The organism is Mesorhizobium sp. M8A.F.Ca.ET.202.01.1.1 (assembly GCF_004791595.1).
Lineage (GTDB): Bacteria > Pseudomonadota > Alphaproteobacteria > Rhizobiales > Rhizobiaceae > Mesorhizobium.
Genome location: NZ_SRUN01000016.1, coordinates 1 through 57671, shown reverse-complemented (window position 1 = coordinate 57671; position 57671 = coordinate 1). Strand labels below are relative to the sequence as shown.

At 63.9% G+C, this 57671-nt stretch carries 42 protein-coding genes; 27 read left to right on the top strand and 15 right to left on the bottom strand.

Annotation, left to right across the window (positions count from 1 at the left end; translation table 11 throughout):
- The first annotated feature begins 402 nt into the window (after positions 1-402).
- Both EN845_RS28575 and EN845_RS28570 read left to right on the top strand, forming a co-directional pair.
- The gene (locus EN845_RS28575) at positions 403-1401 is read left to right on the top strand and encodes a sugar-binding protein (RefSeq protein WP_127873190.1); all 999 of its coding nucleotides are present in this window, start codon (positions 403-405) and stop codon (positions 1399-1401) included.
- 188 nt (positions 1402-1589) lie between these two features.
- Positions 1590-2372, top strand: a complete 783-nt coding sequence (locus EN845_RS28570; RefSeq protein ID WP_127280593.1) for a FadR/GntR family transcriptional regulator — start codon at positions 1590-1592, stop codon at positions 2370-2372.
- Between the two features lie 17 nt (positions 2373-2389).
- Here the strand turns inward: EN845_RS28570 and EN845_RS28565 are convergent, their stop codons facing one another.
- Positions 2390-3328 (bottom strand): NAD(P)-dependent oxidoreductase, encoded by a 939-nt coding sequence (locus tag EN845_RS28565; protein ID WP_127873189.1) that lies wholly within the window; start codon positions 3326-3328, stop codon positions 2390-2392.
- Positions 3329-3448: 120 nt separating this feature from the next.
- Here EN845_RS28565 and EN845_RS28560 point away from each other — a divergent pair, with 120 nt between their 5' ends.
- The 3 genes from EN845_RS28560 to EN845_RS28550 all read left to right on the top strand — a co-directional run bounded on the left by EN845_RS28560 (position 3449) and on the right by EN845_RS28550 (position 5824).
- Positions 3449-4345: an NAD(P)-dependent oxidoreductase gene (locus EN845_RS28560; protein ID WP_127279251.1), complete on the top strand. Its 897-nt coding sequence runs from the start codon at positions 3449-3451 to the stop codon at positions 4343-4345.
- 100 nt (positions 4346-4445) lie between these two features.
- A complete protein-coding gene (locus EN845_RS28555; RefSeq protein ID WP_127279252.1) occupies positions 4446-5222 on the top strand; it encodes a FadR/GntR family transcriptional regulator in 777 nt (258 codons plus the stop codon).
- A gap of 158 nt (positions 5223-5380) precedes the next feature.
- Complete coding sequence (locus EN845_RS28550) at positions 5381-5824, top strand: SRPBCC family protein (protein WP_127873188.1); 444 nt, start codon at positions 5381-5383, stop codon at positions 5822-5824.
- 41 nt (positions 5825-5865) lie between these two features.
- Here the strand turns inward: EN845_RS28550 and EN845_RS28545 are convergent, their stop codons facing one another.
- The gene (locus EN845_RS28545) at positions 5866-6156 is read right to left on the bottom strand and encodes a DUF3175 domain-containing protein (protein ID WP_127873187.1); all 291 of its coding nucleotides are present in this window, start codon (positions 6154-6156) and stop codon (positions 5866-5868) included.
- 177 nt (positions 6157-6333) lie between these two features.
- On the opposite strand from EN845_RS28545, the gene EN845_RS28540 reads away from it, so the two are divergent.
- The 7 genes from EN845_RS28540 to EN845_RS28510 all read left to right on the top strand — a co-directional run bounded on the left by EN845_RS28540 (position 6334) and on the right by EN845_RS28510 (position 14307).
- Positions 6334-7563 carry an MFS transporter gene (locus EN845_RS28540; protein ID WP_127279255.1) on the top strand — a complete coding sequence of 410 codons (1230 nt, stop codon included), beginning with the start codon at positions 6334-6336 and terminating at the stop codon, positions 7561-7563.
- A 160-nt stretch (positions 7564-7723) separates the two neighbouring features.
- Positions 7724-8752: a LacI family DNA-binding transcriptional regulator gene (locus tag EN845_RS28535; RefSeq protein WP_127873186.1), complete on the top strand. Its 1029-nt coding sequence runs from the start codon at positions 7724-7726 to the stop codon at positions 8750-8752.
- A gap of 290 nt (positions 8753-9042) precedes the next feature.
- Positions 9043-10170: a sugar ABC transporter substrate-binding protein gene (locus EN845_RS28530; protein ID WP_127873185.1), complete on the top strand. Its 1128-nt coding sequence runs from the start codon at positions 9043-9045 to the stop codon at positions 10168-10170.
- A 78-nt stretch (positions 10171-10248) separates the two neighbouring features.
- A complete protein-coding gene (locus EN845_RS28525) occupies positions 10249-11796 on the top strand; it encodes a sugar ABC transporter ATP-binding protein (protein ID WP_127873184.1) in 1548 nt (515 codons plus the stop codon).
- Positions 11793-12773 (top strand): ABC transporter permease, encoded by a 981-nt coding sequence (locus EN845_RS28520; protein ID WP_127873183.1) that lies wholly within the window; start codon positions 11793-11795, stop codon positions 12771-12773. Before EN845_RS28525 ends, EN845_RS28520 begins: the two co-directional genes overlap by 4 nt.
- Positions 12770-13756, top strand: coding sequence for an ABC transporter permease (locus tag EN845_RS28515; RefSeq protein ID WP_127873182.1), 987 nt, complete (start codon positions 12770-12772; stop codon positions 13754-13756). The genes EN845_RS28520 and EN845_RS28515 overlap by 4 nt, the downstream gene beginning before the upstream one ends.
- A gap of 2 nt (positions 13757-13758) precedes the next feature.
- Complete coding sequence (locus EN845_RS28510; RefSeq protein ID WP_127280762.1) at positions 13759-14307, top strand: gluconokinase; 549 nt, start codon at positions 13759-13761, stop codon at positions 14305-14307.
- On the opposite strand, the gene EN845_RS28505 is transcribed toward EN845_RS28510, so the two are convergent.
- From EN845_RS28505 to EN845_RS28495, 3 genes are all read right to left on the bottom strand, one after another.
- On the bottom strand, positions 14302-15453 hold the full coding sequence (locus EN845_RS28505) for a hypothetical protein (protein WP_127873181.1): 1152 nt from the start codon (positions 15451-15453) through the stop codon (positions 14302-14304). The genes EN845_RS28510 and EN845_RS28505 overlap by 6 nt on opposite strands.
- 10 nt (positions 15454-15463) lie before the next feature.
- On the bottom strand, positions 15464-15913 hold the full coding sequence (locus EN845_RS28500; protein WP_023769580.1) for an Rrf2 family transcriptional regulator: 450 nt from the start codon (positions 15911-15913) through the stop codon (positions 15464-15466).
- A gap of 251 nt (positions 15914-16164) precedes the next feature.
- Positions 16165-17148 (bottom strand): sulfate ABC transporter substrate-binding protein, encoded by a 984-nt coding sequence (locus EN845_RS28495; protein WP_127280601.1) that lies wholly within the window; start codon positions 17146-17148, stop codon positions 16165-16167.
- 235 nt (positions 17149-17383) lie between these two features.
- Between EN845_RS28495 and EN845_RS28490 the strand changes: the two genes are divergently transcribed.
- Together EN845_RS28490 and EN845_RS28485 are read left to right on the top strand one after the other, a co-directional pair.
- A complete protein-coding gene (locus EN845_RS28490; protein ID WP_127873180.1) occupies positions 17384-17665 on the top strand; it encodes a DUF1778 domain-containing protein in 282 nt (93 codons plus the stop codon).
- Positions 17665-18141: a GNAT family N-acetyltransferase gene (locus tag EN845_RS28485; protein ID WP_127873269.1), complete on the top strand. Its 477-nt coding sequence runs from the start codon at positions 17665-17667 to the stop codon at positions 18139-18141. Before EN845_RS28490 ends, EN845_RS28485 begins: the two co-directional genes overlap by 1 nt.
- Positions 18142-18194: 53 nt before the next feature.
- Here the strand turns inward: EN845_RS28485 and EN845_RS28480 are convergent, their stop codons facing one another.
- From EN845_RS28480 to EN845_RS28440, 7 genes are all read right to left on the bottom strand, one after another.
- Positions 18195-19235: a sulfate/molybdate ABC transporter ATP-binding protein gene (locus EN845_RS28480; RefSeq protein WP_127280599.1), complete on the bottom strand. Its 1041-nt coding sequence runs from the start codon at positions 19233-19235 to the stop codon at positions 18195-18197.
- A gap of 12 nt (positions 19236-19247) precedes the next feature.
- Positions 19248-20132, bottom strand: a complete 885-nt coding sequence (cysW, locus tag EN845_RS28475; RefSeq protein WP_127873179.1) for a sulfate ABC transporter permease subunit CysW — start codon at positions 20130-20132, stop codon at positions 19248-19250.
- A complete protein-coding gene (gene cysT, locus EN845_RS28470) occupies positions 20125-20976 on the bottom strand; it encodes a sulfate ABC transporter permease subunit CysT (protein ID WP_127278933.1) in 852 nt (283 codons plus the stop codon). The genes cysW and cysT overlap by 8 nt, the downstream gene beginning before the upstream one ends.
- A gap of 23 nt (positions 20977-20999) precedes the next feature.
- Positions 21000-22028, bottom strand: coding sequence for a sulfate ABC transporter substrate-binding protein (locus EN845_RS28465; RefSeq protein ID WP_127278932.1), 1029 nt, complete (start codon positions 22026-22028; stop codon positions 21000-21002).
- A gap of 211 nt (positions 22029-22239) precedes the next feature.
- The gene (locus EN845_RS28460; protein WP_127873178.1) at positions 22240-22989 is read right to left on the bottom strand and encodes a M15 family metallopeptidase; all 750 of its coding nucleotides are present in this window, start codon (positions 22987-22989) and stop codon (positions 22240-22242) included.
- Positions 22990-23193: 204 nt separating this feature from the next.
- Entirely contained in the window at positions 23194-25284 is a 2091-nt protein-coding gene (pbpC, locus tag EN845_RS28450; RefSeq protein WP_245511822.1) for a penicillin-binding protein 1C, read from the bottom strand.
- Positions 25285-25529: 245 nt separating this feature from the next.
- The gene (locus EN845_RS28440) at positions 25530-31010 is read right to left on the bottom strand and encodes an alpha-2-macroglobulin family protein (protein WP_127873176.1); all 5481 of its coding nucleotides are present in this window, start codon (positions 31008-31010) and stop codon (positions 25530-25532) included.
- A gap of 280 nt (positions 31011-31290) precedes the next feature.
- On the opposite strand from EN845_RS28440, the gene EN845_RS28435 reads away from it, so the two are divergent.
- The 6 genes from EN845_RS28435 (at position 31291) to EN845_RS28410 (ending at position 45983) form a co-directional block, all read left to right on the top strand.
- The gene (locus EN845_RS28435) at positions 31291-33219 is read left to right on the top strand and encodes an autotransporter assembly complex family protein (RefSeq protein WP_127873175.1); all 1929 of its coding nucleotides are present in this window, start codon (positions 31291-31293) and stop codon (positions 33217-33219) included.
- Positions 33220-33221: 2 nt separating this feature from the next.
- On the top strand, positions 33222-39278 hold the full coding sequence (locus EN845_RS28430; protein WP_127873174.1) for a translocation/assembly module TamB domain-containing protein: 6057 nt from the start codon (positions 33222-33224) through the stop codon (positions 39276-39278).
- Positions 39279-39530: 252 nt separating this feature from the next.
- The gene (locus tag EN845_RS28425) at positions 39531-41183 is read left to right on the top strand and encodes an ABC transporter substrate-binding protein (RefSeq protein ID WP_127873173.1); all 1653 of its coding nucleotides are present in this window, start codon (positions 39531-39533) and stop codon (positions 41181-41183) included.
- Between the two features lie 217 nt (positions 41184-41400).
- Entirely contained in the window at positions 41401-42435 is a 1035-nt protein-coding gene (locus EN845_RS28420; RefSeq protein WP_127277963.1) for an ABC transporter permease, read from the top strand.
- An 11-nt stretch (positions 42436-42446) separates the two neighbouring features.
- Positions 42447-43604 (top strand): ABC transporter permease, encoded by a 1158-nt coding sequence (locus EN845_RS28415; protein WP_127277962.1) that lies wholly within the window; start codon positions 42447-42449, stop codon positions 43602-43604.
- A 48-nt stretch (positions 43605-43652) separates the two neighbouring features.
- Positions 43653-45983 carry an ABC transporter ATP-binding protein gene (locus EN845_RS28410; RefSeq protein ID WP_127873172.1) on the top strand — a complete coding sequence of 777 codons (2331 nt, stop codon included), beginning with the start codon at positions 43653-43655 and terminating at the stop codon, positions 45981-45983.
- A 13-nt stretch (positions 45984-45996) separates the two neighbouring features.
- Here EN845_RS28410 and EN845_RS28405 read toward each other — a convergent pair whose 3' ends face one another.
- On the bottom strand, positions 45997-46587 hold the full coding sequence (locus tag EN845_RS28405; protein WP_127277960.1) for a transglycosylase SLT domain-containing protein: 591 nt from the start codon (positions 46585-46587) through the stop codon (positions 45997-45999).
- Positions 46588-46803: 216 nt separating this feature from the next.
- Between EN845_RS28405 and EN845_RS28400 the strand changes: the two genes are divergently transcribed.
- Complete coding sequence (locus EN845_RS28400) at positions 46804-48342, top strand: trimethylamine methyltransferase family protein (protein WP_127873171.1); 1539 nt, start codon at positions 46804-46806, stop codon at positions 48340-48342.
- 64 nt (positions 48343-48406) lie between these two features.
- A complete protein-coding gene (locus EN845_RS28395) occupies positions 48407-50848 on the top strand; it encodes an FAD-dependent oxidoreductase (protein WP_127873170.1) in 2442 nt (813 codons plus the stop codon).
- Between the two features lie 22 nt (positions 50849-50870).
- Here EN845_RS28395 and EN845_RS28390 read toward each other — a convergent pair whose 3' ends face one another.
- Positions 50871-51266: a DoxX family protein gene (locus EN845_RS28390; protein WP_127873169.1), complete on the bottom strand. Its 396-nt coding sequence runs from the start codon at positions 51264-51266 to the stop codon at positions 50871-50873.
- A 200-nt stretch (positions 51267-51466) separates the two neighbouring features.
- On the opposite strand from EN845_RS28390, the gene EN845_RS28385 reads away from it, so the two are divergent.
- A complete protein-coding gene (locus tag EN845_RS28385; RefSeq protein ID WP_127873168.1) occupies positions 51467-51955 on the top strand; it encodes a hypothetical protein in 489 nt (162 codons plus the stop codon).
- Positions 51956-51996: 41 nt separating this feature from the next.
- Here the strand turns inward: EN845_RS28385 and EN845_RS28380 are convergent, their stop codons facing one another.
- Positions 51997-52773, bottom strand: a complete 777-nt coding sequence (locus tag EN845_RS28380) for a VOC family protein (protein ID WP_127279321.1) — start codon at positions 52771-52773, stop codon at positions 51997-51999.
- A gap of 177 nt (positions 52774-52950) precedes the next feature.
- Between EN845_RS28380 and EN845_RS28375 the strand changes: the two genes are divergently transcribed.
- The 4 genes from EN845_RS28375 (at position 52951) to preA (ending at position 57330) form a co-directional block, all read left to right on the top strand.
- Positions 52951-53682: a gamma-glutamylcyclotransferase gene (locus EN845_RS28375; protein ID WP_127279322.1), complete on the top strand. Its 732-nt coding sequence runs from the start codon at positions 52951-52953 to the stop codon at positions 53680-53682.
- 116 nt (positions 53683-53798) lie between these two features.
- A complete protein-coding gene (locus tag EN845_RS28370; RefSeq protein WP_127873167.1) occupies positions 53799-55154 on the top strand; it encodes an NAD(P)-dependent oxidoreductase in 1356 nt (451 codons plus the stop codon).
- A gap of 5 nt (positions 55155-55159) precedes the next feature.
- Positions 55160-56002, top strand: a complete 843-nt coding sequence (locus EN845_RS28365) for a methyltransferase domain-containing protein (protein WP_127873166.1) — start codon at positions 55160-55162, stop codon at positions 56000-56002.
- Positions 56003-56016: 14 nt separating this feature from the next.
- On the top strand, positions 56017-57330 hold the full coding sequence (gene preA, locus EN845_RS28360) for an NAD-dependent dihydropyrimidine dehydrogenase subunit PreA (RefSeq protein ID WP_127873165.1): 1314 nt from the start codon (positions 56017-56019) through the stop codon (positions 57328-57330).
- The last annotated feature ends 341 nt before the right edge of the window (positions 57331-57671 follow it).

The following is a 57671-nucleotide window of genomic DNA, read 5'->3' as shown; positions in this document are numbered from 1 at the left end:
ACGGCTTCCATTCGCCTTCCCCAACTCCTCCCGGGGCAGCGATGCCGTCATTTACGCGAATGGCGTCGCGGGCGTCAATTGTCGACGGGCAATTGTCAGACGAATAGTGCCGTGCTGTTTTTGAAAAATCAGTTTTGTAGGACAAATAGCAATTGACGTTGGCGGCAAGCCGTTATTAGTTGAGCGTCGGAGGAAGACATGCCGGCCTTGACGACGCCATCGGCGGCGCCACCGGTCGGAAGGTTTTGGCGATCGTGCGGCGTCATCGCTGAACTGGTCGCATCTGAAAATGCTTATCGGCCTGGCCGGATTGAGTGAGCGCACGCGTCTCAGTCATCTCGCATCCTGGCTGGTTTGTGTGGCGGGCACGCCGTGTCCGTCTGTTTCCAAGGGAGGACTGACATGAGGAAAACAGTATTGCTCGCCGCCGTCGCCGCCGTCGCCGCCATGGCGCTGGGCGCCGGGCCGGCTTTGGCCAAGAAGCAGCTCGTCATCGTGGTGAAAGGTCTCGACAATCCGTTCTTCGAAGCCATCCACCAGGGCTGCGAGAAGTGGAACAAGGAAAACGCCAGCTCGGAATATGAATGCTTCTACACCGGCCCGGCATCGACTTCCGACGAGGCCGGCGAGGCGCAGATCGTGCAGGATATGCTGAGCAAGGCCGACACGGTGGCGATGGCGATCTCGCCGTCCAACGCGCCGCTGATCGCGCAGACGATCAAGACCGCCAATCCGTCGATCCCGATCATGACCGTCGACGCCGACCTCGCCAAGGAAGACGCGGCGCTGCGCAAGACCTATCTCGGCACCGACAACTATCTGATGGGCAAGAAGATCGGCGAGTACATCAAGAAGGCCAAGCCGAACGGCGGCACGATCTGCACCATCGAGGGCAATCCGGCGGCCGACAACATCCTGCGCCGCGCGCAAGGCATGCGCGACGCGCTGACGGGCAAGGAGGGCCTCGCGGCCCTTGCCGGCGAAGGCGGCTGGACGGAAGTCGCCGGCTGCCCGGTGTTCACCAATGACGACGGCGCCAAGGGCGTTCAGGCGATGACCGACATCCTCGCCGCCAATCCCAAGCTCGACGCGTTCGGCATCATGGGCGGCTGGCCGCTGTTCGGCGCGCCGCAGCCCTATCGCGACCTGGTCGGACCGCTGAAGGACCGGCTGGCCAAGAACGACTTCGTCATCGGCGCCGCCGACACGATCGGCGACGAGGTGGCGATCGCCAGGGACGGCCTTGTCACCGCGCTGGTCGGCCAGCGGCCCTTCGAAATGGGCTACAAGGCGCCATCGGTGATGATCGACCTGGTCACGGGCAAGAAGGTTGACGATCCGGTGTTCACCGGTCTCGACGAATGCACCAAGGACACGGTCGACACCTGCATCCAGAAGTAGGGTTTTCGATCAGGGGCGCCCGCCAAGCGGGCGCCCCTCCACCTCGTCGGATGATTGGGGCAGACGCTTCAGGGGCCAGCGGCTCCGGCTTTGTCGCGCCCATGGTTTGGTTTTTCGGCAACGGGATCGGCGCGCCGCGCGGCTCCGGATCAATCCGGGCGACAGACGGCCGACCTATTGGAACGTGGATGCCGGACGAAAAGGCAAAGAAACAGGCTGGTCGGGCGAAGGCGCAAGCCAACCGCGATACGGCGGTCGTCCGCAGGGCGGATGCGGCGCACTTTCCCGGGTCCAGCGTTCATGCATCGCTCGCCAGCGAGATCGGGCTCAGGATCGTGCGCGGCGACTATCCGCCCGGCAGCATCCTGCCAAATGAGGCCAAATGGGCCGAAACCTTCAATGTCAGCCGTTCGGCGGTGCGCGAGGCGATCAAGATGCTGATGGCCAAGAGCCTTCTGGCATCGCGTCCCAAGATCGGCAGCTGGGTCGAGCCGAAGGAGCGCTGGAACCTGCTCGACCGCGACGTGCTGGCCTGGTACGCGACCGCACCGGATCGCGAGGCGTTCCTGCGCACCGTGCAGGAGTTCCGTCACATCATCGAACCGGAGGCCTCCGCCTTTGCCGCGATGCGGCGCAGCGACGAGGAGATGGCCGAGATCAGCCTGGCGTGCCGCGAGATGGGGGAGGCGGCCAACCTGGCCGAGCGCATCCGTGCCGATACGCGCTTCCACCTCGCCATCCTGCGGGCGTCGGGCAACGACCTGCTGGTGCCGCTCGGCGTGCTGATCGAATCGGCGCTCGACCATCTCTTCGCTTTCACCACGCGCCAGGTCGGCGATCAGCGGCGGGCGCAGAATCTGCACGAGGCGATCGAGAAGAGCATCCGCCTGCAGCGGCCGGCAGCCGCCCGCAACGCCGTGCACAAGCTGCTCGCCGACACCGATGAGGGGATCGGAAGAGGCCGGCGGTAAGGCCAGCCGTCCGGGCCTCAGATCGTCTGCTTCTTGCCATCCTTCATCGGCATCAGGTCGATACCATTCACCTTGGCGATATGGGTCGCCAGCATCGGCACGAACTGCTCGGCCGGCCCGGTGGCATGGGCGCCGGCGAAGGAATTCTTGGTGGCGTTGCCGAGCGGGTTGGCGATGCCCGCCGCGCCCGCCATCGATTCCAGATAGGTCAGGTCCTTGAAGGCATTGGCGATGGTGAATTTGTGGGCGTCGCGGTCGCCCTCCAGCGTCCAGCGCATGAAGGTCTGGTAGAAGCCGCAATCCATGCGGCCGTTGCGGATGACGCTGTCGAAACGCGGCGGCGAGATGCCGACCTTCTCGGCCAGCGCCAATGCCTCGGAATAGATGGCGGCGTAACCGAGCGAGATGAAATTGTTGAGCAGCTTCATGCGATGGCCGTCGCCGGTGTCGCCGATATGGACGATGCGGCCAGCCCAGGTGTCGATCACCGGCTTGACCCTGGCGAAGACGGCGTCGGGCGCGCCGACCATGGCGTCGAGCGTGCCTTCCCACGCTTCCTTCGGCGTGCGGCTTAGCGGCGCGTCGACATAGTCGACGCCGAGCGCCTTGAGTTCGGCCGCGAGCGCCACCGTCGAGACCGGATCCGAGGTCGAGCAGTCGACGACGACCGACCCCTTCTTCAAACCCTCCTTGAGGCCGCCGGGACCGCGAATGATGGCCTCCACCTCGCGCGAGCCGGTGACGCAGATGAAGACGATATCGGATGCAGCCGCCACGTCTCGGGAGGTCGATGCCTCACGAGCGCCCCGGCCGAGAAGATCCTCCGCCGGCTTGCGGTTCTTGCGGCCGAGAAAGGTCAGGGAATAGCCCTTGTCGACGATGTTCTTGGCGATGCCGTGACCCATCAGGCCAAGGCCGACAAAGCCGATTGTCTCGCTGGTGGCGGTGGTGTTCATGCTGTCTGTCCTGTCCTGTGATTATCGATAATGTTGCCGCTGTTTTAGCCATAGACGGTTGCAGAAAGCAATATTGTCTGACAATAGACGTAAATCCCAGGACTTTCGTGGAGACCAGAAATGACCAAGCGGATCATGTTCACCGGCGGCAGCGGCAAGGCTGGACGCCACGTCGTGCAATATCTGGTGGAGCAGGGCTGCCAGGTGCTCAACATCGACACCAAACCGCTCGACAATCCCAAGGTGCGCACGCTGATCACCGACATCACCGACAGCGGCCAGGTGTTCAACGCGCTGTCGAGCTATATGGGGCTGCACGAATTCGATCCGTCGCTGCGGCCGCAGCCCGTCGACGCCGTGGTGCATTTCGCCGCCATCCCACGCATCATGATCACACCCGACAACGAGGTGTTCCGCATCAACGCGATGGGCACCTACAACGTCATCGAGGCCGCGGTGAAGCTCGGCATCCGCAAGGTGATCATCGCTTCCAGCGAGACGACCTACGGCCTGGTGTTCGCCAACGAGCCGCGCGACCCCACGCATTTCCCGCTCGACGAGGAGTATGACGTCGATCCGATGGACAGCTATGCGCTGTCCAAGATCGTCAACGAGAAGACGGCGCGCGCCTTCGCGCAGCGCAATGGCACGGACATCTATGCCTTGCGCATCGGCAACGTCATCGAGCCGCATGAGTATTCGCTGTTTCCGAAATGGTTCGCCGATCCGGGCTTCCGCAAACGTATCGCCTGGAGCTATATCGACGCGCGCGACCTTGGCCAGATCACGCTGCGCGCCATCGAGAAGGATGGGCTGGGCTACCAGGTATTCAACGCCGCCAATGACGACACCTCGTCCGATCTGCCGACCGCCGAACTCCTGAAGCGGTTCTATCCCGGCGTGCCGGTCAAGGGCGAACTCGGCGAATACGAGACGCTGCTATCGAACCGCAAGGCGCGCAACATGCTCGGCTTCCGGCCGGAGCATAGCTGGCGCAAATACGTCAAGACCGCCTGAGCGAGGTCAAATCGCGCTGGGTTGTGCATAGAAGCCGGCTTTGCCGCCCAATGGCCGCACCGCGCTTGACAGCTTCCCTAAACCGGCCTTTCTGGAATTCATGCGGGACGCGAGGCCGAACAAGGAAAAATCGCCCAAAAAGGCTGTAGCCGCCGAACGCCCGGCCGGTGTTCGCCGGCCCGACGCGGCGCGCATTCCCGGCTCCAGCGTACACACGTCGCTGGCCAGCGAGATCGGGCTCAGGATCGTGCGCGGCGACTATCCGCCCGGCACCATCCTGCCCAATGAAGCCAAGTGGTCGGAGACCTTCAGCGTCAGCCGGTCGGCGGTGCGCGAGGCGATCAAGATGCTGATGGCCAAGAGCCTGCTGGCATCGCGCCCCAAGATCGGCAGTTGGGTCGAACCGAAAGAACGCTGGAACCTGCTCGACCGCGATGTGCTCGCCTGGTATGCGACGTCGCCCGACCGCGAGGTGTTCCTGAGGACGGTGCAGGAATTCCGCCACATCATCGAGCCGGAAGCGACCGCCTTTGCCGCCATGCGGCGGACCGACGAGCAGATGGCCGAGATCAGCCAGGCTTGCCGGGAGATGGGCGAGGCGAAAAGTCTGCAGGAACGGACCCGCGCCGACACCCGCTTCCACCTCGCAATCCTGCGTGCCTCCGGCAATGACCTGCTGGTCCCGCTCGGCGTGCTGATCGAATCCGCCTTCGATCACCTGTTTGCCTACACGACCCGCGAACTCGACGATTTGCAGCTCGCCCAGAAGATGCACGAGGCGATCGAAAAGAATATCCGCCTGCAGCGGCCGGATGCGGCGCGCAATGCCGTGCGCAAGCTCCTGGCCAATACCGACAACGTCATCCGTTCGCGATAGGTTTCCGCGAGACCGCCGTTGGGCTTAGGTGTTTCCATCTTGCCGGATCGAAGCAATTTCGGAGCCGCCACCGTCAAAAAACTCAAAAGCCTGTGTCGGATCGGCGGTGTGGTAACCGTCCTTGGGGTATCGAACAGAGACCACGAAGGAGTATCGACATGCCCAGCACCGTTCGTCTGCACCGCGTTCTGACCACCAGCCCGGAGAAGGTCTACCGCGCGTTTCTCGAGGCCGATGCGCTTGCCAAATGGCTTCCGCCGAACGGCTTCACCTGCACGGTCCATCACCTCGAGGGCAAGGTCGGCGGCACATTCAAGATGTCGTTCCGCAACTTCACCACTGGCGACAGCCACTCGTTTGGCGGTGAGTATGTCGAGCTCGTCGCGGGCGAACTTCTGCGCTACACCGACAGATTCGACGATCCCAACTTGCCCGGCGAGATCGAGGTGACCGTGACGTTGAAGAAAGTGTCCGTGGGCACCGAAGTGAACATTACCCAGGCCGGCATCCCGGATGTCATTCCGGCGGAAGCTTGCTATCTCGGCTGGCAGGAATCGCTGCGGAACCTGGCCAGGCTCGTCGAACCCGAAATCAAGCAATAGGACGCCCTAATCAGTCAGGAGCCATTGGCGAGCGAGGGCGGCTAGTCCTCCTTTGGCCGCCCGAATGCGGTGCGCAGTTCATCCTTGGCGTCCTCGAGGACCTTCTTGCGCGCCGCGGGCAGGTTTCTGCCGGCCCTGTTGATGTAGAAATTCAGCATCGACATGGCGGATTGGAAGGGCTCGGCCTTGCGACGGTGGCTGTGTTGGGCCGACCGCTTGAGCGAGGCGGCGATCTTCTTGGCGTCGTCGGATTCGAAGACATGCTCCTCGAGATCCATCGCATCGCTGTGCTCGGTTACCTCGGCCGACCATTTCTGCTTGGTGGCGGTCATGGCTGGACTCCTTGGCGGGGTTGCTGATCGGAAACTCCACACATGGATGTCGGTTCCCACCTGCCTTTCCGCTCTGGAGCCACGGATTTGCCTGTCGTGGCGCTGCTATGGACGGGGAATGCGCGGATAGTGGCGACAACGGCGACCGGTATTCGAGACCGCCGACAGGAAACGCCTTTGACCCGAACCGACTTGAGCCGGCCCAGTCCCGGTATCGACAGTTCCTACGCCTGGATGCGGCTGGCCATCTCGATGCTGCTGGCGACAATCGGCGCGGTGGGCATGTGGGCCGTTGTCGTGGTGCTGCCGGCGGTACAGGCCGAGTTCGGCGTCGACCGCGCCGCGGCATCCATGCCCTACACCGCGACCATGGTCGGCTTTGCCGCCGGCAATGTGCTGGTCGGCCGCGCCATCGACCGCATGGGTTACTGGATTCCGGCGCTGTTCTCCTCGATCGCGCTCTCCGCCGGCCTCCTGCTCGCGGCGCTGTCGACCTCGATCCTGCAATTCACCCTTGCCCAAGGGGTGCTGATCGGTCTCGGCACATCGGTGATCTTCGGACCGTTGATCGCCGATATCTCGCACTGGTTCAATCGTCGCCGCGGCGTCGCCGTCACGGCGGCGGCGGCCGGCAATTACCTCGCCGGAGCGATCTGGCCCACCATCATGCCGACGCTGATCAAGGCGGAAGGCTGGCGCTTCACCTATGCGGCAATCGGCGTCTTCTGCCTGGTCACCATGGTGCCGCTGGTGTTGTTGCTGCGGCGCGGCGCGCCGGAAGCGGCTGCCGCCGGCTCGCCCGGAAGCCGGTCGGTGCAGCCGATTCCTATGTCGCCGGGGGCAATGCAGGCGCTGCTGGTCGTCGCCGGCTTGGGTTGCTGCGTGGCGATGTCGATGCCCCAGGTTCACATCGTCGCCTATTGCATGGATCTTGGTTACGGCATGGCGCATGGCGCCGACATGCTGTCGATCATGATGGCGGCGGGCGTTGTCAGCCGGCTTGCCTCGGGCTTCGTCGCCGACCGCATCGGCGGCGTCAAAACCCTGCTCATCGGCTCGGTGCTGCAATGCCTGTCATTGCTGTTCTATATCCCGTTCGACGGGCTCGCCTCGCTCTATGTCGTGTCGCTGGTCTTCGGCCTGTCACAAGGCGGCATCGTGCCTTGCTATGCGATCATCGTGCGCGAGTACCTGCCGGCCAAGGAGGCCGGCCAGCGTATCGGTATCGTCATGATGGCGACGATTTTCGGCATGGCGATCGGCGGCTGGATGTCGGGCTGGATCTACGACCTGACCGGCTCGTACGCCGCCGCGTTCCTGAACGGCATCGCCTGGAACCTCTTGAACATACTGGCGATCGGCCTGTTCATGTGGAAGGCGAGGCACAGGGCCGCCTTAGCCGCCTGAGGAAGGCCAGGCACAGCCACTCAGTGGCTCGGCTTGACAACAGCCAGTCCCTGCGCGACGCCAGGGGCCGATGGGTGCGGCAACAGGCCGGTGAGATGGCGACAGCTGGAAATATCGCATTGCGGGCGCGCTTCGATGGCCATGCGCATGGGCCAAGGCCTTGATCAAGCCGCGCTCGCGCCGGGGCGGTGGCCGCCCGACCATATCGGATGTGGCACGCAAGGCAGGCGTCGGCGCCATCACCGTTTCGCGCGCGTTGCGCGAACCGGAGCGCGTTTCCGAGGAACTGCGCCGCCAGATCCTGGCCGCCGTCGAAGAGCTTGGCTATGTGCCGGACCCGAACGCACGCGCGTTGGCCTCGGCGCGAGCGGAAGTGTTCGGTGTGCTGGTGCCTTCGCTGACCAACAACGTCTTCGCGGAGGTGGTGCGCGGCATCTATGACAGCCTGTCGGACAGCCCCTTCCGCATCCAGCTCGGCAACACGCATTATTCCGGACTGGAGGAAGAGCGGCTGCTGCAGCTGTTCGGCTCCCAGCGGCCGGCAGCGCTGATCGTTGCCGGCATCGACCAGACGCCCACCTCGCGAAAACTGTTGGAGAATGCCGGTTGCCCGGTGGTTCAGGTGATGGAGACCGGACCCGATCCCGTGGACATGATGGTCGGCTTCTCGCATCTCGACGGCGGCAGGACGGCGACCGAGCACCTGATCGAGGCGGGGTATCGCCGGATCGGTTTCATCGGTGCACGCATGGATCCGCGCTCGCAGCGGCGCCTCGCCGGTTACCGCGCGGCGATGGAGAGGGCCGGGCTGTTCGACCCGCGCCTGGTCACCACCACGCCGGTGCTTTCCAGCGTGCCGCTTGGCCGCGAATTGTTCCGCGACGCCCTTGCCAAGATGCCGACGCTCGACGGCGTGTTCTGCAACAATGACGACATAGCGCTCGGTGTGCTGTTTGAATGCCATCGCGCTTCGATCGAGGTGCCGAAGACCATCGGGATTGTCGGCTTCAACGATCTCGACATGATGGAGGTGGCATTTCCGTCGATCACCAGCATCCGCACCCATCGCTACGAAATCGGCAGGCGCGCTGTCGCCATGGCGCTGGCGGCCATCGCCGGTGATCGGCCGCAGGAGCGTGTCGTCGACCTAGGCTTCGAACTCAAGCGGCGCGAGAGCACGGCACGCTGAAGCAGTTTAGACCCTGCTGAAATCAGCCTTTACAGGCATTCTTGGTAGCGCTACCATTCGAACCGGCATGAAGTCTAATCGCTGTTTATTATACATAAGCGACAGAATTTTCCTTGTTTATTATTGATAATATGATACTTTCGTTGCAGCTTAAGGAAGCAACGAGGAGGGAGAGGTCGGTGCTGGCCACCTGACGTGCGCGGCCGGCCAGGGCGGGAGGTGCTGGGGCGAACACGTCATTCTACTGCAGCTAAACAAACAAGTCAGAACTGCAACTGGGAGGAATATCGATGATCAAGTCACTCGTTGGTGGCATCGTTGCCGCCACTGCATTCGTCATGTTGAGCTCAGCGGCGATGGCCGCAGGCCCGGAAATCGTCAAGGGACCGGCAGCCGAGCCGGACTGCTTTGCCCCATGGGCAGCCGATACGCAATTCTTCAAGTTTCCCAAGAAGGCCGGACCATACCGCATTGCGTTGGCCAACGGCTACATCGCCAACACCTGGCGCATCCAGATGGTGCAGACCGCCAAGGCGTATGCGGCACAGCCGGATGTGGCCAAAAAGCTGAAGGAATTCAAAGTTGTGTCGACCGGCGAGGACGTCCCGGCGCAGATCTCCGCGATCAACAATTTCATCGATTCCGGCTTTGACGCCATCGTCGTCAACGCGCAGAACCCGACCGCATTCGGACCAGTCATCAAGCGTGCGAAGGAGGCCGGCGTCGTGCTGGTCGCCTTCGACAACATCCTCGACACCAAGGATGCCATCAACGTCAATGTCGACCAGAAGGGCCTTGGCGCGTTGTGGGGCAAGTGGTTGGTCTCGCATGTCCCGAACGGCGGAAAGGTACTCGAAGTGCGCGGCGTCGCCGGCACCTCCGTCGACACGGACCGTCATGCCGGCATCCACGAGGTCCTCGACGGCTCGGGCAAGAAATGGGAAGTCACCGAGGTGGTCGGCAAATGGGACGACGGCGTTGCCCAGAAAGCCACGGCGGACGCGATTGCCACAAACGGCCCGTTCGACGGCATCACCGGGCAAGGCGGCGACACCGGCATCGTGCAGGCGATGATGGATGCCAAGCACCCATTCGTTCCGTTCGGCGGCGAGACGGAGAACGGCTTTCGCAAGTTCTGTGCCGCGCATGCCGGCGACGGCTTGAAGTGCTCTTCCGCAGGCACCGGCCCCGCCCAGGTGGCCGTGGCAATCAAGACGGCGATCGCGGCCCTCGAAGGCAATGTCGTGCCGCAATCGGTGAAGCTGCCGCTGGCTATTGTGGAGGATCCGAACTTCAAGGCTGGCCAGGATTTCTTCCCCGACCAGTCCGACAATTTCTTCGTCGGCAACTCCTTCCCAACCTGCGGCATCAATTTCAGCGCCCAGGAAATCATGGGGCAGACCAAGGAAAACCAATAGGCTCACTGCTATCGCCGGCGCCGCGGGTCAACCCGCGGCGCCAGCCCTGAAATCCCATGATTGCCCCTGGGAGGGTTGATGGACGGTGCGGCTCCACTCTTTCGCATGGAAGGCATTTCCAAGCGCTATGGCGGCGTGCGGGCGCTGGAAAAGGCCGAGCTGACGGTCGAGGCCGGCAGCATCCATGCCATCCTCGGTGAAAACGGGGCCGGCAAGTCGACGCTGATCAAGGTCATGGCCGGGGTCGTGGCGCCTGATGAAGGCCGCATGATGCTGGATGGGCGCGAAGTGACCTTTGCTTCGCCCGGTGCGGCGAACAAGGCCGGCATCGTTTGCATCTTCCAGGAATTGTCGCTGATCCCCGAACTCAGCGTTGCCGACAACATCGTCATTTCGGATCCACCCAAACGCTTCGGCATGATCGATCGCAAGGCGCAGCGCCGCATAGCCGAGGACGCGCTGGCGCGGGCGGGCGCCGCCGATATCCATCCGCTGGCGCTGGTCAAGGACCTGCCGCTGTCGCGGCGGCAGATGGTGGAGATCGCCAAGGCCTTGGCGCGCAAGCCACGTATCCTCATCCTCGACGAGGCGACATCGGCGCTGACGGCTGCGGACGTCTCGAAGATTTTCGCTGTGCTGAAGCGGCTGCGCTCGGAAGGGCTGGCGCTGCTCTACATCTCGCACCGCATGAACGAAATCGCCGAACTCGCCGATCATTGCACGGTGTTCCGCAATGGACGCAACGTCGCCACCTACAAGGCCGGCTCGAAGAGCGACAACGAGGTGGTCGAACTGATGATCGGCCGCGAGTACAGCCATATTTTTCCGCCCAAGCCGCCAGCGGCAGCGGCCAACGCCGCCCCCAGGCTCGAGGCGCGCAAATTGTCCTGGGCCGACCGGTTGGACAACATCTCGCTGACCGTCAGGGCAGGAGAGGTCGTCGGCCTCGGGGGGCTCGACGGCCAGGGCCAGCGCGAACTGCTGCTTGCTTTCTTCGGTGTGCTGCGTGGCCTCTCCGGCGAGGTGCTGATCGACGGCAAGCCGGTGACGATCACCAGCCCGGCGGCGGCCCGCGAGGATGGCATCGGCATGGCGCTCATCCCTGAAGACCGCAAGACCGAAGGCCTGATGCTGCCGATGACGGTGCGCGAGAACCTGTCCTTCGCCGCGCTCGACCGGCTGTCGAAAGGGGGTATCATCGACCGCTCCATCGAGCAGCGGCTGATCGACGACATGGTCGGCCTGCTGGCGATCAAGACGGCCGGTCTCGACATCCCGGTCGGCGCGCTGTCGGGCGGCAACCAGCAGAAGGTGGTCATCGCCAAATGGCTGATGCGCCAGCCGCGCATCATCCTGCTCAACGATCCGACGCGCGGCATCGATGTCGGCACCAAGCAGGAAATCTATCAGCTGATGCGCAAGCTGGCGGACGCGGGCGCGGCGATCCTGTTCTATTCGACCGACTATGACGAGTTGATCGGCTGCTGCGACCGCGTGCTTGTGCTCTATGACGGGGCGGTCAAGCGCGAGTTGGTCGGCGCCGAGATCACCGAACGGGCGCTGATATCGAGCGCGCTCAACATCCATGGCGAGGAGAGCCCGGTGGGCCTGGGAGCGGAAGCGTGAAAGATTGGCGCTACTGGCTGGCCGAGCAGCGCGGAACGCTGCTGGCGCTCGGCATCTTCATCGTCATGTTCGTCATCTACACCTCCAACCATCCGGCGGGCTTCACCGCCAATGTCGTGCAGACGGCCGCGAACAAGGGCGTGCTGCTTGCCTTCGTCGCCATGGCGCAGACACTGGTCGTCATCACCTCCGGCATCGACCTGTCGGTCGGCATGATCTTCCTGCTCACCAACTGCCTGGCCTCCTGGCTGGTTGTGGGCACGCCGGTGCAGACCACGTTCGGTGTCATCGCCGTGCTGGCGGCGGGCCTTCTGTGCGGCGCCATCAACGGCGCCATCGTCATCTATGGGCGGCTGCAGCCGATCGTCGCCACCATCGCCACCGGCGCGGTCTATTACGGAGTGGGCCTCCTGCTGCGGCCGTTCCCGGGCGGCTCGGTCAACGAGGACCTGGCCGATGCCATGACAGGACGTTTGTTCGATCTGGTGCCGGCAAGCCTGGTCGTGCTGCTGGCGGTCGTGCTGTTGATCTGGGTGCCGTTCAGCCGTTCGGTACTCGGCCGCGCCGCCTACGCGGCCGGCTCTTCTGAAACGGCTGCCTACATGTCTGGCGTGCCGATCCGTCGCGGCAAGTTTGCCGCCTACACGCTGGCCGGCCTGCTGGCCGCGATCGGCGGGCTGTTCCTCACCTTCTTCACCTACACGGGCGAGGCAGCCTATGCCAGCGGCAACGCCTACACGCTGTTTTCGATCGCGGCCGTGGTGCTGGGTGGCGTCTCCTTGTTCGGTGGCAAGGGCAGTGCCATCGGCGCCATCTTCGGCGCGCTGGCCTTCCGCACGATCGGCGATCTTCTGTTCGTCTTCGACTTCGATCCGCTCTGGCAGCCGCTGTTCCAGGGCGTTATCCTGCTGGTCGCCGTCAGCCTCGGCGCCTTCGCCCTGTTTCGGGTCCGCAACCGGCTGGAGTGGTTCCTGTGAGCGAGACGACCTTGGGCGGCATTGCCGGCCGCATGCCGAAATTCATCCGCCGCGCCGATCCGGCGGTGCTGACGGCCTTTGCCTGCATCGTGGTGCTGCTGTTGGTGGGCAGCCTCTATTCGCGCAGCTTCCTGTCGCCTGAATATCTCTTGCAGCAGCTCAAGGTGGCTTCGTTCCTTGGCGTCATTGCCACCGGCATGATGCTGGTCATCCTGCTCGGCCAGATCGACCTGTCGGTGCCGTGGTCGGTGGCGGCGGGCGCGATGATGGCCTGCGCGGCGGCGGCCTACGGTCCGGCCGGCGTGGCGCTGGCGATCCCGTTCGGCATCTTCTGTGGCGTGCTGATCGGCGTCGTCAACGGCATTGGCGTCGCCTATCTGCGCATCCCCTCGATGATCATCACGCTGGCCACCAACGCCGTCGCGCAAGGGCTGATGGTGGTCTACACCGGGGGATTCTCGCCGCAGGATTCGGCCACTGGCGCCATGCGCTACCTGGCCACCGGCTTCACCATTCCGGGCGTCCCCAACGCGGTCATCATCTGGGCGCTGATCGGGGCCGCGATGGTGTTCGTGCTGACCCGCAGCGGTTTTGGCCGCGCGGTCTATGGCATCGGCAACCGCGAGCGCGCCGCCTATCTCTCCGGCATCGACACAAGACGCGTGGTGATGATCGCCTTTGCCGTCTCCGGCGGGCTCTCCGCCTTTGGCGGCGTGCTGCTGGCGGGTTACGCCTCCAAGGCGGCGCAATCTATGGGGGATGCCTATCTGCTGCCGTCGATCGCGGCCGTCGTGCTCGGTGGCACCTCGATCCTGGGTGGGCGCGGCTCCTATCTCGGCACGGTCGCGGGCGTGATCCTGATCACGCTGCTGCAATCCATCCTGTCGGTCATGCAGATGCCCGAGGCGGGACGGCAGATCATCTATGGCGTCGTCATCGTCGCCATGCTCCTTCTCTACGGCCGCGCGCCAGCGAGCCGCTGACGGTGGACGAAAAGGCAGCGCAGGCGCCGACGGGCGCTTCCGGTTTGGCACCTCCGGCTATCGTGGTGATGGGCGTCGCCGGCTGTGGCAAGTCAGCCTTCGGTCTCGCGCTGGCCGCCGCGCTGGGTGCCGTCTTCATCGAGGGCGACAGGCTGCATCCGCCCGAAAACGTCGCCCGCATGGCGCGGGGCGAGCCGCTCACCGATCAACTGCGCGAGGGCTGGCTCGACGCGATCGGCGAGCAGATCGCGGCGTCGATCGGCAACGGCCAAGGTGTGGTCGCCGCCTGCTCGGCGCTGAAGCGCGGCTATCGCGAGCGGCTGCGCGGCTTTTGCCCCGATATCGTCTTCCTCTATCTGGAGATCGATCCGGCCACCGCGCGGCGGCGCGTCGGCAACCGCAAGGGCCATTTCATGCCGGCAAGCCTGGTCGACAGCCAGTTCGCCATCCTGGAGCCGCCGGGCCAAGACGAGCGGGCATTGACGCTCGACGCGACGCAGCCGGTCGACGAACTCGTCACCCAGGCATTGCGCTCGATGCGCCGCTCATGAGCCTTCTTCTCCGCTGATGCCGATGCCGTCCTGAGCTTCGGTCAACCGCTCATGGCGCGACCAGGACATCATCTGCTCGGGGCACTGCTTCAGCGCCTCCAGCAAGCGGTCGCGTTTCAGCAGGATGTAGTGTGCTTGCAGGGCCATGTTCTTGGCTCCGTCCCTGGTTGTGTTCACTGCCGTGAGCGCCGGTGCCGGCGGCACCAGTTCGGGGCTCAAGACGGCCCGGTATTGCCGGAAGGGCACGTCCTCGAAAGTCGACATGGCAAACAGGGCCGTCTTGCCTCGGGCGGCGAAATTCGCCGGTGCCGAGGCAAGGTGGGTCCAGCCGCTTTCGCCCAGTGCGGTTTCGGTGAAGGTCGAGCCGGCGTGGATGGTGTTGGTCATCAGCACGACGCCGTTCTGCTTCAGCATCTTCTGAATGCGGATGGTGACCTGATAGGCGTCGTCACGGTCGAAGACGATTCGGCTTTTCAGGAACCGGTTCTCGACATGAATCATTGGCGGGTTGAGGAAGCGCTGGCCGAACACCGTCTCGGACACGCCATGCGTGTTGACGCTGACCTGATGCGCTTCGATGCCGGCCTCGTGTATGGCGCGCTTGCCGATCATCGTCTGGGCGGTGAACTGATCGCACCAGAGGATCGCGCCGTGGCCGCGTTGCAAGGCTGCCTGCAAGCCTTCGAGGCCCTCCAGCCGGATCGTCGGCGTCCAACGGCCGGCGACCAGATGCGCGGCAAGTTGCATGCGGCGGCGATGGCGCGCCGCGAGCATTGCCTCGAACAGCTTGCGCGCATCGATGCCGTCGCCGAGCACCGCGCGCGTTGCGGCGGCATAGGCGCGGAAGTCCTTGCGCATATGGCGCTTCAAGCGAAACCTCGACGCCCAATCGCAGATCGGCGACCACCAGCGCACCGGCAGCGCTGCCGCGACCGCGAGGTAGAAGAGGGTAATCAGGCTTTCGCGAAGATCCCTGGTGGAGAAGCGGCGGAGCCTGCCGGGATTGGCCAGCTTGCGGCTGAAGAAGCGCACGTCCTCGGCATATTCGGGAACAAAGACGTCGGCGATGATTTCGGTGCGAAAGCTGGCTGCCGATGGCTGCTTGCGGGCGGCTTTTCGGGATTTCGTAAACCTCGACAGCCTCATCCACCCGGCTCTAGATTTGTGAAGTCAACTCGACCGGGAAATCGTCATTGTCGGCATCGCGCATGGCGGCGAGGCTACGGTTGTCCAGCACCTCGGCGATCGCCTGGCGCACTTCCAGCATCATGTGCCGGACCTGGCAGGTCGCTTCGTCGCAATCCTCGCAGCGCTGATACTGCGTGCGGCTGGCGCAAGGTATCGGCGCCAGCGGCCCGTCGAGCACGCGCACGACATGGCCGATCTTGATCTCGGAAGCCGGGCGGGCGAGGCGATAGCCGCCTTCCTTGCCCTTGCGGCTCTGGACGAAGCCGGCGTTGCGCAATTCGCCCAGTATGGCATCGAGGAATTTCTTCGGGATGTTGTTGGCGACGGCGATGTCGTTGACGAAGGCCAGTTGGCCAACCGGAAGATTGGAAAGATGCACGAGGGCCTTGAGGCCGTATTTGCCTTTTTTCGTCAGCATGCCCTGATAACCCGTTGAAGCCCCAACCACCCCGCATCTGGCGGCTGTTTGTGTGCAAATGATGACGGCATTGCTTCCGCACGCCGCCGTTTCGCGAAAACAAAGCCATTGGAACGCATGTTAGGCACAAACGCGTTGATTCTTTGTAACGTTTTGCACGGAGGGCGCCGGATTTGCCTTATCGCCTGCATAAACAAGAAAAGCCGGCCCACGGCCGGCTTTTCTGATCGTTCTATCGGTCCGCGGAGATTTTAGCGGCTGCCATAGGCCTGGTCGAGCAGGCCGCCGGCGGCGAAATGCTCCTTTTGGACCTTGTCCCAACCGCCGAAGACGTCTTCCACCGTCAGCAGGCGCACATCCGGAAAATCGGCCTTGTATTTGGCCGCGACAGCCGCGTCGCGTGCGCGCAAGCCGTTGTCGGCGGCGATGCCCTGGCCCTCGGGCGTATAGAGAAAGTCGAGATAGCTCTTGGCCAGATCGCGCGTGCCGTGCTCGTCGGCGACCTTGTCGACGATCGCTACCGGGAACTCCGCCAGAAGGCTGACCGAAGGCGTGACCTGCTCGAATTTGTCGTCGCCATATTCCTTGCGGATGCCGCGCGTCTCGGATTCGAAGGTGATCAGCACGTCGCCGATCTCGCGCTGCACGAAGGTGGTGGTGGCGGCGCGCCCGCCTGTGTCGAAGATCGGCACGTTGTTGAACAGCTTGGTGATGAACTCCTTCACCTTGGCGTCGTCGCCCTTGAAGGCTTCCTTGGCGTAGGCGGTGGCCGCGAGATAGGTGTAGCGCGCATTGCCCGACGTTTTCGGGTTGGGGAAGATCACCTGCACGTCGTCGCGCACGAGATCGTTCCAGTCCTTGATGTGCTTGGGGTTGCCGGCACGGACGAGAAACGACGGCAGCGAATAGAAGGGCGAGGCATTGTCGGGAAAGTCCTTCTGCCAGTCGGCGGAGACAAGGCCCTTCTTGACCAGGAAGTCGACGTCGGTGACCTGGTTGAAGGTGACGACATCGGCGCCGAGGCCCTCGGCGATGGCGCGCGCCTGCGCCGAAGTGCCGGCATGCGACTGGTCGACGGTGACGCCCGGATGCTCTGATATGAAGGCCTTGTTGACCTGCACGAACAGTTCGCGGCCGACGTCATAGGAGGCGTTCAGCAGCTTGTCGGCCGACCAGGCTTGGGAGGATGCGAGGAGGAGACCGGCGGCGGCAACGCCGAGGAAAAATCGCTTCATGAAAGGCTCCGGATGTAATGCTCTATTGCCAGACCATAGCCGGGGCGCGAAGGAGCGGCGAGGCATGGATTCAGGACTAGACCAGTGTTGCTAGAAAACTGTTTCCCAAACAGACATATCGTAGTTTTTTCTTTCACCTTTTGAGGTCGGTCCTCTTCAGCCTGTTTCTGATAAAAGCCACAAATAGATACACATTGTGTATGCGCAATGTTATGGTGGCGGAAAGGAGTCTTCCATGACGAAAGCCGCGCCCGAAACCCACGCCAAGCCTGTCAATCTGCGCATCCGAGAGGATATGCGCATACTGATCGACCGCGCCGCGAAAATACGTGGGAAAACCCGCTCCGACTTCATGATCGACGCCGCCTATCGTGCGGCCGAGGACACGCTACTCGACCAGACCCTGATCAAGGTGGATCCGGAGAGTTACCGGCATTATCTCGACATCCTCGATAAACCGCCAAGCGGGGAAGGTTTTGCGCGCCTCATGAACGTGCCCAAGCCATGGCGGGACTGATGCTATCGGCGCCCACGCCCCTGGCAGAAAACCACGATCTCGACCTTTTCCAAAGCGGAACAGAAAGTCTCGACCAATGGCTTCGCCGCAGGGCACGGGCCAACCAGGTCAGTGGCGCATCGCGTACTTATGTGGTGGCGGAAGGCTCACGCGTTGTCGGCTACTACTGCTTTTCTTCGGGCGGGCTTGATCTGGCGGAAGCGCCCGGCATTGTTCGCCGCAACATGCCAGATCCCATTCCGATGGTCGTGCTCGGGCGTCTCGCGGTGGATGGAAGCTGGCAAGGGAAGGGGCTGGGCGCGGCGCTTCTGCAAGATGCCGTCCTGCGCGCCGGTCAAGCCGCGACGATCCTCGGTATTCGCGGAATTTTTGTTCATGCCATATCGGATGAAGCGAAAGCCTTTTACGAGCATTACGGCTTTGCGGCCTCCCCGAAAAACCCGATGACCCTGGTGTTGTCGTTGAAGGCCAGGTGAAAGACCGCCACCGACCGGGACATCCCTGGGGCGGATTCACCGTGGTCCGATCGCTATGCAGCCGGGAAAAGCTTCCAGCGCCCCGGGCGGAACGCCACGCGGCTCTTCTGCGCTGCCGGATGGTCGACCGGCAGCTCAATCTCGACCCGCTGGCGTTCGCCGCCGATTTCAAGTTCGACGCGCCTTGTGCCGGCGACGCGGCGGCTGGCCGCCACGGTGCCGGCGATGCAGCCGCTGCAGCCGTCCAGCAGTTCGACATCATGCGGACGGAAGTAAAGCATCGCGTCGCCCTCGGACGCGTGCGGCGCCGACAATCCGATTGGACGGTCGGCGAGCCAGATCTCGCCATTCTCGACCTTGACCGGAAGGGAGCTCGATTCGCCGATGAAGCCGTAGACGAAGGGCGAATTCGGCGTGTCGTAGATGTCGTCGGCGGTGCCGACCTGCTCGATACGGCCCTGGCTCATCACCACGACACGGTCGGCCAGTTCCAGCGCCTCTTCCTGATCGTGGGTGACGAAGACGGTGGTGTGGCCGGTGGCGTCATGGATTTCCCGCAGCCAGCGGCGCAGTTCCCGGCGCACCTGCGCGTCGAGCGCGCCGAACGGCTCGTCGAGCAGCAGCACTTTGGGTTCGATGGCCATGGCGCGGGCGAGCGCCACGCGCTGGCGCTGGCCGCCCGAAAGCTGCGCGGGATAGCGCTTCTCCAGCCCTGAAAGCTGGACGAGATCGAGAAGCTCGGACGCACGGCGGCGGATCTCCGCTGCTGGCGGCCGCGACGGTCCGTGCCGCACCTTGAGGCCGAAGCCGATATTGTCAGCCACCGTCATATGACGGAACAGCGCGTAGTGCTGGAAGACGAAGCCGACATTGCGTTCCTGGATCGATTTCTGCGAAGCGTCCTCGTCACCAAAGAAGATTTTCCCGCGTGTCGGCCGCTCCAGCCCGGCGATCAGTCTGAGCAAGGTCGTCTTGCCGGAGCCGGATGGTCCCAGCAACGCAATCAATTCGCCCGACTTGATGTCGAGCGACACGTCGTGAAGCGCCGGAAACCGCTCGAATTCCTTGCGCACGTTGGCAACGCGAACTTCCATACAATGAACCTTCTAATGTCCGCGCGTCGCGGCGAGTTCGGCGCCGTATCGCATCTCGAGCAGTGTTTTCAAGACCAGCGTGACGAGCGCCAGCCCGGCAAGCAGCGAGGCGACGGCGAAAGCGCCGACGGCGTTGTACTCGTTGTAGAGGATTTCGACATGCAGCGGCATGGTGTTGGTCAGGCCGCGTATGTGGCCCGACACCACCGAAACCGCGCCGAACTCGCCCATGGCGCGCGCATTGCACAAAAGCACGCCGTAGAGCAGGCCCCATTTGACGTTGGGCAAGGTCACAAACCAGAAGGTCTGCCAGCCATTGGCGCCGAGCGAAAGGGCGGCCTCCTCGTCGCCATTGCCCTGTTCCTGCATCAGCGGGATCAATTCGCGGGCGACGAAGGGGAAGGTGACGAAGACGGTGGCCAGCACAATGCCCGGCACGGCGAACAAGATCTGGATGCCATGTGCCTTCAGCCACCCGCCGAGCAACCCCTGGGCGCCGAACAGAAGCACGTAGACCAGACCCGAAATGACGGGCGAGACCGAGAAGGGCAGGTCGATCAGCGTGGTGAGAAACGCCTTGCCCTTGAATTCGAACTTGGCGATCGCCCAGGCGGCGGAGATGCCGAAGACGACATTGAGAGGCACCGAGATCGCCGCGACAAGCAGTGTCAGGTGGATGGCCGAGCGTGCGTCCGGTTCGCCCAGTGCTTGCGTATAGGCGCCGACGCCTTTCGCCAGCGCCTCGTGGAAGACGATGATCAGCGGCAAAAGCAGGAAGATGCCGAGGAATGCGAAAGCGATGGCCATCAGCACGGCCTGCGCCGGGCGGCTTTCGGTCACCGCCGCCGAGCGGCTCTCGTGATACGGTTCGTAGGATTTGATCTCGGGATCAGCCATAGCGCTTGCGGCTCCATGTCTGCACCAGATTGACGACCAGCAGCATGACGAAGGAGAGCGCCAGCATGATTGCCGCGATCGCGGTTGCCGCTGGGTAATTGTATTCCTCCAGCCGGATGACGATCAGAAGCGGTGCGATCTCGGATTTGTAGGGCAGGTTGCCGGCGATGAAGATGACCGAGCCGTATTCGCCGACGCCGCGCGCGAAGGCGAGCGAGAAGCCGGTGATGATGGCCGGCGCCAGGCCCGGAAAGAGCACGCGGGTGATGATCTGGAAGCGGCTGGCGCCAAGCGTGGCGGCTGCTTCCTCCACCTCCTTGTCGATTTCCTCCATGATCGGCTGCACGGTGCGCACGACGAAGGGCAAGCCGATGAAGACCAGCGCGATGACGATGCCGAGCGGCGTGTAGGCGACCTTGATGCCGAGCGGCATCAGCAATTTGCCGATCCAGCCGTTCGGCGCGTAGAGCGTGGTCAGCGCGATGCCGGCCACCGCCGTCGGCAGCGCGAATGGCAGGTCGACCATGGCATCGACGATGCGGCGGCCGGGAAAGCGGTAACGCACCAGCACCCAGGCGACGAGCGTGCCGAAAACGACATTGACGACAGCCGCGATGAAGGCGGTGCCGAAGCTGATTTCAAGTGCGTTGAGGGTGCGGCGATCGGTGGCGATGGCCCAGAAATCGATCCAGCCGAGAGCGGCCGAACGCCAGATCAGCCCGGATAGCGGTATGAGGATGATGAGGGTGAGGTAGGCAAGCGAGAAGCCGAGCGTCAATCCGAAACCCGGAATGACGCTCGGCTGTCTGAACCGCCACCCCGCCTGCGCGGGTGCTGTGGTCATATCGTCCTGATCTAGGTTTTAGCTCACTGGGCCGGTTTGTAGATCTGGTCGAATATACCACCGTCGCCGAAATGATAAGGCTGTGCCTTCTTCCAACCACCGAAAAGCGGGTCGTCGATGGTGATCAGCTTGATAGGCGGCAGCTTGGCGAGATCCTCGGGCGGAACCAGTTCGGGCTTGGACGGCCTGTAATGGTTCTTGGCGATGATGGTCTGGCCTTCCTTGGAATAGAGGTAGCTCAGATAGGCCTCGGCCACCTTGCGCGTGCCCTTGGCGTCGACATTGGCATCGACCACGGCCACCGGCGGCTCGGCCAGGATCGAGGTCGGCGGATAGACGATGTCGAAATTGTCGGCGCCAAACTCGTCGAGCGCCAGATAGGCATCGTTTTCCCAGGCGATCAGCACGTCGCCAAGGCCTTTTTGCGCGAAGGTCACTGTCGAGCCGCGCGCACCGGTGTCGAGCACGGGAGCATTGGCATAGAGCTTGCCGACGAATTCCTTGGTCTTGGCTTCGTCGCCGCCATCATTGGCGTTGGCATAGGCCCAGGCCGCGAGATAGTTCCAACGCGCGCCGCCCGACGTCTTGGGGTTGGGCGTGATCACCTGGACGCCGTCCTTGACGAGGTCGTTCCAGTCGTGGATGCCCTTGGGATTGCCCTTGCGGACAAGGAAGATGATGGTCGAGGTGTAAGGCGCTGAATTGTTTTCGAATTTCTTGCGCCAATCGGGATTGATCTTTTTCGATTTGGAGACGATGGCATTGATGTCGCCTTCGAGAGCCAGCGTCACCACATCGGCGTCGAGGCCGTCGATCACGGCGCGGGCCTGGGCGCCCGATCCGCCATGTGACTGCTGGATCGTCACCGTCTCGCCGGTTTCTGTCTTCCAATGCGCGGCGAAGGCCTCGTCATAAGCCTTGTAGAGCTCGCGCGTCGGATCGTAGGACACGTTGAGAATGGTGGTGTCGGCAAACGCGAAACCGAGCGTGCCGAACTGGACAGATGTGGCGACCAGTGCGCCGAGCAGTTTCCTGAAATGAGGTTTGGTCATTTCTGCCTCCGTTGAACCCGCGCCAAATCTACCGAAATTATAGAAATTAGATGCATTGAATGTTGTTTTTTTTGCCTCCCTGGAGAAAATCTCCGGCGTTCTGCCGCGGCTATGAGAAATATTTTCCTCGCGGTTGCTCCGCGCCGGAGTCGGTCCGCCCTGTGGCCTATCTAGGGACGCGCAGTTGCCGGGCAAGTCTGCTCTGGGCGGGTTACTCGGCGGTCACCGGGAAATCGAAGCGCTGCTTTTGAAATGGCTCTTGGTCGAGCGTAAAATGCCACCATTCTCGCGCGTAGTTCCTGAAACCTCCCGCACGCATGGCATCGACAAGGAGCTTGCGGTTTGCCGCCGCTTCGGCGCCGAGCGGGCGATGCGCGGTCTCACTCGTCCGGTCGAAGCAGTCGAAGCCGGTGCCGAAATCGAGGGTGTTGGCATCGACCGCGCCGCAGGCCGGTTTCGGCACGGACATACTGTCGGCCGGTGCGATGGCGATATCGACGGTCGAGCCGCGCGAATGTGCCGACTGGCGGGCGACATAGCCCTCGGCGATGAGGTCGCCGCGCTTGACCTGCGGATACCATTGCGGGTCAGGCGGCCCGCCCGCGGTCGTCCAATCGCCCATGTCGGCCACGGAGCGGGCAGGGCGATAGCAGTCGAACACGATCAGCGTCATGCCCCTGGCGACCATTGCCTTCTGGACCCCGGCAACGGCTAAGGCCGCCTGCCGGGCGAGGATGCAGACCGGCGCATCATAGCCGCTTACCTTGCGATGCAGAAAATTGTCGGCGCCGGAATAGCGGATGTCCTGGCGGATCGAGGCATCGATGGCGGCCAATCGGACGAAGCCGGTGGGCAGGGGATCGGCCGAGGCGGGAAGAGTGACTGCGAAGAAAGCCGCTAAAATGGCGGCTATACTGCGTAAGGTATGGCGTGGCACGCCCCCCTCTGCCCTGCCGGGCATCTCCCCCTCGAGGGGGGAGATTGGCAGCTTTTGCGTCGCGCGCCGCCGTTGGTCATTGCCGAAAGCGGCCTGGCCATCCGATCTCCCCCCTTGAGGGGGAGATGGCCGGCAGGCCAGAGGGGGGCGCCTCGCACCGGACATCAGGCAATTTATCCCTTATTCCCGGACCTCGAAAGGCCAGTCTCCTGAATCCCTTGACGCAGCCTATTCAACGAACACTTTCACACTGGCCGCCCGTCCCGCCGCGTCGATGACGGTCAGCGTCGAGTAACCCGCGCCGTCGGGCTGCCATGTCGCGGTGCGGCGGCGATCGAGGCCGATGAGCGGCTTGCCGTTGGCCAGCCAGCGGAACGGCGCGCGGCCGCCTTGGAGCTTCAGCACCAGTGGCGACGCATCGGCCGAGTTGGTGGCGAGATCGACGCGGGCGCCATCCGGCGGGAAGATGATGGTCGGCGCGGGTTCGGTCGGGGTCGCCTGCACCAGGCCATCCGCGCCGGCGCCGAAGCGGGCAAGCGTCACCGGCAGGTCCTCGCGCTTGGGGGTGAAGGCGCCGGGCGGTTTGCCCGGCAGCGGTACGGTCGCCAGCCCCGAGCGGACAAAGCCTTCGAACAGGATCGGGGCGGCTGAGACATAGCCGGAAAGACCAGGCACCGCGCCGGCATCGGGCCGGCCGACCCAGACACCCAGCACATAGCGGCCGTCGAAGCCGACCGACCAGGCGTCACGGTAGCCGTAAGAGGTGCCGGTCTTGTAGGCAATGCCGCGCTGCAGGGCGCCTTCGGGTGGCTTCACACCCGACAAAATGTCGACGATCTGCCAGTTGGCCTGGTCGTTGAGGATGGTGGTGGTCGAACTCGCGGCGTTGGCCGGCTCGGTGCCGTCATGCAGCGAATGCGTCTTGCCGCCATTGGCGAGCCCTGTGTAGAGCTGGACCAGGTCGCGCAGCGTGACGCCGACGCCGCCGAGGCCGATGGCCAGGCCAGGCGCTTCATTGACCGGCAGGATCGGGTTGACGCCCGCCTGGCGGAAACGCGCCGTCAGCCGCGCCGGGCCGACCGCGTCGAGCACGCGGATCGCCGGCACGTTGAGCGATAGTTGCAGCGCCTGGCGGATCGAGACATCGCCCTGATAGCCCATGTCGAAATTCTTCGGCCTGTAGCCGCTGAAATCGACCGGGCTGTCCTCGATCAGCGTTTCCTGCGCCACCAGTCCCTGCTCGAAGGCGAGGCCGTAGATGAACGGCTTCAGCGTCGAGCCGGGCGAGCGCACGACCTTGGTCATGTCGATCCAGCCGGAACGGCTGGAATCGAAGAAATTGGCCGAGCCGACTTCGCCCAGAATGTCGCCGGTGCGGGCATCGGCCAGCACCATGGCGACGGACAGACGCGGCCCGAGCTTGGTGGCGGCATCGCGCGCCACCTGTTCCAGTCCTTGCTGGACGCTTTTGCGGATCGTCAGCTTGAGCGGCTGACCCGGAACGGCCTTGGGAAGCATCGCATAGGAGGCATGCGCGGCAAGCGCCGGCAAGGTGCGGCGCAGGCCCGAGACATCGTCAAGTGCGGCGCGTGCCGCCTCGCGTTCGCCGATCAGGCCTGACGAGACCATGCGGCTCAGCACACGATCGCGCGCGGCGTGGGCGATCTGGAGGTTGCGGTCGGGCCGGCGCTTTTCCGGCAATTGGGGGAGGGCGACGAGAAGGGCGGCCTCGGAAACGGTGAGCCGCTTCGGTTCCTTGCCGAAATAGGCGAGCGAAGCGGCGCGCACGCCTTCCAGGTTGCCGCCATAGGGCGCCAGCGTGAGATAGCGCTCGAGGATGTCGCGCTTCGACAGCCGCCGCTCGATCTGGATGGCGCGCAGCATCTGCTTGATCTTGGAGCCGAGGCTGCGGCTTTCGCGCGGCTCGATCAGCCGGGCAAGCTGCATCGACAGGGTCGAGCCGCCGGAAACGATATGGCCGCTGGTGGCGAATTGGCCGGCGGCGCGGGCGAAAGCCAGCACATCGACGCCCTCATGGTCCCAGAAGCGCTTGTCCTCATAAGTGACCAGCATGTCGACGAACTGCTTGTCGACCTGGTCGAGCAGGGTCTCCAGCCGCCAGTAGCCGTCGGGTGTCGCGAAGGCGCGCAGCAGCTGGCCGTCGCGGTCCTGGACTTCGGCGGAGACGGTCAGAGTTGCGGGCAATGGTGGGGGGAAGGCGCGGTCGAGTTCCCAGAGGGCGGCGGTGGCGATTGCCGCAACGACGGCTAGCGATGCTCCCGCAATGGCGGCCCGCCGAATGAGTTTCTTGGAGAGCATGGCGCTGCCCCTCATCCGCCTGCCGGCACGACGGCCCTTCGGGCGTTCGCCGTTCGAAAAGCCAAGCAATTGGCTTTTCGTCCGCTGCGCGGACCACGGCTCACCTCCCCGTATAGTGACGGGGAGAAGGGAGCTGTCGCGGCGGTCGGCGCTAGCCCATTTCTCCCCGTCACTATACGGGGAGAAATGCCCGGCAGGGCAATGAGGGGCAGCGCAAGCCTCACGTTCATATCCGCCAAGGCACCTTACGGCGCCTTGATCTCCATCATGCCGGTGGCGGTGCGGGCCGAATATTGCGGCCGGTACATGTCCTCCACCGTTGCCGCCGGATGGGCATAGGTGCCCGGCGTGACGGCGCGCACGACATAGGCAAGCGTCAGATTGTGGTCGTGGTCGCCGTCGGCCGGGTTGAATGCCGCGACGAAGCGGTCGTCGCGGAATTCCAGATGCGCGGCGTCGGTCTGTGCCAGCCAGGAGAAGTTCGTCAACTGGGCGCTGGAAACCAGCCCCGGATTGTCGATCTCGAAGCCGGCCGGCAACAGGTCGGTAACCAGCAGGCGCGACGGCCAGCTGTTCTGCTCGGTGACCTTGAGCACGACGACATAGCGTTCGTTCTGGGTGGCCTCCGTCACATTGGCTTCTGTGCCGTCCAGCTTGTAGTAGGTGCGGTTGATGGTGAAGCCGTCGCCGGCGGCCGGCAAGGGCTGGATCGGCGACGCCACGGTGGTGACGACGGCCTGCAGCGGGGTCTTGCCGGTGTTGGTGATTTCGAGCGGGCTGTCGACCAGGTCTGAGCCGTTGACCTGGTTGGAATAGCCGCCGGAATGCGGCGCGCCGTTGACGGTCAGCGCGATGGAGTCATTGCCCTCCTTCAGCGCACGCGCCGCCAGCAGCATCCAGGAATCGTCCTGGGTGCTGGTCCAGCGGGCTTCGGCGCGTTTCCTTGTCACCAGCTTGATCAGCTCGGGCACGATCGTCGATACCGGCTTCGATTCCGCCGCCAGCGACAGCACCGCCGCGCCGTCACGCAATGCCGAGCCGTAGTCGGAACGGTACCAGTCGTAGTCGGCGCTCGACTTGGCCAGTTGCAGCGCGGTCTTGAACGTCGCCTCCGAACGCTGCGTGTCGCCATAGAGCGCAAGGCTCGCCGCCAACTGGGCGACGGCCATCGGGCTCGAGAAGGCTTCGAGCTGGGTGTCGGCGTAGTAGCGCAGATCGCCGATCGAGGCCTTCTTGTTGCGGGCCAGCACGTAGAGGGCGTAGGCGATCTCGCTACCGCGGTCCTGTACGCTCTGGTCGTAGCCGAGCGAGTTCTGCAGGTTGTTCAGGGCCTGGTTCATCGCCAGAGCCGGCACGTCGTATTTCTGCTCCCGCGCCCTGGTCAGGAATTCGCTGACATAGGCGTCGAGCCACAGATCGCCGGAGCCCGGACCCCACAGGCCGAAGCTGCCGCTCGAGGACTGGTAGCTCAGGACCTTGTAGATCGCATCCTGGATGCGGCCGTGCAGTTCAGGGTCGCTTTCCATGCCGACGCCTGATGCCATCTCGTTGACGTAGAGAAGCGGCATGGCGCGGCTGGTGGTCTGCTCGGCGCAACCATAGGGGTAACGATCGAGCGTCATCAAGAGCGACGGCACGTCGAAGGCCGCAGCCTGCGAAACGCCGACGCTGACCGATGCGCCTTCGAGCAGGCTGGCAGCCAGCAGCTCCTTGTCGACGCGAAGCGCGCCGCCATTGCCCTTGAGGTCGACTACAAGGCGCGTGGTGACCGGCAATTGGGCCGGACGCACCGGGACATAGAGCGTCTGCTCGACCTTGGTGCCGTCCGCATGCGCCAGCTTGATGGTCAGCGAGGCATTGCCCGCCGTCTTTGCGATCAGCGGCACGGTCAAGCTCTGGCGCTTGCCCTGGGCGAGCGTCAGCTTCTGGGGCAGGGGCTTGTCACCTGTCGACAGGTCCCCCGTCGTATCGATCGACAGCGCATAGTCGCCGGCCGGTCCGTCGGTGTCGGCAACGTCGAGACGCATGACGGCGTTGTCGCCAGGCGCCAGGAAGCGCGGCAGGCCGGCGGTGATCACAACGGGATCACGCACGATCACGTCCGACTGGGCATGGCCGATCGCCTCCTTGGTCCAGGCGACAGCCATGACGCGCACGGTGCCGTTGAACTGCGGGATGTCGAAGTCGATCCGCGCCTTGCCGTCGGCGTCGAGCTGGACGATGCCGGAGAAGAAGGCGACCAGTTTTTCAGTGGGCGGGCTGCCTTGCGTCTGCATGTTGGCGCCGTCACCGCCGGTCCTGAGCTTGCCGGTGGTGCCCAGCGAGCCATCGATCAGGCGGCCGTAGATGTCGCGGATCTCCATGCCCAGCATGCGCTGGCCAAAGAACCAGTTCTCCGGATCCGGCGCCTTGTAGTTGGTCAGGTTGAGGATGCCGACATCGACGGCGGCAACGGTGACATAGGCGTTGGTGCCCGGCTGCACGCCGGCCACGGAAACCGGGATCGACAGCTGCTGGCGCGGCATTGTCTTGTCCGGCGGCGTGAGCGTGACGGCAAGCTTCTTGGCGCCCGGATCGACGGTCAGCCATTTCACGCCGATGGCGCGGGCGGGCATGCGCGTTTCCTGCGCGTCGCCCGGCCGGAAAAGGGTTGCCGTGACATAGGCGCCGGCGCCCCAGTCGTCGCCAACCGGGATGTCGACGGTGCTGCCGCCGGCCGGCACGGTCGCCGTAATGGTTTTCAGCAGCTTGTCGGAGCCGATGTTGATCAGTAATTCGCCGGCAAAATGCGGCGAGATTTTCAGCTTTGCCACTTCGCCCGCGGCATAATTGTCCTTGTCCAAGGCAATCTCCAGGCCGTCAGGCGTTTCGGTGGTGGTCGAGGCGACATACCAGCCGGCGTCGAATTCATAGCTGGTCGCCGGCCCCTCGGGATCCGATGTCTCGACCTCGAGCCTGTACTGGCCCCAGTCGACAGGTACGGAGACGGCGGCGTCGCCATCGGCGTTGAGATCGATCTGGCCGTTGGCGATCGATTTGGTGAAGCTCACCGGCTCGTAGTTCCAGGAGTTGTTGGAGCGGTACCACTGATAATTGCGTTCGACCTTGACCAGCGTCCACTGCGCGCCTTTCAGCGCCTCGCGCTTGCCGTCGGGATCGACGGCGATCAGGCTGAACTTGGCCGTGCCCCCCTGCGGCACTTCACCATCGGCGAAATCCGGGCGGATGCCGATCATATGGCCTTGCGGGCGGATGCCGATGTTGAGCGAACGCTCGATGGCGCGGCCACCGGTTTCGCGCATGCGCACCGTCACCTTGCCGTCGACCAGCTTGGTGGTCGAGGGCAATTGGTCGACGGAGATCGGGAAGGTCGCTTTGCCGTCGTCGCCGACCACCGGCAGATCGGTGAGCGGCGTGACCGTGGGCTCCGCCGACTGCTCGTCGGCGAGGCCGAAGGAAAAGTCGGGGAAGCGGTCCCAGTCCCGGGACGTCGACAGGGTCAGTTCGCCTTCCAGCGCCAGGCCCGCCGCCGGCGCGCCATAGAGGAAGCGGCCGTCAATGTTGATGTTGGCGGTTTCGCCCCGCGCAATCTCCTGCTTGTCGGCCTTCATGTCGAATTCTATGCGATCCGGCACGAAGTCCTCGACCAGGAACATCTGGCTGGCAACCGCCGGCTGCTTGGGGTCGGTGTGGATCGACACCGACCATGTGCCGCGCATGGCGTTGGCTTCGAGCGGCAGGTCGACGGCGTGGCCGCCGGCCGAGGCGCCGTCGCTGACGATGCGGCGGTCCTCGACGCCATCGGGGCGCGAGAAGATAAAGGTCAGCGGCAGGTTCTCGACCGCCTTGGCCGCGCCGTCGCGGGCAAGGGCGGCGACATGGACGTCCTCACCGGCGCGGTAGATGCCGCGTTCGGTCCAGGCATAGACGTCGAGCGCGCCGGGTGCGGCGCGTCCGGTGACGCCGCGGTCGGACAGGTCGAAGCCGGCCTTTGACATATCGAGGAAGACGAAATCATTGTCGCCCTGCTTGGCCATCAGCACGGCCGGCACCATGCCGCCGTCACCGCGCGTCAGGCCGGGGTTGAAGACGGCATGGCCGTTCGCATCCGACGTCGCGGTTCCGAGAACTTCGTTGTTACGGGCAACCAGCGTCAGTTCGGCACCGGCAATCGGCTTGGCGCTACCCAGCGAACGGGCGAAGACGTTGAGCCCGTCCTGGCCGGTATAGGTAGACAGGCCGATGTCGGAGACGACGAACCACTGCGTGGCCAGCGAGCCGTAATCGTCGCTCTTGTCGTTGACGGCCTTGGCTGTCAGCACATAGACGCCGGGCTTGCGCTGCGGCAGCGCTTCGTCGACCGGGAAGGAGGTGGTGACCTCCTTGTTGAGGTCGTTGACGATGTCGAGCTGGCCCTGCCAGACCGGCGCGCCCATCTGCTCGGAAATGTTGGATATGTCATAGCCGTCGAGCTGGTGCAGGAACTGATAGCCCGACAGCAACTGCGCCAGCGAGCGGTCGCCGATGCGGTAGAGCTTCATCTCGGCGGCGTTCATGTTGACGGTGACGACCGGAATGCCGCGGCGCGCGCCGGCCGGCAGCACGAAGCTGTCGCCGGTGAAGCGGGCGGATGGCGCGCGGTCCTGCACATAGATCGACAGCACCACGGGGGCAGCGGTCACTTCGCCGATCGCGGCCGGCAGGCCGGCGCGGAAGGTGACGTCATAGTGCTGGCCGTGTTCGAGCCCTTCGACGCAGATCTGCTTGTCCTTGGCCTCGATGCCCTTGGGCGCGGCGTTGTCGACGGTGACGAACTGCGCGTAGTCGACGCCGGTCTTGACCAGATCCTCGGAGAATTGCGCGCAGATGCGCGGCGCGCTGGTGTCGGCATCGACAGAGTGATCGATGACGCGGAATCCCTTGCGGGCCTTCAGATCGGCATAGTCGGCCTGGACCGCGGGCGAGCTTTCCAGCGCAAGGCTGGCTTCATAGGCCTGCAGCGCCGGCCGGTAGAGATCGCGCTTGTCGAGACCATTGCCGAGCAGCGCCAGCACTTCGGCGCGCGTCTTGGTGGTGCGCAGCAGCTTGTAGGCGTTGAAGGCGGCCGACGTGGCGTTTGACGGCAAAGTTGAGGCTTCGGAGGTGCTCGCGGCGGGCTGTACGGCCAGCGTTTCGCGCGCCAGCTTGAGCCAGAGCTGGCCGTCATCCGGCATGACCGAGACAGCGGCCTCGTATTTCTGCATGGCGGAGCGATGGTCGCCGGTCTGTACGGCTTGTTCGGCCGAGTTGATCAGCGCCGCCATGCCCTCCGTCGGCTTGTCAAAGGCAGGGCCAAGCAGCTTGTTGCGGTATTGCTGGGCCTGGTCGGCCATCCAGTTGGGGAAGAAGGCGAGTTCCGGCGGCGCGCCGATATCTGGATCGCCGTCGATGTTGACGACCTTGCCGGCGACCGCGCCGTTGAAGGATTTCAACTGGTTATAGTCGGATTTGAGAAAGCACCATTTGGCCTTGGTGTTGTAGGTGAAGGCGCGGCAGGTCGGATCGCCGAGGCATGTCGTCTTGCACTGGTCGAGCGTGACGTTCTGGTCGGACCTGAGATCGAAGCCGAAATAATCGGAATTGTCCGTCGTTGCGATTCTTCGCGCTTCCGCCGCTTGCGCGACGCTACCCCAGGCAAAGAAAAGAAGGACGAGAATCGACAGACCACGAGCCGCGCGCATTGCCATAACACCCTCCAGACAATTGCAGACGTCCGGGCATGTTCAAGCTTCAGTCAGGCTTGTCAACGCGCGGACGCGGCAGGTCTCCGCCTGCCAACGGTTTATTTTCCGGCCAAGGACCGGTATGCGGACAGTAACCTCCACGGGAAGGGGATCACGCTTTCTTGCGGAAACGCAGAAGGTGTGAATTCCAAGCCCACCCTATTTCAGACAATTGGATTGTGGCCCCTTTACGAGCGCTTCAGAACTTCATTCCAATTTTAGTTTTGTAACCTAGGTTGTCTTAATGCCGGCGCATGAAGAGCAGATGTCAGGAGGGACCGCGCCAGGGCGCGTGCTTCCGCGCGCCCTGCTTTTGGCCATGATGTGCGGGACCGCGCTGATCGCCGAATCAAGATCCGTGGCCGCGTTCGAGCTTTTCGGCATCAAGCTGTGGGGATCGTCCAGCGACGAGGACGCGGACATTGTCGATCCGCTGCGCTACGCGGTGACCATCTCCGCGCCCGACGCCGACAAGGACCTCGTCAAGAAGCTCGAAAACGCCTCGGCGCTGAAAGGCGACGAGGACCGGCCCGTTTCGGGTTCGCTCGGGCTGATGGCCAAGGCGCGCGGCGACCGCGAACAGCTGGTCGCCGCACTTTATGCCGATGCCCGCTATGAAGGCGTCGTCACCATCACCATCGACGGCAAGCCGCTCGACGAACTGCCTCCGGACGCCGAGTTCAAGGGGCCGGAGCCTATCCCTGTGGCGATCAATATCGCCACAGGCCCCAAATTCACCCTTGGCGACATCCGGCTGGAGGGCGACGCGGCGGGGCTGATGAGCGCCGATTATGGGCTGATATCCGGCGGCGACGCCGGATCGGGCGCGGTGCTCAAGGCCGAGGCGCTGATCGTGCGGACGCTGAAGGAGCAGGGCAGGCCGCTGGCCAAGGTGACCGACCGGCATATCGTCGCCGACCATGCCACATCGACGCTCGATGTGACGCTGACGGTCGCAGCCGGGCCGGTCGCCGGCTATGGCGCGACCACCGTGGAAGGCACCGAGAAGGTCGACAGGGACTTCACCGAATACATGACCGGGCTGAAGCGCGGCAGGCAATACTCGCCACAGGAGATCAGCGACGCGCGCGACAGGCTGCTGGCGCTTGAGGTCTTCAACAGCGTGACGTTCAAGGAAGCCGACAAGCTCGACGCCGACGGCAACATTCCGATCGGCGTCCAGGTCAGCGAGCGCAAGCCGCGCTTTTTCGGCCTTGGCGGCACCTTCTCGAACACCGAGGGGCTTGGCCTCGAGGGCTACTGGGGGCACCGCAACCTGTTTGGCCGCGCGGAAAAGCTGCGCATCGACGGCGCCATCAGCGGCATCGGCAGCAACAATCTGTCCGAACTGAACTACAATGCCGGCATCATGTTCGAGAAACCCGGCGTGATCGGACCGGCGTCGAAGTTCTTCGCCAGCGTCAAGACCGTGCTCGAGCATCCGGATGCGTACGACCATTTCTCGGTCAAGGGCAGCACCGGCCTGTCCTACGAACTCGACAAGAAGCAGACCGTGTCGGCCGAGGTGGCGCTCGATTATTCGCGCATCCATGACGCCTTCGGCAAGCACACCTACCTGATCGCCAGCATTCCGCTGCAATATGTCTATGACAACAGGGACAGCAGGTTGAACCCGACCAGGGGCTTCAGGGTGCTCGCCTATGCCGAGCCGAGCTACGACATACTGAGTGGTGCGGCCTTCCTCAAGCTGAAGGGCGAGGGATCGGCCTATCAGTCGCTGGATACCGCGTCGAAATTCGTGCTGGCTGAGCGTGTCGCCATCGGCTCGATCGTCGGTACCGGGCTGCAGAACGTCCCGGCCGACCGGCGCTTCTATTCCGGCGGCGGCGGCTCGGTGCGCGGCTATGCCTATCAGGGCATCGGCCCCAAGGATTTCACCGGCCAGCCGATCGGCGGCCTGTCCTTCTTCGAGACCTCGGTGGAGATGCGCATCGCCGTCACCGACACGATCGGGATCGTGCCCTTCGTCGATGCCGGCACGGTATCGACGAAGTCGGTTCCCAACTTCTCCGACGTCAAGGTCGGCGCCGGTGTCGGCCTGCGCTATGTCACGCCGTTCGGGCCGTTGCGCATCGACGCGGCCGTGCCGCTCAACCGTGATCCCGGCGACCCGCATTTCGGCATCTATGCCGGCATTGGCCAGGCCTTCTGACGATGAAAACGGTCTGGCGCATCCTTCGCATTGTCCTCTACACGCTGCTGATCATGGTCGCGGGCGCGATCGGCGCGCTCGTCGTGCTGACCAAGACCGAGCGTGGGCGCGACAATCTCGCCGGCATCATCTCGCGGCTCGCCTCGAGCGAGGATCGCAAGGTCACCGTCAGCGGCATCGACGGCATCTGGTCGGGTAATCTCAGCGTCGACCATGTCGTGCTTGAGGATCGCGAGGGCGCCTGGCTGGTGGCGCGCAAGGTGGCCGTCGACTGGTCGCCGACGGCGCTGCTGTCGAAAAGCTTCAGCGCCGACCGGATCGCCGCCGGGCGCATCGAACTGGCGCGCCTGCCGGTGGCCGGTTCGCAGCCGCCGGCGCAGGGCGGCACGACGACTATGCCTGTCTCCATCGACATCAAGCAGATCGACCTGCCGGAAATCGCGCTCGGCGAGCAACTGGCCGGCAGCGGTATCGCCGAGCTCGCAGCCAAGGGAATGCTCAAGGCCGATGCCGCGCCACTGGCGGTCCAGACTGTGCTCAACGTCACCCGTCACGACGGCAAACAGGGCAATGTCGATGCCAAGATCCATTTCGCACCCGCCGACAACAAGCTGGACCTCGACCTCAAGGCGTCGGAGCCGGCCGGCGGCATCATTGCCAACCTGCTCAAGCTGCCGGATGCGCCGCCGGTCGACATCGTCGTTTCGGGCAGCGGACCGCTTGCCAACTGGAGCGGTGTCGGCACCTTCCTCGTCGACCATCGGATCGTCACCCAACTTACCGGCCGCCACCAGCTCACCGACAAGGGCAATCATGTCGAGGCCAAGGGCGACGGCGATTTTGCGCGCTTCCTGCCGGAAAACCTGAAGCCGCTGTTTGCCGGCAAGACTAGCTTCGATGTCGCGGGCACCGCCACATCGGCGGGCGGCATCAGCATCGACCGGGCCAGCATCGAGAGCGATGCGGTACATGGCACCGCCGCCGGCATTGCCGATCCTGCCGGTGCCAGCGATCTCTCGGTCGAACTCGCCGCCAAGGGCCCGCCCGTGGTGATCAGCGTCGGCAGCAAGGCGCAGCCGATCACGCTCGCGATCAAGAACGCCACCGCACGCGCCTTCGGCGACGGCAAGGCGCCGATCGTCGACATCGGCGCCTCGTTCGTTTCGATCGTCGTCGGCGGCACGCGGCTGGATGATCTGGCGGCGCAAATCCATTCCGATGGTTTCGATATCCAGAATCGCGCCGGCCCGGTTGCCGTCAAGCTGGAGGCGGGCGGCCTGAAAACCGACGTCGCGACACTGGCGCCGCTGATCACCGGCAAGGTCGACGTCGATCTGGCCGGCTCAATCAGCAAGGACGCCATTATTGCCATCGATCAGGGTACGCTGCGCTCCGATGCGCTCAATGCGTCGCTGACGGCGACGGTGGCGCTGGCCGACATGTCGATGCAGCTCAAAATGAATGCCGATGCGGTGGCGACCGCGTTCCCGCAGCAGATCGCCTCGGTGCTCGGCGGGCGGGTGAAATTCTCTGCCGCTGCATCGCGCGATCCGCAGGGATCTTTCGCTGCGAACTCGATCGAACTCACTTCCGGATCGCTCAGCGCCAGCGGTACGGCCAGCATGCAAGGCACGGACATCCAGGCCGACATCAAGGGCAAATTGGGCGACGTTTCGGTGTTGTCGCCGACGGTCGGTGTGCCGGTTGCCGGCGGGGTCGATTTCGCGTTGTCGGCAACCGGCGCGATCACCGCTCCGGATTTCACCGTTAGCGCCGACAGCGACAGCCTGACCGCTTCGGGCCGCACGGTGAAGGCCATCAAGCTGACCGCGAGCGGCAAGGCCGACATAACGAACCCTTCCGCCAACGTCTCGCTGACCGGCGCCGTCAACGACCAGCCGCTCGACATCAAGGCGGCCCTGGTGACCAGCGAGGGCAAGCGCTCGATCAACGGCTTCCTGGTCTCGCTGGGCGATAACAAGGTCTCGGGCGACCTGGCGCTCGACGACAAGTTCATGCCCCTGGGCACGCTGACGCTCGCCGCACCGGCAATCGACCAGTTGGCCGCGCTCGCCGGCCAGGCGGTGACCGGCGACATCAACGGCACCATCCTCTTTGCCAAGGACGGCGACGCACCCTCCATTGCCATAGATGCCAAGAGCACATCGGTCGCGCGTGGCGAGGTGACTGCCAAGGCGATCGCCATCAAAGCGCTGATCGCCAATTATCTCAAGGCGCCGGCGATGTCGGGCACCATCAAGGCCGATGCGGTCACTTCGGGAAGCACCGAAATCGGCGCCATCGGCGTCGACCTCAAGCGCGACGGCGACTGGACCAATTTCACTGGCGGCGCCACGATCGCGGGCATTCCGGCGACCGCTGCCGGCCGGGTTAAGATCGCCGAGGGCACCACCAGCGTCGAGATTGCTTCGGGCGAAGCCACCGTTCGCGGCATCAAGGCGGCGATTGCCGAGCCGTCGGCCCTGTCCATCGCCAACGGCACGGCCAATATCGACAGGCTGGCGCTCGACGTTGGCGGCGGCCGGGTGGCGCTGTCGGGCAGCGCCGGCGAGACGCTCGATCTGGCGGCGAAGGTCTCCGCTTTGCCTGCCGCCCTTGCCAATGCGTTTTCGCCTGGCCTGGATGCCGCGGGAACGCTTGACGGTATCGCTGAAGTGAGCGGAGCGCCGGCCGCTCCCGACATCCGGTTCAACGCGAAGCTGGCCGGCGCCGAGACCAGCCAGACCCGACAGGCGGGGCTCGGACCACTCGCCGTCGATGCGGCCGGCAGCTACACGATTGCCGGCGGCGTTGTCCTCGACCATGCCACCCTCTCCGGCGACAAGGTCTCCGGCCAGGCCACCGGAACCATCAACCCGAACGGGGCCAGCGATTTCGCGATCGATCTGACCTCGTCCGGCCCCAGCCTGCCGCTGACGGTTGGAAGCACCGAGAGCCCGGTCAAGATCGAGGTCCGGTCAGTGTCGGCCAAAATTGGGGGCGAAAGCACGCATGCCCGGCTGGACCTTTCCGCGATCCTGCCCTCGATCGTCACCAGCCCGGCGAAGGTTGACGGACTTACGCTCACTCTGCACTCGGATGCGTTCGATCTCAGGAATCGCGCCGGGCCGGTTTCCGGAACGGTGTCGGTGGACAAGGTTGGGCTCGACAATCCAACGATCGCGCCGCTCATCGCGGGCAAGGTCACGGCCGCGCTCAACGCCCGGCTGAGCGCCGACGCCGTCGCCATCGACAGCGGCACGCTGAAAAGCGATGCGCTCAGCAGCCAGGTCGCCGGCCAGGTATCGCTGCGTGACGGTGCCATCGACCTCAACCTGAAGGCGGATGCGCCATCGTCGGCGTTGCCGGCGGCGGCACGCGGCTTGCTTGGCGACCGCGCCCAGATAAGCGCCACGCTGAAGCGCGAGCCCAGCGGCAATCTCAACATAGGTGGATTGAAGCTCACTTCGGGCCCGCTGAGCGCCGAGGGGCAGGCAAGCCTTGCCGACAACAAGGTGGCCGCCGACATCAGGGGTGCGCTGAGCGACATCTCGCGATTGTCGAAGGACGCCACGGGCGCCATCGCTTTCGCGCTGAGCGCGCAAGGGCCGGCCATGGCGCCCGACCTGTCGCTTACCATCAACAGCGACAAGCTCTCGGTTGCATCTCGCGAGATAACCGGATTGAAGCTCACCGCCACCGGCAAGGCGGACGCCGCCAATCCGGCGGCCAATGTCCAGCTTACCGGCAATGTCGCCGGCCAGGCGCTGCAGGGGAGCGCCGTGCTGGCAACGGCGAACGGCAAGAGCGCCATCAATGGCCTGCTCCTGTCGCTGGGCAAGAACAGGATTTCAGGCGATCTGGCACTGGACGACAAGTTCGTGCCCGAAGGCACCATCTCGCTCGACCTGCCCGACATCGGGCCGCTCGCCGCGCTGGCGCTGGAAAAGGCGGAAGGCGACGTGCGCGGCACGATCGCCTTCTCGAAGACCGGGGCGGCACCCCAGGTCGCCATCAAGGCGGCTACCGCCTCGATCACGCGCGGCGACCTCCAGGCGAAGGCCGTTTCCATAGATGCGCTGATCGCCAACTATCTCGCGGCTCCGGTCATCTCGGGCAAGATCCGCGCCGATACCGTCACATCGGGCGGCACCGTGATCCGCGGCATCGATGTCGATTTGAAACGCGACGGCGACTGGACCGGCTTCTCCGGCGGCGCCACGGTGAAGGGCATTCCAGCCAGGGCAGCCGGACGCGTGAAGGTAGCCGGTGGCACCACCACCATCGAGCTTGCGTCAGGGCAGGCGACCGTCCAGGGCATCAAGGCAGCCATCGCCCAGGCCTCGACCGTCAGCATCGCCAATGGCACGACGACGCTGGACAGGCTGGTGCTCAATCTTGGCGGCGGCACCGCGACGGTAACCGGCAAGGTCGGGCAGGCGCTCGACATCAATGCAGTGCTGGCGCGCGTGCCGATGTCGCTCGCCAACAGTTTCTCCCCCGGGCTCGATGCAGCGGGTTCCATCTCCGGCACGGTAAAGGTGACGGGCGCACCGGCGAGCCCCGCCATTGCCTTCAACATCGACGCGGCCGGGGTGCAGACGTCGCAGACCCGTAGCGCCGGCGTCGGTGCGGTGAGTGTTGCCTCGTCGGGTACCTTTGCCGGCAACAAGCTGACCTTCGACGCCAATGTCAGCGACGGCGCCGGGCTTGGCCTCAAGGGCGGCGGCACGGTGACGACGGTGGGCACTCCGGCGCTGGTGCTCGACTTCAATGGCGCCGTGCCGTTCGGCCTTCTCAGTGAGAAACTTGCCGCGCAGGGCTTGTCGCTGACCGGCAACGCCAACGTGAATGTCCAGGTGCGCGGTCCAGCGACATCTCCGGTGATCGGCGGCAGCGTCAAAACCTCCGGCGCGCGGCTGGTCGACGCACGCTCGGGCCTTGCAGTCAACGATATCGCGGCCGATGTCTCGATAGGCAACGGCGTCGCCAGGATCAATCGGTTGACCGGAACCCTGTCGACGCGCGGCAGCCTGTCGGCCAGCGGTACCGTCGGCATCAATCCGGCGCAAGGCTTCCCAGCCGACCTGTCGATCAAGCTCACCGATGGCCGCTACACGGATGGACGCGTGGTGACCGCCAACCTTGGCGGCGACCTGACGATCAAAGGGCCGCTGACTTCGGCGCCGGCGATTGCCGGCACCGTCAACCTGGCCAAGACCGTCATCACGGTTCCGGACAAATTGCCGGGCTCGCTCTCGGCGCTTGACGTCAAGCACAAGAATGCGCCGGGTCCGGTCAAGGCACAGGACAAGGCGCTGCGCCCGGCGACGACCAGCGGCAAGAGCGGCGGCAGCGGCCTTGCGCTCGACGTCACGGTCAATGCGCCGAACCAGATCTTCATCCAGGGCAGGGGTGTCGACGCCGAACTCGGCGGCTCGCTCAGGCTGACCGGCCCGGCCTCGTCGCCGCAAGCCGTCGGCACCTTCACCTTGCAGCGCGGCCGGCTGTCGATCCTTGGCAAGCGGCTGACCTTCACCGAAGGCACGGTCGGGTTCTCCGGCTCGCTGGTGCCTTACCTCAATCTGACGGCGACGACGACCACGACCGGCGCGACCGTCACCATCGTGGTGTCGGGCGAGGCGACCAATCCGAAATTCACCTTCAGTTCGGTGCCGGCGCTGCCGGAGGATGAAGTGCTGGCGCAACTGATCTTCGGGCGGTCGATGTCGAACCTCTCGCCGTTGCAGATCGCGCAGCTGGCAGAAGCGGCCGGGCAACTGGCCGGGGTCGGCGGCTCGACGTCGCTGCTGGAGAATCTGCGCAGCGCCATCGGCGTCGACGATCTCGATGTCACCACCGACGACAAGGGCGGCACGGCGGTCTCGGCCGGCAAATATCTCAACGACCGCACCTATGTGACCATCCAGAAGGGCGACAAGCCAGGTTCCGGCAAGGCGACCATCGACCTCAATGTCGGGCGCGGCGTCAAATTGCGCGGCGAGGCGACGGACGCCGGCGAAGCCAAGGGCGGCATCTTCTACGAGAAGGAATATTGACGGCCTGGCCCCTGCCTTGGCCTGGACTGGCGCTGTCGTAACCGGTGCAAATGTCTCAATTTAATCGCCCGAAGAGATTTTGGCGAAATCTGGGCGCACTAGCAATTTTGCGCCAAGACTGTCGCTATCACGCGAACTGCCCCCCGTTCAAAGTTGCACATTCGCTCACATGTTCCCAATCCATGCCGTCTTTGACATCATGGCCCGGATGCGGAATGTTAATCGGCGGAAAGCCAACAATGGGAGTTAGTCATGACAATTTATAAGAGCAACGGCGACAGCGTTCCGGATCATATCCTGGCCATGGCCGAAGAAGCCAAGGCAGGTAAGGTTGATCGCCGCGAATTCCTGGCCATGGCAAGCGTCTTCGGCGCCTCGACGGCGATGGCTTATGGCCTTCTCGGTCTCGCCGATCCGACGCCGGCAAGGGCAGAAGAGGTAAAAGGCAAGAAAGGCGGCACGCTGAAGGTCGCGCAGTGGATCAAGGATCCCAAGGATCCTCGCAAGGCCGACTGGTCGGAAATTGCCAATGCCGAGCGCCAGGCGCTCGAGCCGCTGGTCAAGTATACGAGCGAATATACGTTCCGCCCTTATCTGCTGGAAAGCTGGGACGTGAACGACGACGCCACCCAGTATACGCTGCATGTGCGCAAGGGTGTGACCTGGTCCAACGGCGACCCCTTCACAGCCTCTGACGTCGTCTTCAACCTGAAGCGCTGGGCCGACAAGAAGGCCGAAGGCAATTCGATGCCCGGCCGTCTCGGCTCGCTGGTCAAGGATGACAAGCTCGACGAAAGCGCCGTGACCATGCCGGACGACCATACGGTCGTGCTCAAGCTCGGCAAGCCTGACATCGCGCTCATCCCCAACATGTGCGACTATCCCGGCCTGATCGTCCACAAGACTTTCGACGAGAAGGGCGGCGACTTCAAGAACTGCCCGATCGGCACCGGTCCATTTGAGCTCGTCTCCTACGACGTCGGCCAGAAAGTCGTCTACAAGCGCCGCGAAGACAACAAGTGGTGGGACGGCGAAGTGTTCCTCGACGGCATCGAATTCATCGACTACGGCACCGATCCGGCAGCCATGGTCAGCGCTTTCGAGGCTGGAGAAGTGCACACCAATTTCGAAACGTCGGCCGACTATGTGTCGATCCTCGACAAGATGGACCTGGTCAAGTCGGAGATCGTCACGGCTTCGACCATCGTCTGCCGCACCAACGTCAACAACAAGCCCTATGGCGACCAGAAGGTGCGCAATGCGTTGCAGCTCGCGGTCGACAACAATGTCGTCCTGCAGCTCGGCTATGGCAATGCCGGCTCGGTCGCCGAAAACCACCATGTCTGCTCGATCCATCCGGAATATTACGAACTGCCTAAGGTTGCCCGTGATCCGGCCAAGGCGAAGGCGCTGATGGCGGAAGCGGGCCAAGCCGACTTCGAACACGAGCTGATCACCGTCGACGAAGACTGGCACAAGAACACCGGCGACGCGATCGCCGCCCAGCTGCGGGAGGCCGGGATCAAGGTGAAGCGCTCGGTGCTGCCGGGCTCGACGTTCTGGAACGACTGGACGAAGTATCCGCTGTCAATGACCAACTGGAACATGCGTCCGCTCGGCGTCCAGGTTCTGGCCATCGCCTATCGCACCGGCGAGGCCTGGAACGAGGCTGGCTGGTCGAACCCCGACTGGGATGCCAAGCTCAATGCGGCACTCGCCGTTGCCGACGCTGCCAAGCGCAAGGAAATGATGAAGGACATCGAGGAGATCCTGCAGGCTTCCGGCATCATCATCCAGCCCTACTGGCGCAAGCTCTACAGCCACTCGGTCAAGGCGGTGCAAAACTACAAGATGCATCCGACCTTCGAGCGCGACTACGGCAAGGTCTGGCTCGATCAGGCCTGATCGATCGGGCCGGGGAAAGGGGCATTGCCTCTTTCCCTCCCTCTCTGCGTCGCCATTGCAGGTTCGTCCGCAAAAAATACGGACTCGCCCGGGAAGGCCATGCAATAAAAACAGGGTTGATCGCATTCGAGGGCCTGTTTGACGGCCAGTCCGCCGGTGACGGCAGGCGAGGCTTTGAAGCCGGCTCAAAACCCAACCCCATCGGCAGGGGGCCGCCATGCTTTCTTTCGTTCTCAGGCGTCTCGGCACCATGGCATTGACGATGCTGTGCCTGACGATGATCGTCTTCTTCCTGATCAACCTCGAACCCAACCTGAAGAAGCTGGCGATCAGCCAGACGGAAATGCACACTTCGGCCGAACAGCTGGAGGACTGGCTGATCAACCATGGCTACCGGCAGAATTTCTTCGTCCGCTACGGACAGTGGCTGGGCCTGCTGCCCAAGCAGCCGGTGACCGACCCGGCGACCGGCAAGCCGACGCAGCGTTTCACTTTCTGCAACGATCCGGCCGTACCAACTTTCTCCGGCGTCCTCGAAGGGGATTTCGGTTGCTCGACCAAGTTCAAGACGACCGTCGCCTCCAAGCTGTTCCCGGCACTTGGCGCGACCGGGATCCTGATGTTCTGTGTGTTGGCGGTGATGGTGCCGGTATCGCTCTTGATCGGCATCCTGGCCGGCATGCGCGAGGGGTCGCGAACCGACCGCGTGCTTTCGGTAGCCTCGATCGCCTCGACGGCGACGCCGGAATATGTGTCGGGGGTCATCTTCACCGTCATCTTCGCCTCATGGCTCGGCTGGTTGAACGGCTCGGCCGCGTCGGCCAGCCAGGGCATCACCTTCTACAATTTCACCCTGCCGGTGATGACGCTGGCGATCTACGGCATCGGCTACATCGCCCGCATGACTCGTGCCTCAATGGTCGAGGTGATGACGCAGCAATATATCCGCACCGCCCGGTTGAAGGGTATTTCCTTCGGCGGCGTGGTGGTGAAACATGCGCTGCGCAACGCGCTGATCGCACCATTCACCGTCATCATGCTGCAATTTCCCTGGCTGCTCACCGGCGTCGTCATCGTCGAGGTGATGTTCCGCTACCAGGGCTTCGGCTATACGCTGGTCGAGGCCGCCGGCAACAACGACATCGATCTTCTGCTGGGCTGTTCGCTGGTCTCGGTGTTCATCGTCTTGATCACGCAGCTCATTTCCGACGTCGGCTACGCATTCCTCAATCCGCGCATCCGGGTTCAGTAGGGAGAAGGCGCATGCAAGCTCAATATATCGGCGCCTCCACCATCATCCTCGAAGTGCTGTGGCGCTTCTGGCCGGTCTGGGTCGCGCTTTTCATCGTCATGGGAGCGAGCTTCCTCTACAGGAAGAAGCTGGCGCTCTACGGCCAGCTGTTCGACAGCGGCGTCGGCATCGTCGGCGTCGGCATCTGCCTGTTCTGGCTGTTCACGGCGATCTTCGCCTCGACCATCTCGCCCTTCGATCCGCTTGGCCAGATCCCGATCATGAAGGACACGCTGCCCGGCGCCATCGAACCGCAATCGGGGCTTGTCTATCTCTTCGGCGGCGACAAACTGGCACGCGACGTGTTTTCGCGTATGGTCTATGGCAGCCAGATCGTGCTGATCATTGCGCCGGCGGCGACCGGCTTCGCGCTGATGGTCGGTATCACGCTTGGCCTGCCTGCCGGCTATTACGGCGGCAAGATCGACACGGTATTGTCGTTCCTGGCCAACCTCGTGCTGGCCTTCCCGGTGATCCTGCTGTTCTACCTGCTGGTGACGCCGGGCATCATGGACACGCCGATCCCCTATGCCATGGCCGGCGTGTTCTTCCTGTTTCCGATCATCTTCTTCAGCGTGTTGTTCTGGACACGCTACAAGAACCGGCCGGACCGGCTGTACATCCTGCTCGGCATCACCCTCATCGTCGGCGGCTGGATCTATCTTGGCCTCGTGTTCGACAAGGACCCGCTGCACATCGTCCACATCGATCCCAACCAGCTCAACATCTTCGTGGCGGTGGTGTTCGCCTCCAGCCCGGGCGTGTTCCGCATCGTGCGCGGCCTGGTGATGGATATCAAGACGCGCGACTATGTGGCCGCGGCGCAAACGCGCGGTGAATCCCCCTGGTACATCATGCTGTGGGAGATCCTGCCCAATGCACGCGGCCCGCTGATCGTCGATGCCTGCCTGCGCATCGGCTACACCACCATCCTGCTCGGCACGTTGGGCTATTTCGGCCTCGGCCTTGCGCCGGAAAGCCCCGACTGGGGCACGGCGATCAAGGATGCCAGCCGGCTGCTGCGCTCCTTCATCCATCCGGCGCTGCCGCCGACGATCGCGCTGATGTCGTTCGTGCTCGGGCTCAACCTGTTGGCCGACTCGCTGCGTGAACAATCGATGAAAGACTGATTGACGGGCCTTGACCCGCGTCTGGTACAATTTGGATTGGAGCGACCCATGAACGAGGCAGTTCGAAATCCCGCCAAGCCGACCAGTGGGCCGATCATCGAGATCGAGAACCTGTCGATCTCCTTTTTCACCCGCAAGGGCGAGATACCGGCGGTGATGGACTTTTCCTGCACGGTCATGCCGGGCGAGGCGATGGGCATCGTCGGGGAATCCGGCTGCGGCAAGTCGACAGTGTCGCTCGGCATCATGCGCGACCTGTCCAACATCGGGAAGATCGTCGGCGGCAGGATCAAGTTCCAGGGCAAGGACATGGGCGAGCTCTCCGACGAGGAGCTGCGCGCCATCCGCGGCAACAAGATCGCCATGATCTACCAGGAGCCGATGGCCAGCCTCAATCCGGCGATGAAGGTCGGCCAGCAGTTGATGGAAGTGCCGCTGATCCACGACAAGGTGTCGAAGGAAGAGGCCTACAAACGCTCCCTCGAAATGGTGAGCGCGGTCAAGCTGCCCGATCCCGAGCGCATGATGCGCTCCTATCCGCACCAGCTCTCCGGCGGCCAGCAGCAGCGCATCGTCATTGCGATGGCGCTGCTGTCGAAGCCGGCGCTGCTTCTGCTCGACGAGCCGACGACGGCGCTCGATGTGACGGTGGAAGCGGGCATCGTCGAACTGGTCAAGGGGCTGGGCGAGAAGTTCGGCACGTCGATGATCTTCGTGTCGCACAATCTCGGCCTTATCCTCGAGACCTGCGACCGCATCACCGTGATGTATTCGGGCGAGGCGGTGGAGACCGGGAAGATCAAGGACGTGTTCGACCGGATGCGCCATCCCTATACGCAAGGGCTGTTCCGCTCGATCCCGCTGCCGGGCGCCGACAAGAACTCGCGGCCGCTGATCTCGATCCCCGGCCAATTGCCACTGCCGCACGAGCGGCCGAAGGGCTGCAATTTCGGTCCGCGCTGCCACCATTTCGTCGAGGGCGTCTGCAACGCCGCCGAAATCCCGATGGTCGAAGTCGCCGGACACGAGGGCCATTTCTCGCGCTGCGTACGCTTCAACGAGATCGACTGGGAAGCGCTGCCGCCCGGCGCCAAGAAGGTCAACGAAAAGGTCGTGCCCGGCGCGCCGGTGCTCAAGATCGAGGATCTCAGGAAATACTACAAGGTCGGCGGCAGCGAGGTGTTCGGCTCGAGCGAGGGCCGCGTCGTCAAGGCCAACGAGACGATATCGTTCATGGCGCGCGAATCCGAGACGGTCGCCATCGTCGGCGAATCCGGCTGCGGAAAATCGACGCTGGCCAAGGTGCTGCTCGGACTTGAGACGGCAAGTGCCGGCACCGTGACGCTGGGCAACAAGCAAATCCAGTCGACCGGCATCGAGAGCCGCAGCGTCGACACCGTGTCGTCGATCCAGATGGTGTTCCAGAATCCGTTCGATACGCTCAACCCCAGCCATTCGGTCGGGTCGCAGATCATCCGCACGCTGGAAAAATTCAATGTCGGAAAGACGGTCGCCGACCGGCGCAAGCGCATGCTGGAGCTGCTCGACCTGGTGAAGTTGCCGCGCGCCTTCGAGACCCGCAAGCCGCGCCAGCTTTCCGGCGGCCAGAAGCAGCGTATCGGCGTGGCGCGCGCCTTTGCCGGCGACGCCAAGGTTGTCGTGGCCGACGAGCCGGTTTCGGCCCTCGACGTTTCGGTGCAGGCGGCGGTGACCGAATTGCTGATGGACATCCAGCGCAAGAACAAGACGACGATGCTGTTCATCAGCCACGATCTGTCCGTCGTGCGCTACATCGCCGACCGCGTCGTCGTGATGTATCTCGGCTATATCGTCGAGCAGGGCACGACAGACCAGATCTTCGCGCCGCCCTATCATCCCTATACCGAGGCGCTGCTGTCGGCGATCCCGATTGCCGACACCAGCGTGGTGAAGAAGCACATCGTGCTGGAAGGCGACATCCCCTCGGCGATGAACCCGCCCACCGGCTGTCCGTTCCAGACCCGCTGCGGCTACAAGAAGCTGGTGCCCGACAATCTCTGCGAAACCAAGGTGCCGCCGGTGAAGAATCTCGGCGACGGCCATATGAGCCTGTGCTGGCTTTCCGACGACGTGCTCAAGACCATGGAGCCGGTCATCAAGTTCGACAAGGAACATGCCGCGCATGAGGGCGTGCCGGACGATGCGCACGGCACCGGACCGGGCTTGGCGGGGACAGCGCCCAACCGGCCGCGTGGCAAAAAGGGCAGCGCGGAAGCCGACCAGATCGGGGACGCCGCGGAGCAGGGCGAGGCGGGCATGCGAGCCCGTCGCCACGAAGTGCGCGACGAGGTTTCGGAGACCGGTGTTTCGAAGCCGAAAGACACGACGCGGCGGCACTAACCTGAAGCAGGTATCAGGAGCCGCATTGCCGTAGCTGCGCGTCATAGTCGCGGGCCATCTTGTCGGTGGCCCGGGCGTAACCCTGCACGCCGGCGTCGCCACGGTTGCCGCGGCCATAGGCGCTCCAGCCGAGATAGTAGGCGAGGTAGAGGTTGTAGGTGTCGTTGCGCGCGACGCCGTAGCTGTCGGCTGTCTTGGAATGATACCAGCCGACGAAATCGACGGCATCGGCGAATTTCGTCCGCCGTGCCGCCCAGTTGCCGGTTTCGCGCTGATATTGCGACCAGGTTCCGTCCAGTGCCTGCGAGAAGCCGGTAGCCGAGGAGACGTGCTTCCAGGGGATGAAGCCAAGCAGCTTGGTGCGCGGCGGCCGGGCGTTGCTCTTGAAGCCGGATTCCTTGCGTACGGTGGCCATCAGCACCGGCACCGGCACGCCGTATTTCCGCGACGAGCGCTCGGCGGCCGACTGCCAATTGTCGAACCAGCCGTCATTCTGGTCGAAGACGGCGCAGACATTGTTGATGTGGCTGGGCGCGGTGGCGCAAGCCGAAAGCGCCAACAGCGCGCAAACCGCTACAATTTTACTAAAACTCGACCTACGCATGGGAGGAGCAATAGGCCGAAATCATAAAGGGAATCTTGCTGCGGCCGTTAACGCTTCGTCGGCACGAGCAGATGAGAAAACATCATATCAATATTCCGACGCACACGGTCGCCTTTTATAAACTGGTGTCGAGAAAATGCCGCCTTGGCTAAAATCACGCCGGCAAACGGCGTATTTCTGACAGACCGGCCGCACTGCCGAAGCTTTGATGCCGGCATGACCGAACCAAGACGCAAGCGCGGCGCCGAGCGCACCAGCAACAGGGGGCCAGCGCCCATCGCGCAGCTGCCGCCCAGACGGGTGACGAATCCCTATCCGCCGATGGCGCTGTTGTCGTCCGACCAGATCGAGGCGATCCATCAGGCGTCGATGCACATATTGGAGAATTTCGGCATCGAGGTGATGAGCCGGAGGGCGCTGTCGCTGTTCGAGAAGGCCGGAGCCACGGTCGACCATGCGACGGCGAATGTGCGCGTCGATCGCGGCATGGTCGAAGAGGCGCTGAAGACGACGCGGACCACTTACACGCTGACACCGCGCAATCCGGCCAAGTCGATCCACCTCGGCGGCAATACCATCAATTTCACCTTGGTCGCCGGGCCGCCGAACGTGCACGACATGGAGCGCGGCCGTCGTGCCGGCAACCTGCGCGACTATGCCGATCTCACCCGGCTGGCGCAGCATTTCAACTGTATCCACATGCTCGGCAATCAGGTCTGCGCGCCGGTCGAGCTGCCGGCCAACTCACGCCATCTCGACACCTACTTCACCAATCTGACGCTGACCGACAAGATTTTTCATGTCTCGGCGATCGGCCGGGGCAGGGCGCTGGATGGCATCGAGATGATGGCGATTTCGCGCGGGCTGACGCTGGATCAGATGCGCGACGATCCCGGTATCGCCACCATCATCTCGGTCAACTCGCCGCGCCGTTTCGACGAGATGATGGCCGAGGGGCTGGTGACGATGGCCGAATACGGCCAGTCGGTGGCGGTGACGCCGTTCACGCTGATGGGGGCGATGAGCCCGGTGACGCTGGCCGGCGCCCTGGCGCAGCAGAATGCCGAGGCGCTGTTCGGCGTGGTACTGACACAGCTCGTACGTCCGGGCGCGCCGGTGATGTACGGCGCCTTCACCTCCAATGTCGACATGAAGTCGGGCGCGCCGGCCTTCGGCACGCCTGAAAACACCAAGGCCAACATCGCCTCGGGGCAATTGGCGCGGCGTTACGGCCTGCCATACCGGACGACGCCCGGCTCGGCTTCCAACGCCGCCGATGCGCAAGGCGCCTACGAGACGCTGATGGCGCTCTGGGGCGCGGTGCTCGGCCACGGCAATCTCGTCTACCACGCCGCCGGTTGGCAGGAGGGCGGGCTGACGGCATCGTTCGAGAAATTCATCATCGACGTCGAGATGATCCAGCACATGATGGAGTTTTTGCGTCCGATCGTGGTCGACGAGGCCGAGCTTGCCGTCGAGGCACTGGGTGCGGTGCCGACAGGCGGCCATTTCTTCGGCGAGCCGCACACGCTGGAGCGCTATGCGACCGCCTTCTACCAGCCGATGCTGTCCAACTGGCAGAATTTCGAGGCCTGGCAGGAGGCCGGCGGCCTCGACGCGACGGCGCGCGCGACGCGGCTGTGGAAGAAGGCGCTTGAAGACTATGTCGAGCCGGCGATGGACATCGCCGTGCGCGAAGAGCTCGAGGCCTATGTGGCCAGACGCAAGGAAGCGATCGGGCAGGGCGAGCCGTGATTTCAGCGTCTTCCCGTCTCGATTCATCTCACCCATCCAACTCATTGATATCAGAGAAAAATCCATGAAATCGCATGCAAAGGTCGTGGTCATTGGCGGCGGCGTCGTCGGATGTTCCGTGCTGTTCCATCTCGCCCGTCATGGCTGGACGGACATCGTGCTGCTGGAGCGCGACGAGCTGACGTCCGGCTCGACCTGGCACGCGGCCGGCGGCATGCACACGATCAATGGCGATCCCAATGTCGCCAAGCTGCAGAAATACACCATCAACCTCTACAAGGAGATCGAGGAGCTGTCCGGCCAGGCGACCGGGGTCCACCTGACCGGCGGTGTGCTTCTGGCTGCCACCGAAGCGCGGCTCGACTGGCTGCGCGGAGTCGTCGCCAAGGGCCGTTATCTCGGCATCGAGCTGGAGGAAATCTCGCCGAAAGAGGCGGCCGAACTGATGCCGCTGCTCGACCCCAGCCAGTTCGTCGGCGCCGTCCGCAACAAGGAGGACGGCCATCTCGATCCCTCGGGCGTCACGCACGCCTATGCCAAGGCGGCGCGGAAGCTGGGCGCCGAGATCGAACGGTTCACCAAGGTGGAAGACATTGTGCGCCGTGCAGACGGGATGTGGCGCGTCATTACCAACAAGGGCGAGGTGGTGGCCGAGCATGTCGTCAATGCCGGCGGCCTGTGGGCGCGCGAGGTCGGCCGCATGGTCGGGCTCGAACTGCCGGTTCTGGCGATGGAACACATGTACCTGATCACCGAGGACATGCCGGAGGTCGCCGCCTGGAACGAGAAAACCGGCACCGAGATCATCCATGCGGTCGATTTCGACGGCGAGCTCTATCTGCGCCAGGAGCGCGGCGGCATGCTGATGGGCACCTACGAGAAGGCCAACAAACCGTGGTCCGAATTCTCCACGCCATGGAATTTCGGCCATGAATTGCTGGCGCCCGACATCGACCGTATCGCGCCGTCGCTCGAGGTCGGTTTCCGGCATTTCCCGGCTTTCCAGAACACCGGCATCAAGCAGATCATCAACGGGCCCTTCACCTTCGCGCCCGACGGCAACCCGTTGGTCGGGCCGGTGCGCGGCCTGCCGGGCTTCTGGGTCGCCTGCGGCGTGATGGCCGGCTTCAGCCAGGGCGGCGGCGTCGGCCTGGCGCTGTCCAACTGGATGATCGAGGGCGATCCCGGCGCCGACATATGGGCTATGGACGTGGCCCGCTACGGCGACTGGGCGACCATGGCCTACACCAACGCCAAGGTGCGCGAAAACTATTCCAGGCGCTTTTCGATCCGCTTCCCCAACGAGGAACTGCCCGCCGGGCGGCCGCTGAAGACGACGCCGGTCTACGACCTGTTGTCGGCCAAGGGCGCGCAGTGGGGCGTCGCCTATGGGCTGGAGGTGCCGCTCTGGTACGCGCCGGAAGGCGTCAAGGACGAGTTCTCGTGGCGGCGCTCGAGCGACTTCACCCATGTCGGCGCCGAAGTGGCGGCGGTGCGCTCGGGCGTCGGCCTGTCGGAGATATCGAGCTTCGCCAAATACAAGGTGACGGGCGAGGGGGCCGCGGCATGGCTCGACCGGATGCTCGCCTGCAAGCTGCCGAAGCCCGGCCGCATGACCCTGGCGCCGATGCTGAAGGAAGACGGCAGGCTGATCGGCGATTTCACGCTGGCCAATCTGGGCGCCCAAGATCGGGAAGAAGCGGGCTGGTTCCTGGCCGGTTCCGGCATTGCCGAGCAATATCACATGCGCTGGTTCGATCAGCATCTGCCCGATGACGGGTCCGTCCACATCGAGGCGCTGGGGCAGAAGCTCACCGGCCTCTCGATCGCCGGTCCCAGGGCGAGGGACGTGCTGGCGAAAGCCACCCGCTCCGACATATCGAATGCGGCGTTTCCGTTCATGGCCATAGCCAAGATGGATGTCGGCATGGCGCCGTGCCTGGTCGGCCGCGTCAGTTACACCGGCGATCTCGGCTACGAGATCTGGGTGGCGCCGGAATATCAGCGCGCCGCCTATCAGGCGCTGATGGCGGCGGGAGAAGAGTTCGGCATCGGCCTGTTCGGCTCGCGCGCGCTCAACGCGCTGCGTCTGGAGAAGAACTACGGCTCATGGGGGCGCGAATACCGGCCGGTCTACGGGCCGCTGGAGGCCGGGCTCGACCGTTTCGTCGCTTACGGCAAGGACGCGGATTTCATCGGCAAGGCGGCGGCGCTGGCCGAGCGCAAGCAGGGCGGCAAGCTCAGGCTGCGCGCCTTCATCGTCGACTCCGACGATGCCGACGTCATCGGCGATGAGCCGATCTGGTTCGGCGGCGCGGTGCGCGGCTGGGTGACGTCGGGCGGCTATGCCCATCATTCGAAGAAGTCGGTTGCCGTCGGCTATGTGCCGAAGGAGATCGCCGACGAGAGCCACGGCTTCGAGATCGAGTTGCTGGGCAAGCGCCATGCGGCGCGCATCCAGGTGGCTGCGCTGTTCGATGCGAATTTCGAACGGATGCGGGGGTGAGGGCTCACCCCCGCATTGGGGATCAGGCGTTGCGGCGGTTGTCCAGCGCGAAGGCGCCGGCGCCGGCGAAGACCAGATAGAGGAAGATGAAACAGAACGAGATCGCCGAATCGCCGCTGTTGTTGATGGGGAAGAAGTCGCGCGGATAGTGGGCCATGAAATAGGCGATCGCCATTTCGCCGGCCAGAAGGAACGCGACCGGGCGGGTAAGTAGCCCCAAGGCGAGCAGAACGCCGCCGGCGAATTCGAGGATGCCGGCGGCTAGCGGCAGTCCGCTCAATGCGGCGGCGGCGTGGTCGCTGGCTGGGAAATTGAACAGTTTCTGCGTGCCGTGCTCGACGAACTGCAGCGCGGTCATGATGCGCAGCACGGCAAGCGCCTGCGGCTGGTATTTGGAGAGGCCATCGAAAAGCTTCATCTAAGACTCCATTTCAGCTTCCCGGCCGGCCATAGATTATCACCGGGCAACGGACCATTCACTTCCCCCGGCCTGCTATCAACAATTGGTGATTGGAAATGTTCTCCGGTCCGGCTTTTGCTGTTGTGCCCGTCAGAGTTGCAATTATATCGCTATGGTTGTATTGATTGTGAGTACTCCAGACATGTGGGTCCCTTGCCATGAAAAAAGTCGCCATCAGCCTGTTCGCAATCCTTATGGGCACCAGCCTCGCCATGGCCGAGGACGCGGGCTGCGAGGCTTTTAAATGGCCGGTGACGCGCGAACAGGCGCTGTTTGCAGAGGCACCCTCGACACCGTCCGGAGCGACGCTGGCGGTGGGTGCCGCCGCGGACCTGGCGCTGGTGCCGGCCGAGGAGGCCGGCTTCGCGGTGCCGCCCGAACGCGCCCCTGCGGAGGGCACGTTCGGTGCCGTCGCCAGCGTGGCGGTGCCGCCGGACGGCGCCATCCAGATCAGCCTGTCGGGCGAGGCCTGGATCGATGTCATCCAGGACGGCAAGGCCGTGAAATCGTCCGGCTATAGCGGCGTCAAGACTTGCCCCGGTGTCCGCAAGAGCGTGCGCTTCAAGCTGGCCGCCGGCACAGCCACTGTCCAGTTCAGCGGTGCCAAGAAAGAGACCCTCAAGGTCGCTGTGCTGGCGCCGGAATGAGCCGACGCCAGCACGCGTGGTATCAGCGGTTGGCGTAGCGCTTACCGCACCGGCGCCATCAAAGCGAAATGCGCGCCTTGCGGATCCTGGCATTGCACGACCCAGCTGCCTCCGGGAACCTCCATGGGTCCCATCAGGATCTTGCCGCCATTGTCGGTCACGCGTTTTGCCGCCGCGTCGATGCCGGTGACATTGAAATAGAACTGCCAGACCGGGACCGGAATCTGCTCGGGCTTGTTCATGATGCCGCCACCGGATTCAGGGCCGGCGGTAAAGGTCTGGTAGATGCCCATCGGCCCCATGTCGAATTCGCCGGCATTGGCCCAGCCGAACTGGCCGGAATAGAAATCGAACGCGGCCTTCCAATCGCTCGTGTAGAGTTCGTGCCAGCCGATATGGCCGGGCGTGCTGGCCGGCACGACGGGCTGGTCCGGACCGTTCGGCTGCAGGAACATGAAGGTGGCGCCTTGCGGATCGGCGACGACGGCGAAGCGGCCAACGCCTGGAATATCGTCGGGCCGGCGGTGAACGGCACCGCCTGCCTTTTCCAGTGACGCTGTTGCCGCGTCGACATCCCTGGCGTGGATATAGCCCAGCCATGCGGGCGGCATGCCCATCTTGGCCGCATCCTCGGGCATCGTCATCAGGCCGCCGACGCCACGCTCGCCGACATTCATGACGATATAGCGCGGCATGCCGGGCGCCTTGTCGAAGGGCTGCGCCGTCCAGCCGACCACGGTTGTGTAGAAAGCCTCCGCGGCGTCGAGGTCCGACGTCATTAGTTCGTACCAGAAGAAGGGCATCGGGGATTTTGGCATGGTCGGTCTCCTCACCGTTGTGCGCCGATCGTCGTTCGATCCATCCTAGGACGATCTCGACGACAGAAATCCGACATCTGGGCTAGAAATCGGGAACGGCAAGGCGCAGCCTTCTGGCAATCTTGCGTGCCTTGCGATTTTCGCCTTTGCTTGGCTTCGAAAAGGGGGGCTCGATCCATGCGGCAGATGTCACTTACAGCCGAGCTTGTTGCACTGTGCCATCGCGAGGAGGCCGATCCCGGGCCTAGCGGCAGCTGGACGCAACTGAGCGACGAGGATTTTCGGGACCTTTCGGCGCGGCTGTCCAATGAAGCCGATGCGGGGCCGCTATGGGTGTTCGCCTATGGCTCGCTGATCTGGAAGCCGGCTTTCGAGTCCGTCGAACGCCAGCGCGCCACCGCCCATGGCTGGCACCGCTCCTTCTGCATCGACATGGTCCGCTGGCGCGGCAGCGCCGCGCAGCCTGGACTGATGATGGCGCTCGAACGCGGCGGCCGATGCGATGGTGTGATCTATCGGTTACCGGAAGGGGAGAAGACTGCTCAGATCGAAAGACTGTTGCGGCGCGAGATCGACGATCATGAGAGCGTCGCTTCGGTCCGGTGGGTTCCGGTGCGTACCGCGCAAGGGCCGTTGCGGGCGCTGGGTTTCTGGGTCGGGGTGACGGGCAGAGGCACTTCGCTCGGGCAGCCGCTGGAAGCCGTGGCACGGGTGCTGGCGCGCGCCTGCGGCCATGTCGGCTCAGGCGCGGAATATCTTTACAACACGGTCAGCCATCTCGAGGAATTCGGCATCCGCGACCGCAATCTCTGGACGTTGCAGAAATTGGTCGCCGATGAGATCAGGTCGATCCATGGCATTGGCATGGACGGCGGCCATATCCTCGCGTCACCGCCACCAATAACTTGACCGCAATTATCATGTTTTTATCCAGTCTTTTCAGCAACTTGCCTCAAAAATTGACCAATTGATAAAAAAATAAAACGTGCTAGCCTTCCCCAAAACGAAAACATGGGGAACTGAAAATGCCAGAGGGTCAGTTCAAAGAGGGTATTGTCGGTGGCCGCCTTGCGGCTGACCAATACGCGGACAATTTTTCCGACCTGCATCCGCCGCTCGATCATCACGAGGCGCTGGTCGAATCCGACCGCTGTTATTTCTGCTACGACGCACCGTGCATGAATGCATGCCCGACCTCGATCGACATTCCGCTGTTCATCCGCCAGATCTCGACCGGCAACCCGATCGGTTCGGCCAAGACCATCTTCGACCAGAACATCCTGGGCGGCATGTGCGCCCGCGTCTGCCCGACCGAGACGCTGTGCGAGGAGGTCTGCGTGCGCGAGGTGGCGGAAGGCAAGCCGGTGCAGATCGGCCGTTTGCAGCGCTACGCCACCGATGTCGCGATGGCCGAGAATAAGCAGTTTTATCCGCGCGCGACAGCGACGGGCAAGACGGTCGCCGTGGTCGGCGCCGGCCCGGCCGGCCTTGCCGCCGCGCACCGGCTCGCTCGCCATGGCCATGACGTGACCATCCTGGAGGCACGTCCGAAGGCCGGCGGCCTCAATGAATACGGCATCGCCGCCTACAAGAGCGTCGACAACTTTGCCCAGGCCGAGGTCGACTATGTCACCGCGATCGGCGGCATCGACATCCAGAACGGCAAGGCGCTCGGCCGCGACTACCAGCTCTCCGACCTGATCCGCAATTACGACGCGGTGTTCCTCGGCATGGGGCTGGGCGGCGTCAACGCGTTGCGCGCCGATGGCGAGGATGCGGCCGGCGTCACCAACGCGGTCGAATTCATTGCCGAACTGCGCCAGGCCAGCGACCTCTCCGGGCTGCCGGTCGGCCGCCGCGTCGTCGTCATTGGCGGCGGCATGACGGCGATCGATGCCGCCGTGCAGTCGAAATTGCTTGGCGCCGAGGAGGTGACGATCTGCTACCGGCGCGGCCAGGACCATATGAACGCCTCCGAATTCGAGCAGGACCTGGCGGCCGCCAACGGCGTCACCATCCGTCATTGGCTGCAGCCGAAGCGGGTGATTGCCGAAGGTGGTAAGGTGTCGGGCATTGAACTCGAATACACGGCGCTCAATGGCGACAGGCTTGCCGGCACCGGCGAGACGCTGACGCTGGTTGCCGACCAGGTGTTCAAGGCCATCGGCCAGAGTTTTGTCCCGGCTGCCCTCAATGGCAGCGGGGCATCGATCGACCTCGAAGCTGGCCGCATCAAGGTCGATGGTGAAGGGCGCACGTCGCTCGCCAAGGTCTGGGCCGGCGGGGACTGCATTTTCGGTGGCGACGACCTCACCGTGTCCGCCGTGGCGCAAGGGCGCGACGCGGCTGAGAGCATCCACAGGAGTCTGACCCAGGGATAAGGATCATGGCCACGGTGGAACCGGGCATTGCCCGTCACTACGAGATTTCAGGCCTGGAGGAGCGAATCCTTGCCGCGCTCGCCGGTGCGGGTGTCGATGTTGCCCATTTGCGCGCCGGCGATCTCGAAGCGGTCGACGAATTCCACATTGGCGGCGTGGCCGCCACCAGGGACCTTATCAGCCAGCTTGGGTTGAAGCCTGGAGCCAGGCTGCTGGACATCGGATCGGGGATAGGGGGACCGGCCCGCTTTGTCGCCAACAACGCTGGCGTCGACGTCACCGGCATCGACCTGACGCAAAGCTATGTCGATATCGCCACCAGCCTGTCGAAGCGGACGGGAATGGCCGGCAAGACCCACTTCGTGCAAGGCAGCGCGCTGGACATGCCGTTCGCCAAGGCCGGCTTCGATGCGGCAATGATCCTGCATGTCGGCATGAACCTTCCCGACAAGGCGAAGCTGATGAGCGAGGCCGCCCGTGTGCTGAAGCCCGGCGGCGTCTTTGCCGTCTACGATGTGATGCGGCTCAAGGACGGAGCGCTGACCTACCCGCTTCCGTGGGCATCCAACGAGACCATATCCTTCGTCGCCACGCCCGACGATTACCGCTCGGCCGCGGCGGCGGCGGGCTTCTCGGTGACCGCGGAGCGGCCGCGCGGCGCCTTCGCCGTCGAGTTTTTCGCCGCGATGCGTGCCCGGCTGGCCGCCGCGCAAGCCGAAGGCAGGAAGCCATCGCCCGGCCTCGGCCTCGTCATGGGCGAGGACGCCCGCACCAAGATGGCCAACCTCATCGCTGCCCTCGAGGGCGGCATTCTCGCGCCCGTCGAACTGCTTCTTCGTCTCGGTTGAAAGGGACCCCTGTCATGGCTGATATCAGAAACAATTTCGTCGGTATCAAATCGCCCAACCCGTTCTGGCTGGCGTCGGCGCCGCCGACCGACAAGGCCTACAATGTCATCCGCGCCTTCAAGGCGGGTTGGGGCGGTGTGGTCTGGAAGACCCTGGGCGAAGAGGGGCCGCCGGTGGTCAACGTCAACGGCCCGCGCTACGGCGCGATCTGGGGCGCCGACCGGCGCCTGCTCGGCCTCAACAACATCGAACTGATCACCGACCGCGACTTGCAGACCAATCTGCGCGAGATGAAGCAGGTCAAGATGGACTGGCCCGACCGCGCGCTGATCGCATCGATCATGGTGCCTTGCGAGGAAGAGAGCTGGAAGGCCATCCTGCCGCTGGTCGAGGAGACGGGGGCGGACGGCATCGAGCTCAATTTCGGCTGCCCGCACGGCATGTCCGAGCGCGGCATGGGCGCGGCCGTCGGCCAGGTGCCGGAATATATCGAGATGGTGGTGCGCTGGTGCAAGCAATATACGCGCATGCCCGTCATCACCAAGCTGACGCCCAACATCACCGACATCCGCAAGCCCGCGCGCGCTGCCCATGCCGGCGGCACCGACGCGGTGTCGCTGATCAACACCATCAATTCGATCACCGGCGTCGACCTCGACAGTTTCGCGCCGATGCCGACCATCGACGGCAAGGGCTCGCATGGCGGTTATTGCGGCCCGGCGGTGAAGCCGATCGCCATGAACATGGTGGCCGAGATCGCCCGCGACCCCGAAACGCGCGGCCTGCCGATCTCCGGCATCGGCGGCATCACCACGTGGCGGGACGCCGCCGAATTCATGGCGCTCGGCGCCGGCAATGTGCAGGTTTGCACGGCGGCGATGACCTATGGCTTCAAGATCGTGCAAGAGATGATCGCCGGTCTCGAAAACTGGATGGACGAGAAGGGCCACCGCTCGCTCGACGACATTGTCGGGCGCGCCACGCCCAACGTCACCGACTGGCAGTATCTCAACCTCAACTACGTCGCCAAGGCGCATATCGACCAGGACGCCTGCATCAAATGCGGCCGCTGCCACATCGCCTGCGAGGACACCTCGCACCAGGCGATCACCAACATGGTCGACGGCGTCAGGCACTTCGAGGTGATCGAGGCCGAGTGCGTCGGCTGCAATCTGTGCGTCAATGTCTGCCCGGTTGACAATTGCATCACCATGGAGCCGCTGGCAGCGGGCGTGATGGACCAACGCACCGGCAAGCCCGTGTCGCCGGTCTACGCCAACTGGACGACGCATCCGAACAACCCGATGGCCAAGGTGGCCGCGGAGTAGGGTTTGCTCCAGCATAAGAAGGGCTGCTTGGCAGAACTTAGGTTCCTCGCCCCACGAAAGTGGGGAGAGGTGGCCCGGCGAAGCCGGGACGGAGAGGGGACTTCGGGACGACTGGGAACTGCCCAAGGCTCCTGATCCTCTTTACGCGCGCCTCCTCCTCACCGGTTGCATCTTCACAAAGGTCGTCCCCCTCTCCGTCCCGGCTTCGCCGGGCCACCTTGTATCTACACGAGAGAGATTTCGTGGGATTGAAGCGATTGAGCCAAGGTCCGGGCGGCCGCCCGGACCTTGGCTTGGCGAAGTCGCCCGTACCACCTGAGGTTACAGCCGCGGGAGAGCTT

Excerpts from the sequence above, each read along its gene's own strand:
- EN845_RS28575 (WP_127873190.1), top strand. The coding sequence starts at position 403 with ATGAGGAAAACAGTATTGCTCGCCGCCGTCGCCGCCGTCGCCGCCATG.
- EN845_RS28570 (WP_127280593.1), top strand. The coding sequence starts at position 1,590 with ATGCCGGACGAAAAGGCAAAGAAACAGGCTGGTCGGGCGAAGGCGCAA.
- EN845_RS28565 (WP_127873189.1), bottom strand. The coding sequence starts at position 3,328 with ATGAACACCACCGCCACCAGCGAGACAATCGGCTTTGTCGGCCTTGGC.
- EN845_RS28560 (WP_127279251.1), top strand. The coding sequence starts at position 3,449 with ATGACCAAGCGGATCATGTTCACCGGCGGCAGCGGCAAGGCTGGACGC.
- EN845_RS28555 (WP_127279252.1), top strand. The coding sequence starts at position 4,446 with ATGCGGGACGCGAGGCCGAACAAGGAAAAATCGCCCAAAAAGGCTGTA.
- EN845_RS28550 (WP_127873188.1), top strand. The coding sequence starts at position 5,381 with ATGCCCAGCACCGTTCGTCTGCACCGCGTTCTGACCACCAGCCCGGAG.
- EN845_RS28545 (WP_127873187.1), bottom strand. The coding sequence starts at position 6,156 with ATGACCGCCACCAAGCAGAAATGGTCGGCCGAGGTAACCGAGCACAGC.
- EN845_RS28530 (WP_127873185.1), top strand. The coding sequence starts at position 9,043 with ATGATCAAGTCACTCGTTGGTGGCATCGTTGCCGCCACTGCATTCGTC.
- EN845_RS28525 (WP_127873184.1), top strand. The coding sequence starts at position 10,249 with ATGGACGGTGCGGCTCCACTCTTTCGCATGGAAGGCATTTCCAAGCGC.
- EN845_RS28505 (WP_127873181.1), bottom strand. The coding sequence starts at position 15,453 with ATGAGGCTGTCGAGGTTTACGAAATCCCGAAAAGCCGCCCGCAAGCAG.
- EN845_RS28500 (WP_023769580.1), bottom strand. The coding sequence starts at position 15,913 with ATGCTGACGAAAAAAGGCAAATACGGCCTCAAGGCCCTCGTGCATCTT.
- EN845_RS28495 (WP_127280601.1), bottom strand. The coding sequence starts at position 17,148 with ATGAAGCGATTTTTCCTCGGCGTTGCCGCCGCCGGTCTCCTCCTCGCA.
- EN845_RS28490 (WP_127873180.1), top strand. The coding sequence starts at position 17,384 with ATGACGAAAGCCGCGCCCGAAACCCACGCCAAGCCTGTCAATCTGCGC.
- EN845_RS28485 (WP_127873269.1), top strand. The coding sequence starts at position 17,665 with ATGCTATCGGCGCCCACGCCCCTGGCAGAAAACCACGATCTCGACCTT.
- EN845_RS28480 (WP_127280599.1), bottom strand. The coding sequence starts at position 19,235 with ATGGAAGTTCGCGTTGCCAACGTGCGCAAGGAATTCGAGCGGTTTCCG.
- cysW (WP_127873179.1), bottom strand. The coding sequence starts at position 20,132 with ATGGCTGATCCCGAGATCAAATCCTACGAACCGTATCACGAGAGCCGC.
- cysT (WP_127278933.1), bottom strand. The coding sequence starts at position 20,976 with ATGACCACAGCACCCGCGCAGGCGGGGTGGCGGTTCAGACAGCCGAGC.
- EN845_RS28465 (WP_127278932.1), bottom strand. The coding sequence starts at position 22,028 with ATGACCAAACCTCATTTCAGGAAACTGCTCGGCGCACTGGTCGCCACA.
- EN845_RS28460 (WP_127873178.1), bottom strand. The coding sequence starts at position 22,989 with ATGCCCGGCAGGGCAGAGGGGGGCGTGCCACGCCATACCTTACGCAGT.
- pbpC (WP_245511822.1), bottom strand. The coding sequence starts at position 25,284 with ATGCTCTCCAAGAAACTCATTCGGCGGGCCGCCATTGCGGGAGCATCG.
- EN845_RS28440 (WP_127873176.1), bottom strand. The coding sequence starts at position 31,010 with ATGGCAATGCGCGCGGCTCGTGGTCTGTCGATTCTCGTCCTTCTTTTC.
- EN845_RS28435 (WP_127873175.1), top strand. The coding sequence starts at position 31,291 with ATGCCGGCGCATGAAGAGCAGATGTCAGGAGGGACCGCGCCAGGGCGC.
- EN845_RS28430 (WP_127873174.1), top strand. The coding sequence starts at position 33,222 with ATGAAAACGGTCTGGCGCATCCTTCGCATTGTCCTCTACACGCTGCTG.
- EN845_RS28425 (WP_127873173.1), top strand. The coding sequence starts at position 39,531 with ATGACAATTTATAAGAGCAACGGCGACAGCGTTCCGGATCATATCCTG.
- EN845_RS28420 (WP_127277963.1), top strand. The coding sequence starts at position 41,401 with ATGCTTTCTTTCGTTCTCAGGCGTCTCGGCACCATGGCATTGACGATG.
- EN845_RS28415 (WP_127277962.1), top strand. The coding sequence starts at position 42,447 with ATGCAAGCTCAATATATCGGCGCCTCCACCATCATCCTCGAAGTGCTG.
- EN845_RS28410 (WP_127873172.1), top strand. The coding sequence starts at position 43,653 with ATGAACGAGGCAGTTCGAAATCCCGCCAAGCCGACCAGTGGGCCGATC.
- EN845_RS28405 (WP_127277960.1), bottom strand. The coding sequence starts at position 46,587 with ATGCGTAGGTCGAGTTTTAGTAAAATTGTAGCGGTTTGCGCGCTGTTG.
- EN845_RS28400 (WP_127873171.1), top strand. The coding sequence starts at position 46,804 with ATGACCGAACCAAGACGCAAGCGCGGCGCCGAGCGCACCAGCAACAGG.
- EN845_RS28395 (WP_127873170.1), top strand. The coding sequence starts at position 48,407 with ATGAAATCGCATGCAAAGGTCGTGGTCATTGGCGGCGGCGTCGTCGGA.
- EN845_RS28390 (WP_127873169.1), bottom strand. The coding sequence starts at position 51,266 with ATGAAGCTTTTCGATGGCCTCTCCAAATACCAGCCGCAGGCGCTTGCC.
- EN845_RS28385 (WP_127873168.1), top strand. The coding sequence starts at position 51,467 with ATGAAAAAAGTCGCCATCAGCCTGTTCGCAATCCTTATGGGCACCAGC.
- EN845_RS28380 (WP_127279321.1), bottom strand. The coding sequence starts at position 52,773 with ATGCCAAAATCCCCGATGCCCTTCTTCTGGTACGAACTAATGACGTCG.
- EN845_RS28375 (WP_127279322.1), top strand. The coding sequence starts at position 52,951 with ATGCGGCAGATGTCACTTACAGCCGAGCTTGTTGCACTGTGCCATCGC.
- EN845_RS28370 (WP_127873167.1), top strand. The coding sequence starts at position 53,799 with ATGCCAGAGGGTCAGTTCAAAGAGGGTATTGTCGGTGGCCGCCTTGCG.
- EN845_RS28365 (WP_127873166.1), top strand. The coding sequence starts at position 55,160 with ATGGCCACGGTGGAACCGGGCATTGCCCGTCACTACGAGATTTCAGGC.
- preA (WP_127873165.1), top strand. The coding sequence starts at position 56,017 with ATGGCTGATATCAGAAACAATTTCGTCGGTATCAAATCGCCCAACCCG.